A 57671-nucleotide genomic window follows, 5' to 3' on the forward strand; every position below is an offset into this window, starting at 1 on the left:
TATTTTTGCTTCCGCACGTTCTTGATCCTTTGTGTTCATGGCGCGGAAGATCTCGCTGATCACTTCATGCGTGTTCGAGGCATCGGGCGCGCTCATCTGTTCGACCGTACCGGTGAACAGTCGCAACCTGCTAAAAATGCCGGTGTCTTCAGCAAAAAAGCAAAAGATCAGCCGTGCCATAAAGTGGTTCATCTCGTGGCGCCGTTCAGCTACTCCCCATTGCAGGTTCTCTTTCAGTAGTTCAACATAGAGCCGGTTCAACCGGCCTGTTGCCTGAATATCGAAAGAACTATCACGTATCTGCTTGACGGTCGTGATCCCGGCCAGTGGTAAGAAAAAGCCAAAGTGATTTGGGAAATCTTGATAGACACAGACGAGCGGCGGCTCATTGGACTCAAGATCCTCTGCCTCAAAGTACACCCCATCAGTAGCAAGAATAAAACGTGCTTTCGCTCGAATTGTTGCCCGGCTTTCTTTCAGTGCGGCAAGTGTCTGGGTAACTTCACCAGGTTGGGCAACCACGATGTGAATGTTGCTCGTCTGAAGGACACCGCCCAGATCGGACTTGTTAGTTTCGCCCGAGCGTAGTCGCTTAATTGTCGTCTCCTTATTCCCGAACGCTCGCAAAAAGGTAAACGGGAACTCCTCCTCGTCAAAAGGTTGAATCGCCAAATCGGAGACTGCTTCTTCAATTTCTACCGGGTTCATTACTTGTCTCCTCCAGAGTTAGTGCTGTTGCAAACATGATGCCGTAGTCATTCTCTACCGAAATACTTAAATCTGCTCATAACAAACCTGTAATGAACAAAGGCATGATGTCTCTTCATCAATTTCAATCTCAGTAAATGTCTTGCATCCATCACGTTAACAGCAATTTTGTACTAATTATACCATACGGACCAAAAGAGACGGAATTCAATTAAACCCATAAGAAAGGCTTTCCTGAATTACCTCAAAAATCAAATTCAATATCATTGCCTTCACCAAGCTTTCAAATTACTACGTATGGATCATGGCACATGCAGCTGACTGTCCTGTTTGTAAAGAAATTCATCGAAGATGATTTAGCTGAAAATAGTACAAGCGAATGATAGCAGCCTCACCAGGATTCCAAAAATAGAAAACTCGGTGGAGTATTTGATAGATCAAACAATGGCTCGCATAAAAATAACAATGTCGTCTGTTTTTATACTTTACTCCCCTTTAGGTCATGCGCGTAAGAACTGTATTTTATTGATTTATAAACGAAATTTTATCTTTATATCATAAATTTGAGTATAAATTTATGAGGTACAGAAATTAACAAATTGCAAAAGCAACTCTTAACATTCTTGGAGTCAACCCTCAATCACGAAGACAATATTCACATACTCGCCATTGCAGAAAAGGAAATGAAAGTTTACAAAAAAGAGCGACCCGTGCATCAAGTGCGGCTCGCTCTTACGTTTCAGGAAGGAGAAACAGTGAATCCATATTATGATGGTGCTGATTTGTTTGTAACCATAAGAGAAAACAATATCCAATTCGTACTAGAAAGGGATTGGTCAGATGGGACTCCAGCCATCAAAGGAAGCCCCATTGAGTTTGCGCTGGGTTGGTATCAGAGCTAGCAGAACCTTTCTATATTTGGGCTGAGGCTCTTATAGCAACCGAAGTTAACGACCATCCCCGCTATAACAATACCCCAAAAAGTAATAACTATCACTATCATGAGGAGTTAGAAAAATGATAGATCTAACATTCGATATGCAATTCGCTACCTTGATCGAGACCAACATACTCCCTAAAGAATGCCTTACATTCATCCAGAATTACATGCAGCAACTCCGTAACACTTATGAAGATGAGTCCTTCCCTCCTCAAGGCCAATGGCTCTTCATCCTGGAGGCCAACGATAACCTTATTCCTATCCAACACGATGAAACTACATTCTTATGCTTAACAGGTACCCACTACCCTGAATACATCGAACAATACACTTTTAATGAGGAATATGCTTTGTATAAAATCCACGTCATGCTAGACAATGAGTACAGCATGACGTTTTTTACGTTAAAAGGTATTCATTCTACCGAGGCCGAGCAATGGCTCCTTGCCAACGCCAACTAAGCCTAATCTACAAACGAAAGGAGCATCATCTAATGTCCTTGCAACTGACTGATGCCAAGAAAAAATCACCTGCTGTGCTTATGAAAACGCATCATGAACAACACCTTAGCCGCTTTCCTTTTGCCAAGTATTCCATTGAGCCATTAGAGGCTTGGAAATAACAGTTCTCTGATCCTGCCACCATTGAAGCCCACACTCTACGTTCTGCTCTGCCATGGTCTTGCGGCAAATTGCAACAACAAAGCATTCCTTACCCGTACAAAAAGCTCCACCTAACTGTCATTAGCAATTGGAAGAACTTCGTGGAACAGTATAAACCCGAACCGTCATCTGTTATCTCCTATTGGACAAAATTTCTTGGAAAAGACGAATATGCGTTCAATACAATCGCCTTTCTTACTCATCTTCTATGTCCCGATCAGGTTGATCTTACAGATTCCCGTCGAGCCAAGGCATAAACGACCCTACTTACAGAAGCTGAAATCCCGGATGAGTGCGTAGAACTTGAATATGTGTCCGCAACTATAGAGCAATACAGTGACTTTTACCATCAACTCCTACCCAAGACATAATCTATACTTGGCGATCAGGCTTTCGTAAAGCTAGGTGGCTTTTTATTTGCCTACGGATAACAAGATGTTCTAGAGAAGGATAGCGAGCTCAAAACTAAAAATCTGGAGCCGATCATAACAGGGCTTGACTGGGATACGATCGATACGAGTCAGTTTAACCTGAATTTGATTGCTAACAGAGCAAATGCAGATAGCCTATTCGCTTGCCTGCTACTTGCGCTGGATATACAGCCTGAACTCCCCAATAAACTTACCATTCACGAGATTATCAACCTTATCCCCCTAGGTACTGAAGGTATTTGCAACCCCTCTAGCTACAATTACGCTATGATAGTCCTTTTGGTAATCAAGCCGGGAGAGACTTCTTCGTTTTCGAGAATGAAAACCTCACCAAAAAATTCACTGAGCAAGCTAACAACTCTACTCGCAACATGAAGCTTTACAGTGAGCACGCCGAAGACTCTTTATCTATTAATCCCAAATATATTCGGGGAAAGAGTTAGCCTCATTGCCTATTAGATGGTAGTACCAACTCAACAAAACAATTACAAATACTAAGGAGAAAACTCCTTGAAATTTTTATATTTTATCATTGATCTGCTAATCAAAACAGCTCGTATTCTTCCTTATATCGAAACAGCAATTAGCCTTCTATCTACAATAAAGGTACCTTCAAATAAAAACTATGAATGTCTAGATCTCCATACTAGAAAAAGGGTGCCGATCTCGATCGACCCCCATCTAAACCTCGCTAAAACTGACCAAACCCAACCACAGGCCACGCTGCTACATGGCTTGCTGGTTTGAACGGACGGTTTAATTCCTCCCTGGAAAATGACGCAGTCTCCCACAGACTGTTCTTTCCATTAAACCAGCAAAACGAAACTATTCCATTTTTCGAAATGCTGGATAAACTCTCTAGACCTCAATCATCTTAAACTTCATCAATATATGCTTAGTTGGCCCCATAAATATCGTGAGATCATTTGAAAATGATCTCTTATATCATTCATTTACCACTTTTCTCGGCTTGTTTTCTGATTGTTCCTATGAGTTTGTCGCTTCGCGTGTCTCTACCATTAGAATTCCTAATAGTACCAGGTGGAAGACCATGCTTTTTCTCAAAAGTGCCAACTGTACAGTCACTTCGGACTCTTCTCGCCATTCTGTCCCCTCCATTTCTACTTTCTATCGTCAAACAGTGATACTTTTGAAATCACGATTTCAGTAACTTTGAAACATATGGTTGGGTTGCATCTATATAATCTGCTATCTCAGCCTGTGTTTTTCCGTCCTTATACATCTTCTTAGCTAATTCAGTTAGGTCTTTTTTCTTCCTTCCTTTCTTAACCTTTGTTAGGGTAACCGATTCGGCTTCCCCCTCTTGAAATTTATTATATTCAAGTGTAAGTATATCCTGACCCGTAGTCCGTTTTAATTTAATTTTATCTCCCTTTTTGACTACATCCACGCCATCCAAATTTAATAAATCACCTATCTTCATTTCAGAATACTCTTTAGGAAATAGACTATCTTCTTTGGGAACAAGTTTTATAGACATAATATCACCTCGTAATTTATTTATATAAATGAATATAAACAAAAATGTTTATGAATGCAATACTTTTTCTCTTATTCAGAGATTTATTTTAAAACTACAATTTTCTTCTCTACACTAAACTCTTAATGCTATAAATATATTTCCAAATCCGATTAACATCCTCTAGGTGACTAATTCTACAATCATCTAGTTTTTTGTTTCAAATTTCGCCGTTATTTATGATACGGTTCATTCCGATTTATCTTCACCGCGCGATAAATCTGTTCTACCAGCACCAGCCGCATTAACTGATGCGGCAGGGTCATGCGCCCAAAGCTCAAGCGCTGCTTCGCGCGGCGCAATACCTCATCGGAGAGCCCATGGCTTCCTCCGATGACAAACACGACATGGCTCGTCCCATACGTGCCGAGCTTGTCGATCTCCAATGCCAGCTCCTCGGAACTCCAGAGCTGGCCATCCAATGCGAGCGCGACCACGTGCGCCTCGCTCTTCACATGCGCGAGGATGCGTTCGCCCTCGCGCTCCTTTACCGCCCGAACCTCAGCTTCGCTCAGGGTATCGGGCGCCTTTTCGTCTGCGACCTCGATCATCTGAAACTTGATGTACGGGGCAAGCCGCTTGGCATATTCCTGAATGCCCAGCGTGAGATACTTTTCCTTCAATTTGCCTACGCCAATAATCTGAATAAACATAACAATCCATTCCTCCTAAATTGTCTTGCGAAATATTCTATAAGTAAGATGCTTCACAGCATCGTTCGTTCCAACTATATAACCTAAACTACGCATTTCTCCAAATTCTAACGAGATTCCCCCACAAACACAAAAAGAGCGCTCATCACGCTCTCCTTGGCTTCTTGCTGTGATGTTCATACCGGATGGAAAGTCAGCCCGAAGCGCCACATTAAGTCACGCCTCCAGCCGTCTAAGTCCTACAGTACGCTAAACGACGAGAAATTCCGCGTGCTGTTCGCACTCAGCGCACTTCGCAGGCGGGTCCCAATCGGCAAATTCCGTCTCCTTCAGATCAACGATATCTGGAGCGTCCTCATACTCATCGACAAACATGTCGATGGCAATGTCCACGTGTTCTTTGCATACAACGTACATCCGTTAAGCATCCTTTCTGTAACCAGCTATGTTCCCGATTCACAACCGCGTATCCTATTACAGGATAGCCACTTCTCAGTTCTATCACACCTGCCGCCGAAAAGAAACCCCTGCATGTCGAATGAACGCAAAAAACATCCCTCCTGCACAGCAGGATAAGGATGTTTCCTCTTCACATACGCGATATTATAAGCTCTTATACATTCTTCCACAAGCCTATCTTAAGACTTACGGCCAGGAGATATCGCCTTTAATTACTTTTGCGCCTGTCTCCAGGTCACCTGTATTCGTAAATTCTGGGTATGCTTCTTCCATTGCAGCGATCAACGCTACAGAATCCTTAGCTTTCTCTGCTTCCGCTTCAAACTTGGCGATATAATCCCGGGTAAAGTTCACGCTCGAAATATCACCCGCACTTGTACCTACATAGTGACCAGGAATAACATGCTCTGGGTTCAAGGCCGTAATTTTGTCCAGCAGCTCACGCCAGTTATCGCGGCTCTCAGGGGTTTGGTTATCGGCCATCCAAACATGTTGGTTCTCGTATACAGGAACCCCGCCCAGGACTGTTTTAATGGATGGAACCCACAGAACAGTATGTGATGGATCTGGTCCATCTAGTCCAATAATCTGTACAGCCTCACCATCTACAGTGAATTGATCGCCATCAAATGCATCAGGCACAACTTGTGCAGTTGGAGCATTTTCTTTCAAGATCGGGTTCCAGTACTCATTTTTTACTTGAATCGTCGATTTGATTCCTTCAACCGTAGCCGGTGTAGCTACAATTTTCACATCAGGATATGCCCCACGAATTACGGACAGACCGAAATAATAGTCCGGATCTTGATGACTGATAAATACTGTTGTCAATTTTTTACCTGTAGCTTGGATCAGCTTGACCACTTCTTCGGCATCATTCTTTTGGAACTGCGCATCCACTAGAGCCACCTCAGTTGGGCCTTCAATTAGGTTGGAAGATACACCGAAGATGCTTTTTTTTCCGGGGTTGAATGTTGTAACTTTAAGCTCTGCCGCTTCCGGAGTTTTTGTGTTTTCCGTTGCTGTATTCGTTGTTTCTGCGGCATTGGATGCCGTACTATCTGCTGTTCCGGCATTATTCATTGCGCTCGCACCACAAGCACTCAAAACTAACATAAGACTCACGAGCAAAATTGCTCCAGTTGTTGATTTTTTGTTAAACATCGTATAAATCTTCCTCTCTTGTGTCTACGATCATATGCATATGCGCTAACAATCGGAATTTTATTAGGGTTGTTATTTGGATTCAATTGCGCTTTGCACCAGGTAACTATCTACATACTGTTTGAACTTGATAATTTTTTGATCTTGAAGCTTCCAGATATGCACGAAGTCTGCTTCAAAATATTTTCCGGTTTTTCGATACGTTCCAGAATACACGCCCACTGCGATAATCGTATCGCCATCTTCATAGAACTCGCTGACTTCCGCCTTATAGCCATCCCATTCCGTGCCTAAACGATAGAACACATTCTGAGAAATATCATCATATCCGATGTATGTTCCCGCGTAAGGAAAACCTGCTGCTTCTGTCCACTCCGCTTGTTCCGCCAAATAGGTCTGATACTTCACACCGTTTTCCTTCGAATCACCTTGGTATGTGCTTTGAATGATCTCCAGATTACTCGGCATGGTTCACCCCGACAGCCTTAGCGGCAAGAATTAATCCAATCTCAAGCGTATCCAGTCCGGGGAACCGTGATTTCATATTTGCTATAATTTGATCTGTTGTTGGTGATACACTCAATACTTCATCATAAGCAATCAGGTAACGACGTGTATTGGCGATCGCCCCCGGTGTATTCTCTGTATGATAAGCCTGATGCCCTGCAATAACGATCTCAGGCTGCAATGCTTCCAACTCATCCAGTGTACGATGCCATGCCTGACGGGATTCAGCATTCGTTTCCAACGTCCACACAAACGTTTCGTTATATACAATGTCGCCAGTAATGAGTGCCTTAATGGATGGAACCCATACATAACTGTTATTGGGTGTGTCTCCCTGCAGACGACCTTTGATTCTCAGTTCATGACCTTCCAGTTCAATGACATCCTGATTCAATGCTTCTGGAATTACCGGTTCGTCTGGGACGTTATTGCCAACCGTTGGTTTCCATTGATCGATTTTTTTGGCAAACGTATTTTTGATATCCTCAACCGTCTCTGGAAGGGCAACTACTTTGGCTTGCGGATAAGTCGATTTAATGACTTCAAGACCGAAATAATGATCTGGGTGGAAATGCGTGATATAGATGTGAGTCAGATTTTTACCCAGCTCCAGCAGTCTTGCAGTCAGGCGATGGGCATCACTAAGCAGGAATTGAGCATCGACCAGAACCGCATCATTCTCTCCGTAGATGATTGCTGAGTTAACGTTAAAGGCTTGAACAGAACCTGTGAAAGCTTCAATCGATAATTTAGACATGTGTATCGTCCCCTTTTAATAATGAATTTATGATCCAGCTAAAGTATTTGTCTCTCGCAAAATACAAATTATATTTACATCACGCTGCATGTACCATCCACGCATTGATCAGCTGATCCAGAACCCGTCTGGTTGTCATTCAAAATAGTCAATGGACGAGATTCCTTCCATGTTGCATCCAGTACTTCGAGAAATTTCTTGCTGGACTGTGCTCCCGACAGAGCATATTTACGGTCAATGACGAAGAAAGGAACACCTGTTGCGCCCACTCGTTGTGCTTCCGCTTCATCAGCACGAACTTCGCTGGCATAGTCATCCCCCTTAAGGATTCGGCGGACCTCAGCTTCTTCCAAGCCAGCATCTACCGCCATCTCAATCAGTGTTTGATGATCACCCAAGCGCCGACCTTCTGTAAAATAACCCTTGAATAAATCTTGTGATATTTTTTCTTTTCCTTGCTCTGAAGCATATTTTGCTAAGCGATGGGCATCGAACGTATTCGTCAGCTGAATGGAGTCAAACTGAAAATCAATTCCAGCCGCTCTTCCTTCTGATCCAATATTATCGTTCATGGCAATCGCCTGTTCGCGGCTCATTCCATACTTGCCAACCAACATGTCATGCACATCATGATCTGCACTTTGCGGAGCATGAGGATCAAGTTCAAAACTTTTAAAAACAAGCTCTACTTCGTCTTTATTGGAAAATTGCTCTAAGGCCGTTTCGAATCTTTGTTTTCCAATAAAACAAAAAGGACATGCAAAGTCTGACCAAACCTCTACTTTCATATAAAAAACTCCTTTTTGAATTCTATGTTGTAACTATAATGATTACAACTCGTTTATGTAACTATTATAGTTACAACTAATTTCCTTTGTCAAGCATCACGTTTAAAATGAATACAAAAAAAACGAGCCCGCTAAGGCTCGCTTGATGTATTTAGGTAACTTTATGTCCCTTATCATTTTGTTTTGTACTATAATCTGCTCGTCAGCTCTGATGGTTACTTCAATCCCGACTGCGCCTTCGTCAACAGCTTGCCACCTTGGAAAGCAATAACCGCATTAGCACCATTGCCAGCTGTACCTTTATAGTTGTACACCACCATATTTTCCGCCTCACTCAGCGCTTCACCTTCGCCACCAAGGATCTCGATGACATCTTCTACAGACATGCCAACCTCAAGCTTCTCATACTGGGCAAACGTAATCAGCACCCCATCGCCTTTCCCGGCCGATCCATTGTTTCCCGATGCTACAGGTGTTTGACCACCAGCCCCACCTACCGCAATCACATTTGTACTCAGCTCATTCAACTTGGTCTCAAGTGCTGCGATCTTTTGCTCCTGCTCAACGCTCTTGGCTCCCTGTTCCACCAATTTCTTCTCAAGCCCAGCAATTTTCTCTTGCAGAGCACTTGTATCCACCGATGCTCCTGTCGTAGCAACCTCAGATCCACAGGCGGACAACATAAACAGGGACAGAGCCAAACTCGTTCCCCCAAGCATCTTTTTCCTCAATCGTTTCATTATAAATACCCCTTCCATTCTGAAATAAAAAAATGTGATCGACAAACAGATGTTATTTGCATCAGCGACCGTCCGAACATATTGACAACAGTTTACCACAGCCCAAGTCTGATGTATCTGCTACTTTGGCTCCGGGTCTAACTGATCATGAAAATATAAAAATGGTTAATCTTCTCATTTGCTGTCGAACGAGCACGTCCGCCCATAGCATAATACTGAACCAACAACTAAAAAAGAGTGGTCAGTTGATCTGATCACTCTTCTAGCTTTCCCTATTTCAATCAACGCAACAGTATAAGTTACGTTGAAATTCCCTCACTCCGGTTTATCCGTCAACTTCACCGATACCTTCTCAGCTTTGCCATCCCTGTAGAAGGTCACTTCAATCGTATCCCCAATCTTCTTCTGATCGTACAGATACTTCCGCAGATCCAGGGTGGAGGTAATTTTTTGCCCGTCAAACTCCGTAATAACATCATTCAGCTTCATTCCTGCTTCGGATGCCGGCCCCGATGCTTCCAGCACAACCACGCCACTATCCACGTGAGATGGCAGCTTCAGATCCTTGCGCTGCTCATCATCCAGTGGTGCATAAGGGTTGCTCAGATCTACCGTGTACACGCCCAGATATGGACGAGATACTTTGCCGTTTAATAGCAGAGAATCGACCGTTCTCATCACTTCATTCATCGGAATCGCGAAGCCGAGACCTTCCACGCCCGTATCCGAGATCTTCATCGTGTTGATGCCGACCACTTTACCATTTAGATCGACCAATGCACCGCCGCTATTGCCTTCGTTAATCGCCGCATCCGTCTGGATCACGTTTTGCTCCCAGTCGTACACCCCGTCCTGATTAATCGATACAGGCAGAATACGATCCGTGTAACTGACAATACCGGATGTCAGCGTACCGCCCAAACCGAGCGGGTTTCCAATTGCCAGCACCGTTTGACCACGCTGAAGTTTACTGGAATCGCCGATCTCCGCCACTGCACCCAGCCCTTTGTCTTCTGCCGACAATACAGCAATGTCACTCACACGGTCCTTGCCGACCAGCTTCGCTTTATGTGTCTCCCCGTCTACTGTCACAATCTCCAGATCACTCGCACCCTCCACGACGTGGTGGTTGGTCATAATGTAGGCCTTGCCATCTTCCTTCTTGAAAATAACCCCTGAGCCCAGCGCGGAATCTTCCATCGACAGACTGCTACCCGTTTTATGGTTCACAATGCTCACCACGGAAGGACGAACATGGGCTGCTGCCTGGATAATCCGATCGTATGGATCAGCTGCCTGTGCTGTCGGTGCACCGCCTCCACCACCGTTACCTGTAGCATTAGCCAACGGTAACGATGCAGGCTGCGTAATGAAACTAAACAGCGTGACGGTCACGATGGAACTGATCACCGAGCTGATCACAGCTACTTTCACTGTGGAACTGATTCCCGTACGCGATCTGCGCGGATTGCTCCAGCGGTCACGTCCACGTGCCCTGCCTCCAGGGCGGATGATCTGAAGTTTGCCTTTCTGTTCAGGTTCGGCGCGTCTTGATACTTTGGTTGAATAAAAATCGTCTCCAAACAATCCCATCGTGATCCTCTCCCCTTCGTTGTCACGCATCAAGACCCTGACTGCCGCCTAAGTTGTCGCATGGTTCAACGATGGAGTTCTCACTTACACCACTCCGCCAACAGACGAACCTTCCGATCGCTGTTACTCACAAATTTTTTGATCCCCTCTTCCAAGGTGAAAATTTGTTCCTAGCGTATGCTTCCGAACCAGCTTTCTTTCAGAAAGCATTTAGGCGATCACTCTGTTTCTTCAGGTTTCTTCTGTCGTCTTCGTTACGTGAAGACTCCAACGGTTTCCCATGCTTTTTTGCATTTTTATAAAATGGTCTTGCATATCGCCGTATCCCGGCATCAAATCAAGATACAGCGTCTATGTACAACAGAACGGACACGCCATTCTGTCAGTGACTCTATCAATCATGCTCTCGCATTCTATGACATGCCATTTCACACGCAAAACAGCCAAAATCACAATGCTCCTCATATACTAAACACGCCAAATCACAAAAAGTTGCATAATTACGAAAATTAACGCAAATTTCCGCTATAACGCGTTTAACAATAAAGGTCCATACTATCTATCACCACAAAATCCGGTTTGCTAAGCGCCGTTTTGGCCATTTTGAAGAAACTTTTTCACCCTTACATGGTCACAGGTTCAGCATACACGCCTTATCATACAAATGTTAGCGGCAAAAAGAGGAATGTTTTCCACCCAGCCTGACTACAATAATAGTAAAAGACAATTCGAAGCTTCATAGAGGAGGATATATACATGGATCGCACGCGTACACTCACAGCCATGGATGAAGTTCATATGGCGGCCAAGCTGGCCGATCTCAAGGATGAACACTATCGCAATACCCTTGCACTTAGTACCATCATTGAACTACTTATCGATAAGGGCATCCTGACCCGCGAGGAAGTGGAGCGCAAAGCCGCCGAACTGGACAGCTTTATGGCTCACCCACCCTATCCCATGGTGTAGGACGGTCGTAATACGTATCACAGAGCTTGAACTCATGATCCCGATAAAAACATCCACGGCTCTCCATCGCGTCGCGCACGGTCATTTTCGCCAAGTCCATCATATTATGATCCCGGCTAAGATGTGCCAGATACGTGCGCTTGATGCGTCCGTTCATCAGTTCACTGAGCGCTGCCCCTGCCGCTTCGTTCGACAAATGCCCAATGTCGCTCAAAATCCGGCGCTTGGTGTTCCACGGATAACGTCCCATACGCAGCAATTCGACATCATGATTCGCCTCCAGCACCAGCACGTCAGAATCAGAGATCGCATCGCGAACCTTGTCGCTCATGTATCCCAGATCCGTTGCAACAGACAGCTTCTCCGTACCATCATCGAATGTGTACCCTACCGGCTCAGCTGCATCATGCGAGATCCCGAAGGATTCCACGCGCAGTGACCCAAAATCATGCTTTTCACCTGTCTCAAATACCCTCCGGTTTTCCTCTGGAATCGCCCCAACCGACTTCTCCAGTGCCGCCCACGTATTCAGATTCGCGTAGATTGGTAAATTATATTTCCGAGACATCGCGCCTAGTCCTTTAATGTGATCGGAATGTTCATGTGTAACCAGAATCCCGTCCAATTCTGCCCCAGAAATCTCCCTTTCCTGAAACAGTGCATCCAATCGCTTCGCACTCAGACCCGCATCAATCATGAGAGAGGTGCCCCCATGCTGTATGACTGTGGCATTCCCTGTCGAACCGCTGGATAACACGGTAAAATATATCCCCATAACGCATTACTCCCCTGGTTTGTCTGTCTTGGGACTGAATACATCCCCACTGATGCCCTGCACGTACAACACTTCGCCACTTTCCAGCACGAATCGCCATGCCGGCATCGCTACCTGTATATCTGAATTGAACAACTGGCCGTAATAGCCCAGCTGAATATCTTTGACAATTGCATCATTTGGCAAAAAGTTCTCGATCAGCGTTCCCAGCGCCTTCGACGCCGGAAGCACCTGCTGATCGCTCTCCTCTGCGGTTGTAATCCGCACTGGAGTCTGACGGTAACCCGTTATTTTCTGGTCGCTGTAGAATAGCTCCAGACTCACATTGAAGAGCGGCCATTTGCCATCCACCAGTGGGTGAAGCACAAAAGCCCCATCCTCGGCCATCAGCTGATCCAGCCGATACGTCCCGATCTGTGGAATCTCACGCTCTAATGCATCTTCCAGCTCGCTCTGCGAGAAGATTAACTTGCTATCTACAGGCTGTTCCAGTTCCATATCCACGCCAGCCTTGTCCTCTTCAATGAACTCATAGGACAACTTCGGCAATTTCGGCGTTTCGTTCGGAATCGGAGCTAACACCTGAATGCCCTTCTCTTCCATCGCCTGCTGTGTATTATCTGCCAGTGAGGTGAAGTCCAGATTGGCTCCGGCCGTCTCCCGCGCATCTATCCAGATCTGGTATCCCAGCACCAGATTGAGCAGCAGAAAGGCATAGATCAACACATTTTTCGCCCGTCCCCAATCCAAAACATTCACCTCCGTCCGTCCATTTGATAAAAGCAACTAATATCACACTGGCCCACTCCGCGGTCAGAACAACCTTACGATCGCTGTTATCCCCAGATTTCTTGATTCCCTTTTCCTAAGGGAGAAATCCGGCGATAAAGGCGAAGCGTATGCTTTCGATGCAGCTTTCTTTCAGAAAGCTTTTGGCTTCGCTTCTCCAGCTTTTTTCTGCCCTCTCCGTTATCGTGTGACCTTACACCTCGCTCGGATATCGAATGACTCCGTTACCCCACAACCCATCAAGATACGGTAGTTTCCTCACCATTTCCAAAGCGGATCACCCATACCGGAATCAGCTTTAGTCCGTCCTCAATCGTAGAAGGACGATACGCCGGGTACACGTCCACGACCTGGCGATTCTCACCGGCTACCTTTTTAATCAGAGCCTTGAGCTTCTCCCCGCCAGGTAGTTTGACCGATTTCTTCGTCTCTGCGCCTTCGTTCAGGTATTCCAGCGATCGTTCATAACTGGACACCGTCTCCTGTTGCATCTCCATGCTGATCGTGCCGAAGCGGAACTGCATGGAATCCATAATCGGATAGCTGCCGTAATACTGCTGGAATTCAAGCTGTGTCTTGTTGTCCGTGGTCCCCAGCATCATGCGCGAACGGCCTTTCCAGCCGCCATGCTGATTCACAAAATCAACCGCAGACAGCGCATCCTTCGCGGGGTCAATCTGCCCCGCAGGCGGTGCCGCCGGATCGGTGTAGCTAATCCAGCGTTGTTCCTGTTTTACCTGTAAGCTACGTTTACTGTCCGTGTAGATCTCCGATCCGTCTTTTTCCCGAATATTCCGGGTCATGCTTGGATCGAAGAACAGGCTGCGTTGCATCTGCTCAACAGTGAACTGCCCTGTCGGCACATCGGCTTCAATCGTCTCCAAAGCTTCCGCCGGGATATAATACCCGCCTTCCATCAACGTATATGGCGTCCAGTTTGTACCGAAGTCGACATGCTGTTGCACGTCCTGTACCGTTAAGTCCGCCTGGGTTGCTTCGTATACCACGTCTCCCTTGGCGCTGAAGAACAGCGCATGGGCCTTCGTTTCATTTTTGGCTGTATAGATCGAGATTCGGTTAATCGTCTCCCCTTGGAATAAGGAATCCGTCCCGAGCCTCATCACCCGCTGTAATAATGCTACGGGAATACCTTCCTTGAACGATAACTCAAACCCAGGGTTTTCCTTGCGAATCTGATCCCAGTTCACCGATTGCACACTGCGGCGCTGAAAATCATCGAACGCTCGCCCCTGTAACCGTGAATAGATCAACTGATAGAACGTATTGCCAGGGTAAAACACCGTATGTTTATCCTCGCCCAAATGAATAATCATCTGATCGGGGAAGATTAATTCTTCAATATTACGTTCCTGACCCATATTTTCCGTCTTCACATAGTTCGTCTCTGACGTCACAATAGAATCCCCGCCTCCGGGCAAACGGTAGATCAGGAAATAACTCTGCACTAGACTAGCTACGACAAGGGTAGCGAGCACCAGGGATTTAATCCGTTCCTTCACGGTGCTCACCCCCTTCCTCGCGCATCGGCAGTGTGAATGTTACTGTCGTGCCCACGTCCACCTCAGACTCCAGCGAGATGCTGCCATCATGCGCCTTCACAATTTCCCGGGCAATGGACAGTCCCAGCCCTGTGCCTCCCATACTGCGGGAACGAGCCTTGTCCACCCGATAAAACCGCTCAAAAATACGATCCAGATCGCGCTGTGGAATACCCATTCCGGTATCCGATACCGAGATGGCAAGTGCATGCTCATCACTGCGTCTAGCGGCAATTGTAATCGTGCCGCCTTCCAATGTATATTTCAGCGCATTGGACACGACATTATCCAGCACCTGATCAATCTGGTCACGATCCAGTGGAACAGCCGGAATATCATTTTCCACAGACAGCACAGGTTGAATATCTTTCTGATGCATCTGGAACGAGAATCGATCCGTCACTTCCTCCAGCATTTCCAGAATGTCGGTCGGCTGCTTGCGCAGTAAAGCTTCCTTGGAATCCAGCCGAGATAGATGCAGCAGATCCGTAACCAGCCTGATCATTCGCTCCGTCTCGTTCTGAATAACACCAACGAAACGACCAGCAAGCTGTGGATCTTCCAATGCACCGTCATCCAGCGCTTCCGCGTAACTTTTGATCGTCGTCAAAGGTGTCCGCAGCTCATGGGATACATTGGCCACGAATTCACGCCGGGATGCCTCAAGCTCTTCTTGCTCGGTAACATCCTGAAGTACGGCAATGGTTCCCGTGATCCCCAGCTCACGTCGATGAACCGGTGTGAACGTCATGCGAATGACCACAGGCTCTTCTTGTCCCGCAGGTGCAATCTGCAACAGCGTTGAACCAGTAAAACCACTGGCGAGAGCTTCTGCATCCTCCGGATCAATGCCGAGCAAAATGGCAAAATGTCTTCCTTCAATATCCGCAGGACGCATACCGAGAATGCTGCTGGCACGGCGGTTCACCAGAATGACTTTACCGTACTCATCCGTGGCTACCACACCATCACTCATATTGGTCAGAATGGAGGTCAGCTTCTCTTTCTCCTCTTCATTCTGCGAGAGTGCATCCCGAAGCCTGCTGGTCATATAGTTAAAAGCCCGACTGAGCTGACCAATCTCATCCGTGCCAAATACAGGTGTCTGCTGATCAAAGTTACCTTCGGCGACCGCTGTCGCTCTCCGCGTCACTTCCTTAATCGGCTGCGTGATCGTATGGGACAGAATCACGCCAAGTACTGCCGTTAACACCAAGGCAATCAGAATGCCGGAGATAAAGATTTTGTTGATTCCCTCCATCGTGGAATACAACTCGTTCATGGATGCTGCGATGTAGACCGCGCCAATGATCTTACCGCCGGACAGCACCGGCTTGGCGACGACCTTTTTGCGAACATTATCCTCGTCCACGATATATTCCTCATTGTCCCGAATGCCTTGCAGCGCACGGCTGACGACGGTCTGGGTGTTTTTGCGCCCGACATAATCCGAATGTGAACTTAGCGAGGTTGTGAGTACCTTGCCGCTGGCATCCAACACCTGAATCTCGGCACCATTAATGTTGAACAGGTTGTTCACCAGCACACGCAGATTTTCCGTTTTGTCCTCGCCAGCCTCTGCTTCGCCACCTGCCATCGTCTCCCCCACGAGAACCGACAGCATCTCCGCACGAGCTTGCAGGTCTTCCGTAAAGTTGCTCGTCAGCGAGTTCTTCATCGCGCTCACAAAATAAACGCCGATCAATTGCATCGCAATCAAAATCAGCAGTACATAGATAATAATCAATTTCGCCTGAATCGTTCGGAAGAACGCGAATCGCGCGAATCGGCCCATTATATCCCCACGCTTTTGGCACTGCGCACGAGATAACCGAGCCCGCGGCGAGTCAGAATCGTTTCCGGTTTGCTCGGATTCTCCTCAATCTTCTCACGCAGACGACGGATCGTGACATCCACGGTACGTACATCGCCGAAATATTCATATCCCCATACCGCTTGCAGCAGATGTTCCCGTGTCATAACCTTGCCCGAATGCTTCGCCATATAATAGAGAAGTTCATATTCACGGTGGGTCAGATCGAGTGGTTCTCCGCCTTTGTAAGCCGTATACATATCCATATCAAAAGCCAGATCAAACAGCCGCATGACCTGCTTCTCTTCGTCTTCGTGCGCTTCTGCCGTAATCGCAAGCTTTTGCCGTCTGCGCATCTGTGCCTTCACCCGTGCAAGCAGCTCACGCGTACTAAATGGCTTCGTCACGTAATCATCCGCACCCAATTCGAGCCCGAGCACCTTGTCGATCTCGCCATCCTTGGCGGTAAGCATAATGATCGGCATCTCCAGATGAGCGCGCACCTCACGACAGACATCCATACCGTCCTTGCCCGGGAGCATCAGATCCAGCAGCATCAGATCCGGTTTCTCGGATAGTGCCAGTTCAACCGCACGAATGCCATCGAATGCACAGATGACCTCGTACCCCTCTTTTTCCAAATTAAACTTCAGAATGTCCGCGATGGGCTGTTCATCGTCCACCACCAAAATCTTCCCCTGCATCGGCTAAGTTCACCCCTATATCCTGCTTAATCCGCGTTAGCGTCTATATCTCTCTTCTATGTTTAGCTTGTACCAAGCCTGCTTGAGTTGTTTCTCTAGTTTGTTGTTTATACTCTCTAGTTTAACATACCTGAAGCACCGTCACATCCCGATCCGAGGGTTGGAAGGTCTTTCATCTGAAAATATTTTACAGCAGCAAAAAACAAGGCCAGCATTATAGCCAACCTTGCTCTCACTTTAGCTTATATTAGTTCAAATACGTCATCGGATTCTCCGCTGTGCCGTTCTTCAGGATCTCGAAGTGCAGATGGGTTCCAGTCGAGCGTCCGGTGTTACCCATAACGCCAATGCTCTCCCCTTTTTCAACCACTTGTCCAACCTTCACACCGATGCTGTTCAGATGACCATACAATGTTTCATATCCATTACGATGGTTAATAATGATGACATTACCATAGCCACTCTTCTGTCCTGCAAAAGTAACCACGCCTTCGTCGGATGATTTCACATCCCGGTTACCTACCAGATCGACCCCTTTATGTTGACGACCCCAACGCTGTCCAAAGCTGCTGCTCATCGTTGCATTTGATACCGGCCAAGCAAATTCACCTGATCCTTCACCAACGACTTTTGTTCCACTAAGAACCACTTCGGTTACGGCAACTTTGATCACTTCCTGGCCAAGCCACTCTTCCTGAACCACTTCGCCATTTTCTTTCGTTATACGATACTGCATATTTTTCAGACCGCTTTGACCTGGACGTACGACTTTGGTTGTGCCTGCTTTCAGCTCAGCACTTTTGCGTACTTCCACTTGCGGTTTAATCTCAATCTGCTCAACCACCTGCTCCACCGATTTAACGGTTACTGCTGGTTTAGGCACGGTCAAGGTCAGTTCGTCTCCAATTTGAAGCGATGTTTCCTTGATGCCCGGATTATGTTGGCGAATCTCACTTTGTGTAATTTCATACTTGGAGGCGATCGAAGAGATCGTATCTCCTTCACGAACCACATAAGTTACAGGCGCGTCTTTACCAACGGTTAATGCTTTAACCGCCTCGGACACATCCCATATTTTGTTTGGATCAGCCTTCACCACATCCGTCGCTACTTCTTCCTTAATACCTACCGACTTCAGGGTTGTACTCGGTCCCTCTTCTTTCTTCGAGGAGTTAGCCGATACCGACTTCGTCTTCAGCGAACTGCGCACTGCCGATGCCGATATGTACTTGTTCTGCACTTGTTCCAGGATTGCATCAGCTGTCGCCTGATCCTTCACAATGCCAATGACTTCACCGTCTACCTTGAGCTCCACACCTTTGGCGTAAGCTGTCAGCATGTCACCCAGTTTATCCAGCGTTTCGTCACTGTTCACTTCAGGTTTGTACGCTTTTACCGTTTCGGTTGTGATGCCATCCGTGTTCAGCACCATCTCTGCATCCGGATATTTATTTTGATATTCCTCAGTTTTGTCTGTAAACAGTTGTTGTAGTTGTGCTTCATCCGCAATGGTACCAATCTCGCTACCTTTAACCATGACTTTATAGTAAGGGACGGTATTTGCAGTAACATATTGTTTGCCTGCGAATCCGATCGATGCCGCGATGAATACACCGCATGCTGCTGTAATGATCCATTTGCGCGAGGCCAGAACGCGCTTCTTATTTACACTGAAGGTGGACATGCTCATGTTGTTTTTGTCTTCGGCCGTCCGGTGTTCCCCGGATTGTTCGTGTACCCGGTCTTTGCCCGGTTGGCGTATGCCTCTGAAACCTTTCATGATTCTCTCCTTTTCAGCACTTCTCAGTTCGCATTTCTGTCAAGACATCACCCATCGTGTCTGTCCCATGCTAGTTGAATAATATATTTGGGTGTCCGCAAAATCAGGACTTTAGCTGCGCTCGTAAAAGTGTCAAAATTTTAACCTTTTATCACACCCGTATACTTTAACACAGGTTTTACACTCATTTCAACTCTACACGTCACACCGCAAAGCCGCGCCCCGCTTGGTTTTCCTGAATTATCCATAAGATAGTACGGCTGGTCCATCACCCATTATGCCTCAACATCCGCTGTACTATGTACTTTTACTCGCAATTTAAGACTAGGTTCTAAGACCCAGTGAAATATTCTTTATTTTTCATAAAAATACAAATAAAATCCCCCATCAGATCAGCTCTGATAAGGGATTACGTAAACTATCTATTCATGATTTCTCTTAAACTCGATTTCATCTCATGACTCAATAGAAATGAACTTTCACATTTCTATTCTTTAACTGCAAGAATGACAAAGCGCTTCTGCTGTACTTCCCAGAATCCATTGTGCTCCATCTCTATATGGATATCCATTAACGGCTGACGGAACTGTTCCACTTTGAAATCAGGTATTTGCCACGGGATGGTCTTTAGATAATAGACCAGTGCCCCTATATCATAGAAACGCTGCGCGGGAGTTGCTTCTCGTTGCTCCAGAATACGGAATCCACACTGTTCCAGCTGAAGAACAGCACGATCCATCTCCCATCCAGCGTAATCCACTGGCATAGGAATGCCGAGCCGATCATTGATCTCGCTGCAATCTGACCAACCCACTTGTTGAGTTAGAAACAATCCTCCTACGGATAGAATCCGCCTAACTTCCTTTTCATCATAAGACTCATGCCGATTCAGAATCAGATCGAATTCTCCGTCCTCGAATGGCAGTTGCGAATCATCAGTCACCGGAAACACCTTCACACCGAGCGGCTGTAAACGTTCCTCTGCAATCGGTATATTCGGGAGATATCCTTCAGTCGCACATGTGTACAGAGGAAGCGGAAGAAGTCTGGATAGCATTTCTCCCCCACCAGTTCCCATGTCGAGCATTCGATCTGTCTGATTCAACAATCGGCGCGCCATCGTTCCATAGGACCAAGGCAACATTCCGCTCTGGAGTCGGCCACTCCCTGTTACATGGCTAAAATCCCAGCCACTAAACGGCTGATCCGCTTCTTGCAGCCCTTGCTCGTATCGCTCTTTAGCCGCCTTAGTAAGCTGTTTTACTGACGGTTCTGAATTAGAATGATATAAGTTCATGTTCCATAAAACCCCCAATTAGTGTATTCATAAACACAGGTATCTCGTATCTCTTGAATGCACCTATGAACGGAGGTCCACGAGATGGACTGGAGGTTTCTGCAATATTGCAAAAGCGTTTTTATATGTCGTGTTCTTTACCTTTATACTTCATACGATTTTCCCTCCTGAATAGGCTAATGACATAAAAGTAAGCATTCCTTGCTCCAAAAAATCCAAAGCTTCAACGTCTAATACTTTGTTTATATAATTTCCAGTATTTATTTAAATAAATTATATTCAATCGTCATCAACAAGTCCAATACAATATGAATCAGGCGATACTCTTCTATGAGCACGCCTGCTTTTCCTGCCTATCTTATTCTGTCTGCAAAACTTCCATTAGGTTGTCGTACTCTTCACTGGTCAGGTACTTCGAGATCACCTGTTCAATCTCGCGCAGTTCCTGTTCTGTTAGGCCGCCTTCCATGGCGCCTGAGATCTGCTGCATTTCTTTCTGCGGCAGTTTGTTCATGAGCAGGCTGAAGATCCGTTCCTTCTCCTCCACCGGCAGCTTATCCTTCGCTCCTGTGATATCATCCGGCGATACGACAATGGCATCATTGCCTGAAGAAGCACTACCGCTGGTCGCTCCGGTTCCGTTCCCCGAAGCTGAGCCACTCCCCTGTGCTGTTCCTGATTCATTACCCGTGCCACTATCCGTCCCATTGCCTGCATTCACGCCTGAGTTCGAACCTGCGGTCGAATCTGTACCTGAGCCTGCTCCCTCGCCTGAGCTGGTCCCCTGGGACGCACCATTGCCTGTATCTACGCCAGATTCACCGCCTTCCGACCCGTTTCCCATAACTGAAACAGCATCTTCCGGAACCTGCTCTTCGTCCGCTCCTGTCGGCTGATCTGTTGTGCCATTTCCCGATTTGTTCCCCTCGCTGGTTTTACCACCCAATGCACCCTGGAACATGGCGGTTAACCCCATGGGCTGACCTTCCCACTGAATATTGAAACTCGCGAGTAGCGATTTCGCATAGGACTGTACAATTAATCCGGTCGTGAGCAGTGTCAGTGAACTGACCAGCAACACCGTTAGCACGATTTTGACAAACCACACAAGCAACTTCATTCCGTTCTCTCCCTCCGATTATCCTACCCGTCTAGCATGCGCATGCTGGGGTCTGTGACTCTACTGTTAACCAGTATTGACGGAAATCTCGGGATTATATCCAAAAAACATACAAAAAACCTCCAGTCATCGCTATAAAAGCAACAACTGGAGGCTTTACTGCCTGAGTCGGCAGAGTATCCTATTTTATAATTCAAGAAACAGTCTCTCTATTTCTTCGATTACTCGTAGATTGGAAGAACTTGATTCGTTTGCTCACGGTTACGACCAACGGAGAAGATGGCAATTGGAATGCCTGTCAGTTCGGAAACACGTTTTACATAATTCTGCGTGTTTACTGGCAGGTCTTCGAGTTTCTTCGCTCCAGTGATATCTTCGCTCCAGCCTGGCATCTCTTCGTATACTGCTTCACATTCTGCCAGCATTTTGAGGCTTGCCGGATAGTGTGTGATGACCTCGCCGCGGAATTTGTATCCGGTGCAGATTTTCACCGTTTCCAGACCTGTCATTACGTCCAGAGAGTTCAGGGACAGACCTGTGATTCCACTGACACGACGTGCGTGGCGAACAACAACACTATCGAACCAACCTACACGACGTGGACGTCCAGTTACCGTACCGTACTCATGTCCAGTCTCACGGATTTGGTCACCGATTGCATCATGCAATTCCGTAGGGAATGGGCCATCTCCTACACGGGTTGTGTAAGCTTTCGCTACCCCAATGACTTGCTGAATACGAGCCGGGCCTACGCCAGAACCGATACATACGCCACCTGCGGACGGATTGGATGATGTAACAAATGGATAAGTTCCTTGATCAAGGTCCAACATAACGCCTTGTGCGCCTTCAAACAATACTTTTTTGTCCTCATCAATATATTCGTTCAGAACAACGGATGTATCACGTACGTAAGGACGCAGAATTTCAGCATATCCGAGGTAATCTTGCAGAATCTCTTCCACATCAACAGGCTGGCCGCCGTAGACTTGCTCGATGACGCGGTTCTTTTCTTTGACCAGATGACGCAGTTTCAGTTCAAAATCTTCAGCATCCAGCAGGTCAACCATCCGAATACCAATACGAGCTGATTTGTCCATGTAACATGGGCCAATTCCTTTACCAGTCGTACCAATTTTGTTCGGGCCTTTGCTCTCTTCTTCGAGTGCATCCAATACCATGTGATATGGCAGGATGATATGTGCGCGCTCACTGATGGACAGGTTCTTCGTTGTGAAATCATTGTCATGAATATAGTTAATTTCTTCGATGAGTGCCTTCGGGTTGATAACCATTCCGTTACCAATAACACACGCTTTATCCGTGTAGAAAATCCCTGATGGAATCATCGTCAGTTTATATTTTTTGTTATCAATCAGAATTGTATGACCCGCATTGTTACCACCTTGATAACGAGCCACCACATCAGCGCTCTCCGCCAAATAATCCGTGATTTTACCTTTTCCTTCGTCTCCCCATTGCGTTCCCACTACAACTACCGTTGACATAGTTAACATTCCTCCGTGGGTGCCTTGCGCACCTTTGTATTGGTCTGTCCGTCCTCTATCCCGGCAGGCATGTTACGCAATAAACCGACTGAGAAGCGTGCTAACGGACAGTAAAAATCTCCTTCCGTTACATTCAAGGGAAGGTTTGCGCTGCTTTAACGCAGCAGTATTAGTGTACCAGTACCCTTTTTCAAAGTCAAATCAAATGGCGAACAATTAGATATAGTACAACTGTAATGTTCGGGATTTACCCACTATTTCGACACAAAAAACCGGAGACTACAGTCCAAGCTTGCTTGACTGCTATCACCGGTTCAAGGATTCCCATTTCCATGCGAATCTATATCTGGTATTTATATCACATGTTTAAATCCAGTTACGCTAATGGTTGATCTTCGGGACAGACCATTTTGCTTCCTGATCGAAGCCGTCAGCACCTGCCCATTACATCGCGAAGGCGTCATTGTGCGCCCTCTCGTAATTGACGAATTTATTAAAGTTTTTCAGGAAGACCAGTTCTACCGTACCTACCGGACCGTTACGCTGTTTAGCGATAATGATCTCGATAATATTTTTCTTCTCGGTTTCCTGGTTGTAGTAGTCATCCCGGTACAGGAACGCTACGATGTCAGCATCTTGCTCGATCGAACCCGATTCCCGCAAGTCACTCATCATCGGACGTTTATCCTGACGTTGCTCTACACCCCGGCTCAGCTGGGACAAGGCAATAACCGGAACTTCCAGTTCCCGGCCAATCTGTTTCAGTGTACGTGAAATCTCGGATACCTCTTGTTGACGGTTCTCCCCTGCTTTACCACGTCCACTAATCAATTGAAGATAGTCGATCAGGATCATGCCAAGGCCTTTCTCTTTCTTCAGACGACGGCATTTGGCACGAATATCTGCTACAGTAATCCCTGGCGTATCATCTATGAAGATGTTGGCTTCCGACAAAGCTGCAATGCCCATCGTTAGCTTCTGCCAGTCTTCATCACCCTTAAAGTCACCCATACGCATCACGCTGGCATCCAGGTTGGCTTCCGCACAGATCATACGTTGCACCAGCTGGGCAGCTGACATCTCCAGACTGAAGATGGCTACCGTCTCCTGTGCCCGAATGGCAACGTTCTGAGCGATATTCAGAGCGAATGCCGTCTTACCTACGGAAGGACGGGCCGCTACAATGATCAAGTCACTGCGCTGGAATCCGGCTGTCATTTTGTCCAGATCAATAAATCCGGACGGAATGCCCGTCGTTGTTCCCTTGTTCTGATGTAGGGTTTCTACACGATCGAATACTTCCATCAGTACGTCCTGAATGGCTATAAAACCACTACTGGAGCGACGGTTGGAGATCTCCAGAATGCGACGCTCCGCTTCTCCGAGCATGGCTGCAACATCTTCGCCGCCTGTATATCCTTCGCTCACGATCTGTGTTGCCGTACGAATCAGGCGACGCAGCATCGATTTCTCTTCGATAATCTGAGCGTAATAGTCTACGTTCGCCGCTGTAGGTACACCATGAGCCAGCTTCGCCAGATAACTAACGCCGCCAATGTCCTCCAGCTCACCTTTATCCTTCAGAAGCGAAGTCAGTGTCACGAGGTCAATCGGTTGATTTCCCTCACCAAGCTGGATCATCGCTTCAAAGATTAATTGATGGGGCTTATCATAGAAATCCTCGGTTTGCACCCGTTCCATCGCTGTAATCAGGGCTTCGCCCTGCAACAGGATTGCACCCAGCACGGCCTGTTCGGCTTCCAGGTTCTGCGGGGGAATCCGGTCGAATAACATTTCGCCGCCCATCTTACTCTTCCGTTACCTGTACCTTCAAGGTTGCCTTCACTTCAGGGTGAACCTTGACAGTTACTTGTGTTACGCCGAGTGTACGAATAGGCTCGTCCAGCTCAATTTTGCGTTTGTCTACTTTCAGACCTTTTTTAGACAAAGCTTCTGCAATCTGTTTGCTGGTAATGGCACCGAACAGACGACCACCTTCACCGGACTTGGCTTTCAGTTCAGTCACTTCTGCTTCCAGCTTCTTCGCGAGTGCTTCCGCTTCTGCTTTCTCTTCTTGTTTGATTCTTTCTTCAGCAGCCTTCTGGTTGTCCAAAGTCTTCATGTTGCCATCTGTTGCTGGACGTGCGATTCCCCGTGGCAGTAGGAAGTTCTGTGCGTATCCCTCAGATACTTCTTTCACTTGCCCTTTCTTGCCTTGACCCTTCATATCTTTTATAAAAATGACTTTCATTCGAACAGCCCCTCTTCCTTTTCGATTTCAGCCAGTACGTTCGTCAGCCGTTTTTCTGCCTCTCCAAGCGTTCCTTCAAGCTGCACGGCAGCATTGGTTAAATGTCCGCCACCGCCCAGTCGTTCCATGACAACCTGAACATTCATGCGCCCCAGCGATCTCGCGCTGATGCCAATCAGTCCATCCGGACGCTCACTAATCACAAATGAAGCGACCACGTCAGTCATGTTCAGCAATGTGTCCGCCACTTGGGCGATCATCATCTGTGGAATCTTGCTGCCAGGGTCCGTGACCGCCAGCGCAATGTTCCCGTATACCATTTTAGCATGCTTTATGATTTCTGCCTTAGCAATATATTCTGACAGATCCTCTTTCATCAACCGTTGGATCATAATGGTGTCCGCACCACTCCGACGCAGGAAGCCTGCCGCTTCAAACGTTCTGGACCCGGTGTGCAGTGCAAAATGCTTCGTATCCACCGTAATCCCGGCAAGTAGAGCCGTAGCTTCCAGTGGAGTGAATTGTACCTTGTCATGAATGTATTGCAAAAGTTCAGTTACCAGTTCCGCAGCAGAGGACGCATACGGCTCCAGATAGATCAACACCGCGTCATTGATGAACTCTTCACCCCGGCGATGATGGTCCACAACCACGACACGGGTCGCAGACTGTACCAATTTCGGCTCCATGGTCATGGAGGCCTTATGTGTATCCACCACAACCAACAGCGTGTGCTCGGTCATCATCTGGGTTGCCTGTTCTGGTGATACGAATGCTTTGGACAACTTCTCGTCCTTGTTCACCTGCTCCATCATGCGTTCAATCGATGGATTAATTCCATCCAGAACAATCCGGGCTTCCACATTGTACAGACTGGCCGCTTTCCACACTCCGATGGATGCGCCGATCGCATCCATATCCGGAATTTTGTGGCCCATGATGAGCACCCGATCGCTCTCCTGCATCAAATCACGCAGCGCATGAGCAATAACGCGGGCTCTGACCCGTGTCCGTTTCTCCACTGCATTGGACTTGCCACCGTAGAAAGACAGGCGTTGCCCGGACTTCACAGCAGCCTGGTCGCCACCACGTCCAAGTGCCATGTCCAGACTGGACTGTGCCAGTTCTCCCATCTCACTGATGCTATCCGATCCAAATGCCAGTCCTACACTGAGTGTCATTGGCACTTTGAGGTCAGCAGTCATCTCCCGAACTTCATCTAAAATGACAAACCGGCTCTGCTCCAGTTCCTGCAAAGACTTATGGTTCAGCATCAACAGATACCGATCAGAAGACAGACGACGCAGGTACACTTCGTACCGCTTGGCCCATGACGTAATCTCACTGGTCACACGGGCAATCAGCGCTGTACGCTGCTGGTCGTCCATGCCCTGGGCAGCTTCGTCCAGATTATCCAGAACGAGAATACCCAATGCAAGGCGCTCATTTTCATATTTATCACGAAGAATGGCTAACTCCGTAATCTCGTATACATATACATACCGCTCCTGCGGGTTATGAATAACTCCATAATGCCGATCATCCAACTGGAATTCGTCATGAAACTCCTTGGATGAATGTTCCTTGGTCCCATCCTTCTTCTCTTTAGGCTGAGGAAGTTTGGGAAACAAATTAAGTAGCGGATTACCCACCATTGTCTTCTCCTGGAACATCTCCGCGACAAAGCGGTTATGCCACTCTACCGTACGATCTTCGCTGTACAGCACAATTCCGAATGGAAGCATGCTGACCGCTTCCCCTTCCATCCGTTTGATCCGAATAGATAGGCCATTAATGTAGTCGTTAAGCTCACGGCGGAACGCGAGCTCCGCCTTAATCATGACGATTCCCAGCGCCGAAGCCAGTATCAGACTAATCAAACCAAGCGTCCAGTTATAGATGGTAACGAACATCACAAGCAACAGCAGCAGTATGAACGCCCATACGGTATAGTAGCCGTGCCAGCGTTTCTTCAGAAATTTAGGCATGACTCATCACCCTATCGTTTTGATTTCGATATTGCCTCACGAAGCGGGAACGCCAGATCGATAATTCCGATAATCCGAAGCGGACCAATGAAGAAGACCGCAACCGCCAGGAAATACGGTATAACCGGATTCCATTTCTTTGTATGTGAGAGAAAGAAGAAGAAGCCGATCGCTTGAATCATGAAGCCCAGATTGATTAATGGCGACAGATTCATGGCAATCATGGTCCAGTACGTTCCATCACTTTGTCTAGAGATTACTTCGATCAACAAGGCGAGGAAATAATACCAGATCAACGCACGCGGCATACGCCACTCTCTCGCTGGTGGAAGCTTCGATACCGTCACACCCATTACGTTCAGGATCGGACGAGCAATAACGTGTGTGATGAAGGCCATTACCATCGATGTAACAACGAGGGCAAAAGGTATCATAAGCTGCGTTTGTTTGGCAACATCCTCGGTCATCTCAGGCGTCCATGCAAACCCGTTAATCATCTGATTGGATGTATTCGTTAACGGTTCAATGGTCAGTCTGACCACATCTTCAATATAGCTGGACAGGTCGAATTGGAAAATGACACTGCCGACCAAGAGCAACAATAAGTATTCTGCCAGCATCGTGCCACTTCCCGCCATAAGCGTGAACAGGGCCGATTTACGTGTTTTATACGCGTGACCCATAACGAGCGCAGGCAGGGTAAAGATAAGCAATAGCAGCAGATAGATCGGATGGAATATCACCAAAATAACGGCCACTGGCACGAGATGCCATATAAATGATTTTAAAGATAATGAAGCATACAAAATAACTCCCGGAATCATCATAAAAAATATGGCAAGTACCGATAAAGGAGTTAACAGCGAAAGTAGCAGGAGCAGATAGACTGCACTCCAAACAGCTGATTTAAAGCTAAATTTCAACAAATTCACCTCTTACGCATATGATCTTCTAGCGCGGAAATATCCTGGTACCAGTCTTCAAGCTGGTGACCTTCCTGTTTATGCTTTTTCAACTTCTCAACAAGCAGTGCATCCAAATCCTTGAAAGGAATACCGAGCCTGCGGCCCAATATGTAACTACTCATAATTAAACTGGCAAGACTGTCCCCGATTCGAGTTGTACTGCCTTCCCATAACGCCTTGAATAATCGGGATACTTGATCAAGTACTTCGGTTTTAAGCCATTCAATCACTTTAGCGCGTTTGGCTACATCCAGTTCTTTAGGCATTTGGCGAAAGTCACTCTCCCCCGAAAAAGCTTTATTCTCGATTATAGCATAAAAAGAGGGCCCGCAAAATTACCCCAAAAAGCGGAGAAGTTCTCCGAAACTGATGTCAGGTACTTATGCGGAGTCCTCCGTACATCCAATCGACATATATACTTGTAAAAAAACTTCGAATGCGCCCTTGGTTCAGGACTTCTTGAGTTTAACATGATACCGGACGGCTGTGATTATCCCTGCTGTCACAATAATGTTTATATTCGTTACGGCTTACTTGGCCTTAATCGATTCTTTGGCTACAATGCCTTCGCAGTACTCAATAATCTGACTCCGTCTGACAATACCAATGAACCGCTCCATATCATCCACCACAGGAACAAAGTTCTGAACTTTTGCCAGATTAATCAGGTCTTCCATATTGGCATCAATAGAAACGGGCTTAATATCCAGGCGAAGTGGAACGTCTTTGAGCAAGAACTTTGAAGCGTTTTCAAATGAAATCTTTCCCTCGGCATTCTTCATATACCACAATAAGTCGCCTTCGGTAACCGTACCAATGTATTTGCCTTCCTTATTCAAAATGGGCACCGCCGTAAACCGATGATACTCCATCCGTTCCAACGTTTGCCGCAGCGTAGAATCCGACGTCACACATGTAACCTCTTGTTTGGGCAGCAAAAAAAATGCGATGTTCATACCCTTACGTATCCTCCTTGTGAATTTCTTCGTTCAACTTATCTCGCTCAACTTATATTATACGGATCAGAACGCAGGATGTTCCAAAAGGATCATGGATCTCACTACAAAGAAAAAAAACAGCAGCCCGCGAATAAACGTACTGCTGATTGTTGTCTACAACAAACCATCGGTATGGAATTGATTATTCAATCATTTGCCGGTCAGGGATCATTACTTCACCGGCTGGGGTCGATTGATCCATCCAGTTGTTAATCAGCTCTTTGGCATATTGGACATCTTTCTCATCAGCACGCCCATAATAGATACCGTCTTTACGCATCCCCTCACCCAGAATCGTAAAGCTTGAGATCTGTGGTTTCTCCTGAGTAAGTACCTGTTTGGCCAGATCAATAATGAAAGAAGCTCGCATATCCGTCTGGAAGCTATCTCCCATGATCTGAATCAATTCCGGAATTTTGGCGATTTGATTCAAATTCAACATCTCATTCGCCATCGCGTTCAGGAAAATCTGCTGCCGCTTGGTACGATTAAAATCGCTATCCTCACGGTATCTTACATAATACAGTGCTTCCTGCCCGTCATAGATCGGCTTGCCGCCTTCAATCGTGAATTGCACATGATTCGGGTCCTTGTTCACAATGTCCTCATCAATCGGCAGTTTTACACCGCCAAGCGCATCAACGACTTTTTTGATCCCGTCGAAGTTGATCGTGGCATAGTAACCTACATCGGCATTAAGGAATTTCTCCACCGTATTGATGGACATATTCTCCCCACCGAACGCATAGGCATGCGCCAGCTTATCATAATCATCTTCGCCGTCCTTGTTCGCATCCCGTCCCACAATCTGCACATACGTGTCACGTGGAATGGACACCAATAGTACACGGGACTCTTTTGGACGAACTACAGCGTAGATCACTGTATCTGAACGTCCACGCGTCTTCTCATAGGCGCGTTTGTCCGAACCCAAAAGTAACACCGAGAAAGGTTCCTTGCGATATACCGTTGGATCAGGCGTATTGTTGCCTTCCTGCGGTACATAAGAGCGGGATAGCTGATCTTCTACCGAACCGGCGAGAAACAGATCAAATGCCGCTACAGCCAGCTGTTGACGGAACAAATAGCCCCCGATTAACAAAACAACAAGCGAAACGAGCGTTATATATAGGCCTTTTCTTCTTTTCTTCTTCTTATCTTTAGTTCTGCTTTTCATCCATTGATTCCTTCTTCACTATCAAAATGAGAATCCATACTACCAATTAAACGTCTGGGATGCCTTGTGACTCGGTGTTCTCTGAAGTTTTCTCTATCTGGAATCAAGACACCGCTTACGCTCGTTCTATTGTAATCATTGCGAGGAGATGAAAAGTTACAATCCGGTTAAATTGAAAAGAACAGCGACTCCTTTTTTAGTTACAAAAGGTACACTGTTCTCTTCATTTCGACACACTATTGAATCAGTTTGTGGATATACTTTCCACATGCTGGCTCTTCTCTTTTTGACGCAGACGTCCCGTTATCAGCGCAGCCACCAGCGTAAGCACACTGAATACGACCGCAGACCAGAAGAGGCCATTGTAACCCTGACCTGTCGTTTGATGCACTGCCTGAAGCAAGACATCACGGATACCTTCATCAGGAATTTGGGACAGGCCCGCTGTCAGACTGGACACATCACTCCCGGATGAACCACCCGAGGCATATTGCTCCAGCATCTCAGGCGGCACCTGAATACCTTTATCAGCAAACCCTGTCTGAATGTTGGATCCCAGATTAATAAAAGAACGTGCCAGAAATCCGGCAAAAATCGTAGGCGCAATAGCCATAGCCATCTGGCGGAATAACGAACTGGTCGCTACCGCAATACCTTTGTTGTTCTCTCCCGCCTGTTCCGTGACAAGTACGTTAACTGGCGCACCAAGCATCATGCCGAAGCCGATACCTACGAGCGTACTCGCGATGACAAATTGCCAGATATGCTCTACCCATAGCGGGAACAGCAGGAATCCAATGGCGGATAGCAGCCCCGCAACCGATAACGTCCAGATTGGCCCTTTGCGGTCAACGAGGTATCCACCTCCGCCTGCCCCAATGCCTGATGCCAGCGCGAGCGGAGTAAACCAGTACCCGGAGGCCGTATTGGATACGCCAAGATATTGCTCAACAAATCCGGGAATAAAGATCACTGAGGCCAAAATAGCTCCAGAGAAAAAGGCAATCAGCAGCGTCCATCTAAAGGACGCGATGCCCAGAAGCTGTGTCGATACAACAGGTTCACGTTCAGATCCTTCGAGTCTTTTTTCCATGAAGTAGAAGAGCACCAGAATGATCACACCTGCCAAGAAGAAACCGTAGAACATCGGTGATCCCAGGCTTTGAAGCATGTTCACACCGTCCAGATTGCTGAAGCTATACATTAAACTGAGCACACCTAGTGTCAGGACAGCGATACCGCTCCAGTCCACTGCTGCACGGTTCAGTTCTTGCTCTTCATGAATAAATCGAATACCTGCAATGAATAGCAAAATGGCGATAGGCACGTTGATCAGGAACAACCAATGCCAGTTGCCCGTAATGTCCAGTATGAAAGCACCAACATTGGGCCCCAAAATGGCGGCAACACCATTCATACCTCCAAGCAGACCCAAGGCAGTACCTTGACGCTCCACTGGGAACTTGCTTAATACGTATGAGCTGGCAATGATAAAGATCCCCCCGCCGCCCAAAGCTTGAATGACACGAGCGATCAGGAAGAAGGTAAACGATGTGCTTAGCGCGACGAGCAAGGACCCGATCCCAAACAACGCCACTTCAATCAAAAATAGTTTCTTGCGACCATAACGGTCCGACAGCTTACCCGCAATAGGAACACTCACTGCAAGTCCGAGCGTGTAGAGCGTAATTGTCCACGCCCCCCATGTTGGCGACACACCAAACGATGCATTTAAGGTGGTCAGTGAAGAGGTGATGATCCCATTATCCAACGCAGCCATGAATACACCTATGGCAAAAAGGATCAGCGGCCATTTCATTTGTTTTTGCATCACATGTTACCTCCCGATCAGATCTTAAATTCAGTATCGTACAGTTGGTTTGGTACATATATATTAAACTCAATTGAATAATAATGACTCACTGGTCATTTTAAAACAAAAGAAATCCATATGTCAATTTAATAATATGGTTATATGGTTCATTTTACCTCTGATCCGATAAAATAAAGCTGCCCACAGGTTCGGTCGAACCTGTGGGACAGTCCTCAATGTCTAACGTACTATGGCTGCATCAGATGACGATTCAGGAATTTTTCAATCGCACGGTACAGATCAAGCTGATTCTCTACGTTCGCGAAGCCATGACCTTCGTTTGTCTTTAACATATATGGTACATCAACTCCACGCTTACGTAATGCTTCAACGATCTGGTCTGACTCGGCTTGTTTGACACGTGGATCATTGGCGCCCTGAACCACGAATAATGGAGCCTTCATCTGATCGATGTGGAAGAGTGGTGAAATAGCTGTTAACAGTTCCTTGTCCTTCTCGGGATCTCCTACACGTTCATAGAACATACTGCGCTCTGATTCCCAGTAAGGTGGCAGTGAATCCAGAAGGGTGAAGATGTTGGAAGGTCCAACATAGCTAATTCCTGCAGCGTAAACATCGGGTGTGAATGCCAGTCCTGCCAGAGCCGCATATCCGCCGTAAGATCCACCATAGATCGCTACGCGCTTCGCATCAACCGTTCCCTCTGCAACTAGCCAGTTCACGCCGTCTGTGAGGTCGTTCTGCATGGCTTTACCCCACTCTTTATTACCGGCATCCAGGAATTCCTTACCGTACCCTGTAGAGCCACGGAAGTTCACCTGTAGAACGGCATAGCCACGACTTGCCAGGAATTGAATCTCAGGATTGAAGCCCCATGAATCACGAGCCCAAGGACCACCATGTGGAACAACCACCAGTGGCAAATCGGAAGCCTCCGCTCCTTGAGGCAGTGTCAGATAACCATGAAGGGTTAGACCGTCACGTGACTTATACGTAATGGGCTTCATGTCCGACATTTGGCTCTCATCAATCCAAGGTGCTGCATCAGCCAATTTATCGAGTTTGCCTGTTTTGGAATCGTAGAAATAATACGTGCCCATCGTTTTGTCGTTATAGGCTACAAACAGTACCTGGCCTTCCTCGCTTATGCTGCTGAGACTAACTTCCTTGCCTGGCACTTTCGCTTTGATATCCTGCATTAACGTTTTGAACTCTTGATCAAAGAATTCATAGTTCATTTTATCTGTCTCATACACAGCAGCAAGAATAGTTCCTTTTTCTTTGGAAGGGATGAAGCTGCTTACATCCACATCTTTATTTTCATAAATGGTTTTGGTTACCTTCTTGCTGCTTGGACTGTACTCTACAATTGCCGTTTTGTCTCGCTCCAAGTTAGATACGGCATAGATATTTTTATTGTCGTACGTGAACATGACTGGAGCAAAAGTCTCTCCCAGCTTCGTTGTCAGTAGCGGCTCAAATTCTTTATCCTCTGATTCACGATACAGTAACGAAGACACATTACCATCACTGGATACGGCAACACGAATTTTGCCTTCGTGATCCGTTAGCCAGCCTGTAATATTGCCCGGATTCTCTGCCGCAAGCACAGCCTCTCCTGTCTTGATGTTAATACGGTATACATCGAAGATGCGTGGATCACGTTTGTTCAGACCTACCAGAATCTCATCCGGGATATTCTCAAGCGGATCTACCAGGATGGCTCTTGTATTAGGATACGGCGTCAGATCCTTGCTATTTTTACCATCGATATCCGTAATATATAAATGATAATTCTCATCGCCTGCCTTATCTTGCACGTAGAGCAGCTTGTCATTGGTTGCCCATGCAAATCCAGCGATATTACGTTCTGTTTCGCTCGTAATGCGTACAGGCTTATCCTGGCCGTTTGCGGTAACTACGATATTCATGCGGTTGTTCCATGGCTCCAGGTACGCGAGATGTTTACCGTCAGGCGACATCTGGAACCCTGCCTGAGCAGGCTGTTTGAAGAAGTCCTCCAGAGGTGTGAGACCCTCTGACTTCACATCAAGTCCAAGCGCGAGATACAGTGCATCTGCGAATTCTCCATGAGTCACCGATTGTTTGGCATTAAATGCGCTACCTTCGATAATAAAATGCTGCTTAACCCTTGCAGCGTCATTCGCATGTACAGCTGGAATCTGATCGGCATCGCTGTATACTACCTGAATTCCATTATCCTTCAGTTCGAATGCACGCGTAAATAACGATGCCATTTGTGCACGTGTAAGTGGTGCATCCGGGGCATAGCCTTTTGCCTTCCCTTGAATGAATCCGCCTTGCTTCAGAGCGTAGATAGCAGGCGCAGCTTCATTCTCCGGCGTAACATCTGCAAAACCTGTAAGTGATGCAGGCGCATCCAGTTTAAGTACACGTTGCAGAATGATTGCCGCTTCGGCACGAGTGATCGGAGTTGTTACCTCTGTGATTTCATCTATGTATCCCAGTTGCTGTAGTGTTCGTGTCGCCTTGGAAGCAATGGCCTCCGAGACCGCCGCTGTAGGTTTTACGGCTTCTGCCGCTTGTACAGCTGGTTGAATCAGTGCAACGGACATGGCCATAGTAAGCGTGAGAGCGTATACCTTTTTGCTGATCGCGTTCAAACGATTTCCCCCTTTAAAGTGAATTACAGAATAATATGGAATTATACGTAAGTCATTTTACCATGATTAACCACGAGATAACAGCGAGAAGAGCTCCTATACAATGTCCTTGTTCACAAGTTATTTCGATCCCGAAAATCCATAGTTGAACAACTTCCGTGTCTCCACAAAACGCCCTTCACGAGTATCTGTTCCAAATACAACGGAAATCAGTCTTTTGCCATCACGTTCAGCTGTCCCAACAAAATGATATCCGGAATCTTCATCATACCCGGTCTTCAATCCGTCATTCCCATCGTAAGCATACGGCCCACCAATGGAGGACAACATCCAGTTCGTGTTACTCATATACATTCCTTTTTGATGCATCGATACTTGCATTTGACTAGAGACTCTTAAGATCTCGGGATGGTTATTCAGCAGATATCGCGCAAGCTTACACGCATCTATAGCCGTCATTAAGGTCTGCCCTTGTATTTCGGTCGGACGATTAGGACCAAGCAGCTTTTCACTCAAGCCTGTTGAATTCGTGAATTGTGTATCCTCAGACAACCCAATCTGAGTTGCTTTTTGGTTCATCTGCTGCACAAACTTATGCTCTGTACCACTGATATGTTCAGCCAAAGCAACCGCTGCATCATTCGCTGAATAGACAGCTACAATCTGGAATAAATCCTTTACTGTTAATTGCTCACCCTGTTTCAAGGTCAGTTGACTGCCCCCTACCGAACTGGCATACAGACTCACATTAACAAGATCGTCCCAGCTTATATCACCATTGATCACGGCCTCCATCACAAGCAGTTCTGTCATCAACTTACTCACGCCTGCCGGAGCAATTTCCTCAGAGCCGTTAAAGTCCATTAAGACCTGTTCAGAATTCATATCCATTAAGACAGCAGATTCAGCTTTAATTCCCGGTTTGCCTACCAGCATGTCCGGTTTCACACCCAAATATATAATGAGCAGCAGAGCTAGCAGCGTACCTGCCCGTTTCCACCATTTTTTCATAAGATAATCACCTCTTACCTATATAGACGAAGTGAACGGGCATTTTGTCTGCACTTTTTTGAAAAAAAGTTAAATTTTTTTTATTTTTCGGTTACAAAAAAAACATGAACCCCATACACCCATGCCAGAGTGTACAGAATCCATGTTTTTAAAGACACTTTTGTTCATTCTCCCAGGAGAATTTTTCATTAGAATTTAGCAACCGAGTTCTGAAAGGACCCCAATCCTTACAGCTGCTAATTACTGAATTGTATTATTCAGCTACAACTGCTTTGTCTGCGTTAACTTGCAGGTCGCTCAGATAAACGCCTGTTCCATCACCAATCGCATAGTTCATTACACGTTTGTTAACCGGTGCTACAACTGCACGATACAGTGTAGGGAATACAGGAACTTCGTCTACCATGTATTGCTGCCATTGATTGTAGATCTCTTTACGCTTGTCTACATCAAATGCTTCAGCAGAGATACCTTGTGCCAGCAATTTGTCATTCTCTTCGCTAGAGAATCTGGAGAAGTTATACAATGCATCACGGCCATACAGACCGGATGGATCTACGTCAATACCAACGCCCCATGCCGCTTGATATACATCAATGTTCGGATCATCTTTACCTGTGTTACCTACACGGTCATAGAAGCTGTTGAACTCAACCATTTCCAGGTTAACTTTCAGACCAATAGCTGCCCATGATTGAACGTAGTAACGTGCCAATGGTTCAGCAGTGTCGCCACCAGTCATGGACACAAAGTTGATTTCCAGTGGTGTTCCATCTGGATTAGTACGGAATTCACCGTCCAGTTTGTAACCAGCTTCTTCAAGCAGTGCTTTCGCTGCTTCCGGATCATATGCTACACCCGGATTACTGGAATCATGGAATTCTGGGTGAGATGGTGGAATCAGAGTTGTTGCATTCCAGCGCAGACCGTTGTAGAAACGTTTACCTACTTGGTCATTATCTACAGCCATCCACATTGCTTTACGCAGATTTTTGTCGCCCATTTTTGCTTCGGCATTACTTACAACTTTTCCGTTTTCTTCATCCCACGTACCCAGTTTGAAACCGATGTACGTATAAGCACGATCGATTGCGCCCAGGAATTCTACGTTAGACAGGTTTGCATTGTCTTTGTATTGATCTGTCGGGAATGCATCCACGAGGTCTACCCCGCCAGATTTCAGTTCTTGAACAACCGTTGTCGGGTTGATAACTTTCAGAGTCACACTATCCAATTTTGGAGCCCCACGCCAGTAGTCTTCGTTCTTAACATAAGTTACAGACTCACCCGGAGTGATGACATCGACTTTAAATGGGCCAAAACCAATTGGTTTTTCACGTACTTCTTTGGAAGAAGACATTTTCGCTACATCCATATCTCCGAAGATATGTTTAGCCAATGGATACGTCCATACGCCACCTGTCAGCAGGGACGGTGTGGATTCTTTATACGTAATGCTGATTTGTTTGTCGCTCAGCACTTTAATACCAGAGATTGTTTTTGCTGTTCCCGCATGAAATTCTTCCATACCTACGACACTAGTGAAGCTCGAGTCATAACGAGGGCCATCATAGCCTTTACTACCAATCACTTCATAAGCAAATTGCAAATCTTCAGCCGTTACCGGCTTGCCATCATGCCAGTTTACATTGTCACGAATGGTTAGTGTGAACGTTTTGCCATCTTCTGAAGTCTCATATGTTGCTGCACCATCGTTGGTGTATACATAGTCTTTGTCCCATGTAAGCAATGCCTCATCAAACCATTGCAGTACCTGAACATCCGGGTTACCGGAATAGAAGTTGTAGTTCAGTGTACCTTCAAAAGCCGTATCTGATACAAGTCCGAATGTAATTGATCCACCCTCGATCGCAGTACCCTCATTCGTTTTAACATTGTTAAAGTCTTCAATGGAGTAAACGCCCTCTTCATTAGCAGGTTTTTCCTCTGTTTTTCCCTCTTCTGTGTTGGTAGCAGGAGCTGGAGTAGCTGCTTCCTTCTCAGAGCACGCTGCGAGCACCAATACAAAGACCAGCATCATCGTGAAAAATAGTCCCCGTGAAAATAATCCCTTTTTCATGAACCTTTCCTCCCTTTTTTAACCTCTTCTTTGTCTTGCATCAGTCGCACGCTTTAGGGCTTGACCGACATTATTTATACTCAACATCAATACCAGGATCAGCACCGATGCGGGTAGCCATATCCACCATCTGGATTCCAGGGTTTGCGGATTACGTGCGTAACTTACGAGTGTTCCAAGACTAGGCGTACTTTCGGGAAAACCAAACCCGAGGAAAGACAGCCCGGATTCGAGGCCAATGTTGGCAGCGAGATTCAATGTCATCGTTACGATGATAATGGAGCTCAGATTCGGAAGAACCTGTGAGAAAATGATCTTAAGATGGGATGATCCCAATGTTTTTGAAGCTTTCACATATTCAAGTTCTCTCTCCTGCAGTGCCTTAGACCGAATTAATCTAGCAATTCCCATCCATAGGAAGGCAGTCATGATTAGCGAGAACGAAACAATATTATATTTGGGTACTGCTGTAACAAACGCGATAACAATCATCATGAACGGAAGAATCATGAAAAAATCCACGATGCGCATGAATACATTGTCAATCAGTCCTCCGAAATAACCAGACAATATACCGATTACGATCCCCAAGAAACCTGTCATTACCGTAACTAGAATGGCAATGGATAACGAGTTCCGAGTTCCGATGATTAGTTGTCCAAATACATCACGACCTCCGTAATCTGTTCCTAACCAGTATTGTGCAGAAGGCGGCTCATATAAAGCGAATAGATCCACTTTAACAATTTCATCCTGATCCAGGATCAGAGCCGTTCCATAGACTATTAATAAAACCAGTCCCAAAAATATGAGCGAGATTAGTGCCACCTTATCCCGGACAAGCTCTCTCCATAAGATACTCAAGCTGGAGGGGCTCTTATCAATCTTCTGTGAAGTTACAACGACATCATTGGCCTTGCTCATCTTATTCACCCCGAAATCTTCAAGTTCTTACTTGATCCGTATACGCGGATCTACTAATCCCAGAATAATGTCAGATAACAGCGACCCCAGGATTGTAGCTATACCAAATAGCAGGACAAGTGCGGTTACAACACTGAAATCACGAAGAGAGATTGAGTTAAGGAACAGCTGTCCCATGCCTGGGTAACTGAATATACTCTCAATGAAAATAGTACCTCCGATAAGTCCTGTAATCTCATAACCGAAGAATGCCGCAATCGGCAATAGAGAGTTCCTTAAAATATGCCTGTTGTAAACTCGTGATTCCGAAGCACCCTTGGCTCGCGCAGTAAGAACGAATTCTTTATGCTTGATATCGATAATCTCGCTACGTAAGTATTGAACGGTTGATACCGTAGTAATCAGTGCCATGGATAATGCCGGTAATAACAGATGATAGAATTTGCTTGCAATGTAACTGAATGTTCCTGGTGTAAGACCAGGTGCCACGCTACCCCCCGTCGGGAATAAGCCAAAGTGGAATCCAAAGATCCATAACATAACCAGTGCAAAAATGAACAACGGTGCTGCGAAACCCAGATAGGTGTAACCCGTAATTAAACGGTCAGACCATGTATCATTGTAACGACCACTGATAATACCAAGAGGGATCGCGATTAAATATGTGAATACAAGTGTTGCAAATGCCAGCCAAAATGTATTTGCAATTCTTTGACCTATCAGATCAGAAACTGGCATCTTGAATCGGAAAGATTGTCCAAAGTCGCCTTGCGCGGCATTTCTAATCCAGTCCCAATACTGTACATACCATGGATTATTAAGTCCAAGTCGCTCCCTCTGTTCATCCAAAGCTTTAGGATCAATGCTTGGATCGAGCAAGCCGGTTAGAGCATCTCCTGGCATCGCTTTGGCCATCAAAAATACCAAAAGACTTAGTAAAAAGATTTGAGGGATCATAATCATGATTCTTCGTACTATTATTTTCCACATATGGCCTTCAACCTTTCTGAGGTAGAGCTACTCGGTGAGTATCGGAAATGGATTGGAGCGAGTATGCAAGCCCTTCCTCATCAAAGAAATTTCGGTATGAATGTTCATACTCGGATTTGACCTGTTGACGGAAGGCTACCATTTCCTCTCGTTTGGTTGGGTCCATATCCGGAATGGCTGCAATAAGACGTTTGGTATAGATGTGCTGCGGATTCTCAAAAATATCATCCGTTGTTCCCTGTTCTACATATCGACCTTTATACATAATTCCAATCTCATCACACATATGACGGATAATGCCCAAATCGTGACTAATGAACAGGTAAGTCAGGTTCAACTCTTTTTGAATTTCCTGCATGAAGTTGAGTACCTGAGCCTGTACCGATACATCCAACGCAGATACAGGTTCATCCGCGATAATCAGCTTCGGCTTCAATGCAATGGCCCGTGCAATGCCGATCCGTTGACGCTGTCCTCCTGAGAATTCATGCGGATATTTGTAGATTGATTCTGGACTCAGACCAACCTTTTCAAGTAATTCTCTTACTTGTCTTTTCTCCTCGGTAGCTGTCAGACGCTCATAGTTACGAAACGGCTCAGCGATAATATCGATAACCCGCTTCTTGGGATTCAATGATGAATATGGATCTTGAAAGATCATTTGTACATCACGCTGAAGCTGCCTGTCTTTACGCCGTTCTGTAGCCAGGTTTTTCCCGTTAAATAGAATCTTTCCGTCAGTAACATGGTTTAGCCCAATAATGGCTCTGCCTGTTGTTGTTTTACCTGAACCGGATTCGCCAACCAAACCGTAGGTCTGTCCTTGTTCAATGGAAAAGCTAACATCATCAACAGCCTTTACACTGCCAATTTCCCGTTTGAGCAATCCACCGCGAATCGGAAAGTGTATCTTGAGTCCTTCTACTTCGAGTAATGCCATTATGTTATTCCTCCTCAGCTTGGTCAGGGAAATGAAAGTGCTGGTAACAGGTACACCGTACCAAGTGACCTGGTGCAATTTCATGCATCTGTGGGTTCTCTTCATGAGCCGAATCACTAATCCATGGAATTCGGGCTTTGAATCTGCACCCTTTGCGAGGAAGATTTTTAAGTGAAGGCACAATGCCTTGGATGACATGCAATTTGGATCCTTCTTCAGACAGGGTGGGAATAGAGTTCAACAGTGAACGTGTATACGGATGCTTCGCATCATTCATCAGTGTGAAGATATCTGCGATTTCGACAATTTCTCCTGCATACATAACTGCAACACGATCAGCCATCTCGGCTACGACACCCAGGTCATGTGTAATCAAAATAATGCCTGCGTTAATTTCGTTTTTCAGATCACGGATCAGCTCCAAAATCTGTAGTTGAATCGTAACGTCAAGCGCCGTCGTTGGTTCATCGGCTATGAGTAGTTCTGGCTTGTTGGCAATCGCGATGGCGATGACAATTCTCTGTCTCATACCACCAGATAATTCGTGGGGATACTGCTTGTATATTTGTTCGGGACGTGGAATCCCTACCTGATTCAATAAGTGAATAACCTTTTCTCTCTTCTCTCTGGAAGACAGCTTGGACTGATGAAGTGTGAGAATCTCTTCAATCTGTTCACCAATAATCATTAGAGGATTTAATGCGGACAATGGGTCCTGAAAAATCATGCCCATTTCTTTGCCGCGTAGCTTGTTCAACTTGCTTGGGGAGATGTTGGCAATATCTTGTCCTTTATAGAGAATCTGGCCTTCGATTTTTGCTTTGTTATGCAAACCCATAAGAGAGAATGCAAAAGCACTTTTGCCTGATCCGGATTCACCTACAATCGCCAACACTTCATTTTTCTTCACCTTAAGGTTAACGTGATCCACTGCTGCGTAATAGTCATCTTCAATTCTGAATGATGTTGTTAGATTTCTGACTTCCAATAGCTCTGTATTCAAATCAATCACCCTAACCCCATAATTTCCGTAGATTGTATTCGTGTGTAGAAGAATGCATCCACTGTATATTTCCAAGTTCTTGAAGATAACGAACAATAGCTTATACAAAATACCAAATCTTTAGGAGAAACAAGTTTAAGAGACTTTTATTTAGACCATTGGTCAATTAATGTTGATAAATCCTAGCGGAATTATACTACAAAATAATTAATGTAATCATACGTGTAATTTTAGCTAACGTCAATGCTTATTTTGAGATTTTTGGTATAAATGTTTTTTATACTACAGATTTGGATATTAGTAATATTATAAAGGTATATGGCAAGGGATTTGAGAGGTCAGACCATGCTTTTGGCTGTGAGGTGTAAATAATTAAAAGGTTATCTCAATATATACATTACATAATAGTGACATGATACGTATATGTGTATGTTGTCATTAGCAGATATTCTTAATTTTATGTGAGGTTAATGTTATGTGTGTGAGTATTAACTAAAATCGAACGATAACTTAAACCTATTCAATCGGTGTCGTTAACCTTGCATTTGAAATAGTATGAACGTGCGAAGTATAAAATCTAGTTATTATAGTATAGTTTCATTTATTTGCTGATGTAAAGACCAAATTGTCATCTTTTATCATTTATTTTACAAAAGAAAGAAAAAAGCCCTGCAAAATGCAGAGCTTTTCTAATATTTATTCATATAAGTGTATATTAAATACTTTTTTTCATTGAGAATCTGGAGGTCTTTTACCTCGTTTTAACTCATTGATACTCAATCCAAAATCCATCTGCAAGTGAGGATAGTCCGGAAAGTTAGCCCAGTCGCCACCCCAAGTGAAACCCAACTCTTTCGCGAGATCCACCACTTCCATCCAGTCTGCCTTGCCATTTCCGTTATCATCCCGTTCCATATCCCACACCACATCACCCTCAGGCGTTCTCAATGCAAAATCAATAGCTAATCCATAGTTATGATATGATTCACCACCACGCGCATTAGTAACGATACTGCCTGTACTTGAGCGTCCTTGATTAAATAGTACATCTTGCTCCTCGGAGCTTCGATAGCCGTGGGTTATAACGATCTCTATTCCACGTCTGGCTGCCTTTCGTACCAATAATTCTTCATTCTCTGCCACTACAGGGTGTAGACCTGTAATTGGTGCTGCATCTTGGATCGGTGTCCCGGGCCACATGTTATCTATATCACTTTTTTGCTGTAACCACACATATATAATGGAAAGTAAAAGAGTAGCTACAATCCAGGTTTTTAGACTTTTCCTTTTTCTCTGCTTCCCTTTACGCTTTGATGTATTCATATCCACTCCTGGTGTTTATTCTGAAATAAACAGCTATTCATGCTGCTTGAACGTTTTCAGTAGATTAGACTCTATTATAGTTCATTTGAGCCTTGAATGCTTCTATCACCACAGTATTGAATTCTTCCATTTGTTAGAGTGGATCTGTTATTTCTAATACTTCTATTGATATATACAAAAAAGCAGCCGGCTATAAGCCGACTGCTTCGTATGCAAGCTGAGTAAAAACTACTCAGTTGTGTATGGCAATAATGCGATTTGACGGGAGCGTTTGATTGCAATCGTCAGCATGCGTTGATATTTAGCGCTAGTACCTGTTACACGGCGTGGCAAAATTTTTCCACGTTCGCTGATAAATTTACGAAGCAAGTCCGTATCTTTATAATCGATGTGAGTAATTTTGTTAGCTGTGAAGAAGCACACTTTACGACGTTTATTACGGCCGCCACGACGTGCCGGTCTTTTATCGTTGTCTCCGCCTTCTCTTTGCTTGAAGCCCATGCTTTTCAGTCCTTTCCTATCATGTAACTCATATCTCCTAAGAGTATCAGCTCATGTTAAAATGGCAAATCATCATCCGATATATCAATCGGTTTTCCGTCATCGGAAAAAGGATCCTGATTGTTGCTACGCGAATTATTGTTATTGTTCGCGCGTCCGCCGCCTCCATAAGAAGGCTCTTCACGCATTGGTTGCCCACCGCCGCCACCGCTATTATCACGGTTAGCTGACTCCAAGAAACGGACATTATCGGCAATGACTTCGGTCACGTATACACGTTTTCCTTCGTTATTCTCGTAGTTCCGTACTTGAATGCGTCCTTCGACTGCAGCCAGGCGTCCTTTGCGCAAGTAGTTTGCACAGGTCTCGGCAAGCTGTCTCCAGGTTACGACCGGAATGAAATCCGCTTCCTTTTCTCCCCCTTGGCTTGTAAACGGTCTGTCCACTGCCAAAGTAAATTGCGTAACTGCTACTCCTGCTGGAGTGTAACGCAACTCAGGATCCCGGGTTAACCGGCCGATCAGAATGACACGGTTCAACAATGTAATCCCCTCCTTCAGAGCGTATTGGTGCGTTAATCACGAGTTGTCTTAAGCAGACTTAACGTCGTTGGTAATGAGATAACGAATTACTTCGTCAGAAATCTTCATGAGACGCTCAAGTTCAGTTACAACTGCTGGTTCAGCAGTGAAATGTACCAGAACATAAAAACCATCACGGAATTTCTTGATCTCATACGCAAGACGGCGTTTACCCATAACGTCGTGAGCTGTAACTTCACCACCGCCGTTGGAGATGATGCCTTGGAATTTATCGACTGTAGCTTGAACAACTTCTTGCTCAATGTCAGGACGAATAATGTACATCACTTCATATTTGCGCATAATTTTCACCTCCTTATGGACTCTGGCCCTCAATCCAGGTTGAGAGCAAGGAACGAGCACAAACTCGAACTATATTAATATAACAAATACCGAGTCAAAGTGCAAGCAAACGTTCCCTGTACATATTGGCACATGATCAGCCTGGCTATGGAGCACACTACAGATGCAACGAAGTAACATAATCTCTAGAGGAGGTTTTATCATGGGTGAAAAAACCGAGTTTGAACCAGGAGACAAAGCACCAAACGATGGAGAGTACACGGAAGTCGGTGAAAAAAGCTTTGTTTCGGAAATTCAGAACCCGAAGCGTGTAACGCTGCAAAAAGGCGAATCTTTTCCCGAGACAAGCAATCATAATCGCAAGTGGAAGAAGCTGACCAAAGCCCGCGTCCACTAATCGCAATACCATTTTTTATGATCCATGTATATAAAACGTAATAAAGCACATAATACAATCAGGCGGTGCACGAGAGAGGTGTGGTTCCGTTGGACAACGAAGCCGATCATTCGCTGTTGGAGATTCATCACGTAATTTAAGAAGCAAGTGGTTCTGTGTTGTAAGGCCCTTCGTCTGAAGCACGCATATTGCTACGTGCAGTATACCAAGTTTCTGATTGTTACGACCGATTGTTTCCTAACAAACAAATGCACCGCCGGATAAAGAGCCCTTCGGGGCTCTTTATTTTTCGTTTAGTCATATATAATCCATTATTAATACATGGGCAAAATAACGTTAAACAAAAAAGACTTCCCTAATGGGAAGCCTTCTTCATTGATCCTTTTATTAAACTCAATGTGTATTGAGTAAATTGTAAATGAAGTGGCGGAAAGGGTGGGATTCGAACCCACGCACGCTGTGACACGCCTAACTGATTTCGAGTCAGCCCCCTTGGGCCTCTTGGGTACCTTTCCGCAGCAATATTGATTATAGCATGATCATTTACAGAACGCAACACTCATACCCAGCCTGCATGTAAACGTTATTTTGAGTACCCAATCCCGATTGCTTTCAAGGTCAGGATTCAGTGGAATCTTCCGCTGAGCGCAGTACCTTCTTCATGTTTTTCTCGAATTTCGCTCTTGGAATCAACACACTATGTTTACATCCGACACACTTAATCCGAATATCCATACCCATTCGAATGATCTCCATCTCATTGCTGCCACAGGGATGCTGCTTCTTCATCTGCACGATATCCCCAAGCTGGAAACTTTTACGCTCCACCTGTGCCATCCCCCTCATCTTTCTCCAGAGCTACTGCCTGCTCCAATGCTGCTTGATTGCTCATCTCATGATACTCCAGCGTTTTTTTCACATCGCCCTGAATCTGACGTTCCACCGAAGCACGAGAGTTAGGCATGCATTCGGCTACAATTCGCACCACATACTCTGACGTAGACATCGACTGTATACCGAGCACATCCGGCACCTTCACAATATTTAGATCACGCTCTTCAATCCCAATCAAAGACTTCTTCACCAGGTGTACAGACTCATCGAGACTCAAGTCCCCCTTCATCGGAATATCCACTACAGCTAGCGAATTCGACATGGAGTAGTTCGTTACACTTGCAATCGCCCCGTTCGGGATAATGTGCACCTCACCTTGCCAGCTGACCAGTTTGGTAGTTCTAAGTCCGATCACCTCAACCGTTCCCTTGTAGGTTCCCGTCTGAATAACATCCCCCACAGCGAATTGATCCTCCAATATAATGAAGAAACCCGTAATAACATCCTTGACCAAACCCTGTGCACCGAAACCAATGGCAAGCCCGAGCACACCAGCACTCGCGAGTAGCGGCCCAACTTGGATATTGATCTCAGATAACAGTAGCAGAATCATAATAAAATTACATGTTATGGAGGTCGCATTTTTCAACAGTTCCCCTACGGTTACGAATCTGCGCGGATTCACGCGAATCTTGCCTTCCTGCTTGCGTTCCATGGAACGATCTATAATTCGATATACCACCTTAATGACAATACGGGTGATGATAAAAATAATGATGATCCGGATTGAGCTGAACATAATGTTAAGCCACATATCAGGATCTGCGATTTTATTCCAAACTTTATCTGTCCAAAGAAGGGCTTCATTCACAGCACCAGCAGCACCAGTGTCATTCTCTTGAGCAAATTGAAATGGCAACATCCATCATCCCTCCTCTACATCGGTATGTTATCATAGCTGTCTTCTGTTTTGAAATAGAGGCCTCGGATCTCTACGAACTCGTTACGAATAATCTTCTGCACGCGCTCCAGATCCTCTTTTGGAAACTGGATACATAGCGCACAACCTGCTGTAATTTCTTTTGGCGTAGGGAATAAATCAATCTCTATCTCGGCAAACTCCAGCAGCATTTCAGCACGCAGTGCCTGCTGGGTTGAATCAAATGCAATCAGCATCCAATCGTTAATCCATTCGTCCATGTCCGGCTCCTTTCGCCATACGTCCAACCCCAGAGAAAAAGCTTGTCCTCGGGAAGTATAAAACGCTCTACCTTTCCATATACTGTTACTACTATTCCAAGGGAAAGGATAGATCCTATGAATCCTACTTCGCGTTCCTTTTCATCACAAGACATGACCAGTTTGAAAATCCCCCATACCGATCCAGGTATCCATTCGGCCATTACCCATCGTTTAATGTTCCATCTCTATAAAGCCCATTCTCTGCAAAATGTAGTGATCGTCTGCATCGGCACAGATCGCTCAACAGGCGACTGTCTTGGTCCTCTGGTCGGATCAGCCCTTTCCAAGTGGGACAGCCCTTTATTCCATCTATATGGTACCTTGGATGAACCCGTCCATGCGATGAACCTTCAGGATACGCTCCACAATATACAGAAAACACACCATAACCCTTATGTGATTGGCATCGACGCCTGCCTTGGGCAGTCATCCAGTGTAGGATGCATTCAAGTCGTGAATGGTCCACTCAAACCAGGTGCGGGGGTAAATAAAGAATTACCGCCGGTCGGCGATATCCATCTGACAGGTATCGTTAACGTCGGCGGCTTTATGGAATACTTTGTTCTACAGAACACGCGGCTCAGTCTCGTTATGCGCATGTCCGAGATTATATCCAGCAGTCTGTACTCGGCCATTCGGGAATGGCATACACGTTCTACTCTGCTTGCTGTGCCAGAGTAATAGCTTCCTTTTCCTCTGGGGACAGAGTGTACGCGGACTCTCCCCCTTTAAGAGGTTTGGCATATACGTAAGAACCGTCACGGTTATATATCCCCGTAAGGATCATGCCATCCTGGCTATCATTAATCATGGCCATTGAGAAGCTCAGATCACTGCCATTCTCTCCATAAGCATTGTATCTTTTTACGCCAACTTTACCTTGAATGCGGGTAAGCTTTTGCATGACAACTTGCAGCTGATTCGTTTGCAGTTTGTGTTCATCCTCAATGCTGTCCATCTGAATTTTCAGATTAATGAGTAATGATTCCAGGTCCTCTACTCCACTGCCAGCCATCATGGCTTCATATTTACGTTTAAACTTTCGTAACTTTGCCCCTTGAGCAATACTCACAATTAGCAAGATCACCGTAAGTAATGCCATTCCGCCAATAATCCATAACAGCTGTTCCAGAATCAGCTCATTTAATTCAGCCATGTAATTGCAACTACCCCTCTATATTTTTGATCAGATTAACGTCTGTCTGTAATATTATCATTCATTATAAATGAACCCGATATGCATAAGATTAATCATGCAGCTCTGTGCCAAATGTGTTCACCATTTCAACTCTAATCTAGTCTTAGTCTGCCCGTGTCAACTCCAACACTGCCTTAACGAGCGTATCCACATGTTCTCTAGTTGAATTGTATCCCACACTTGCTCTTACCGCTCCTGTAGCGGTTGTACCCGCAGATTCATGTGCAAGCGGTGTACAATGAAAACCGGAGCGAACCGCGATTCCATAATTCCGATCTAATCGGAAGGCGAGTTGTGCCGAATCATACCCTTCCACAGTAAAGGATACTAATCCGGTACGTGGCTGTCCAATCTCTGGACCGAGCATTCGAATGCCCTTAACGGACGACAGCCCTTCCATCATAAGTTGAGTCAATTCCCACTCATGCTGGTAGATGGCCGCTGTTGTCATCTCAAGTACATGCTTCACACCTGCATTCAGCCCTGCGATTCCGACTGTATTCGGCGTCCCCGCTTCATACCGATCAGGACGAACCTTCGGCTGCTCCAGCGCTTCTGACTGACTTCCTGTTCCTCCATGAAGTAAAGGCTCTATATCGAGCTCAGGAGCAATGTACAAGCCCCCTGTACCCTGAGGACCAAGCAGTCCCTTATGCCCTGGAAAAGCCAACATATCAATGCCCAATTGTTGCACATTCACAGGCATAACCCCAGCACTTTGAGCCGCATCTACCAACAAGATTGCCTGATGTTTACGACACAGGAGCGATATTTCACCAATAGGAAGAATACTTCCAAGTAGATTGGAACTATGTGTACAGACCACCATTCTGGTATTCGAACGAAACATACGTTCCATTTGCATCAGATCAATGGTTCCCGCAGCATTAACAGGTACATAATCAATCTCCACATTTCGGAGTCTGCGCATGTACTCCAGTGGTCGTCTGACTGAATTATGTTCCGCCATGGTGGCAATCACATGATCGCCTTCCATGAGCGAACCTTGAATAGCCAGATTCAGTGCTTCTGTCGTATTCGATCCGAAAGCAATATCATTCGCATTCTTGATTCCAAAAATATCGGATATAGATCTTCTGGCCTCGAACAGTACACGACTTGCCTGAACAGCCATCCGGTGACTGCCTCTGCCAGGATTGGCTCCTGCAATCTCCAGTGCACTCAGCATCGCATCACCGACAGCAGGTGGTTTGGGCCAAGACGTTGCTGCATGATCTAGATAGATAACTCCCTCCACCTCACAACCACCTCTGTCCCATTAATTAATTATTCGCCTGCACATAATGCACACATAACCCTGCAAACAAAGAATGACATATCGTTTCTCCATGGTACAGAGGCGATATGTCATGACATGAGTAAGCCCCGCATGTTGTTAATGAATCATCGATCCGACTATTATTGCAACAATTCCAATAGCCGTTCCAGATCCTGTTGACTGTAGTAGTTGAGCTCAATTTTACCTTTATCTTTATTATGCTTAATTTTCACTGTTGTTTTGAAACGTTCACGCAGTGACTCTTCCACCGTATCAATGAATGGATCTTTCTTCTTCAACTTCGATTTGGCTTTAGCCTCACCCGTCTTGGAACGATCCAGTTGTTGAACAGCTTCCTCCAACTCCCGCACACTCCATTGCTGGTCAATGGTTTGTTTGGCAAGTTGCTTCACCATAACCTCATCTTTAACACCCACGATCGCACGTGCATGTCCCATAGATAATGTTCCACGTGAAACATGGTCTTTTACTTCTTCCGGTAATGATAACAGACGCAAGAAGTTAGCAATGTGAGAACGTGATTTACCGACTTTTACAGACAACTCTTCCTGAGTCAACGCGAATTGGTCCATTAACCCCTGATAAGCAACTGCAACTTCCATGGCATTCAGATTCTCCCGTTGCAGATTCTCGATCAATGCAATCTCCATTACCTGCTGATCACTGAAGTTGCGGACTACAGCGGGTACGGTGGCATTACCACAATATTGCGAAGCTCTGAACCGACGTTCTCCGGCAATAATCTCATACCCTCGTAATACAGGACGAACAATAATGGGTTGTATGACACCATGCTGACGGATAGACTCAGCCAGTTCATGTATTGCTCCCTCATCAAATACCTTACGTGGTTGATAGGGGTTAGCCCGCAGTTGACTAATCGGGATTTCTACGACTTTATCATCGTCATTAATTGAAAGCGAAGGAATGAGGGCATCAAGACCTTTTCCAAGCCGCTTACTCATAAGAAATCACTTCCTTTGCGAGCTCTAAATACACTTCCGCCCCTCTTGACCGAGGGTCATACGTGATAATCGATTGACCATGAGATGGTGCTTCGCTAAGCCGTACGTTGCGCGGAATAATCGTTTGATATACTTTTTGTTGAAAATACTTCTTCACTTCTTCAATAACCTGTATCCCCAGATTGGTCCGTGCATCAAACATCGTCAGCAATACCCCTTCAATCTGCAGGGATGTATTCAGATGTTTTTGTACCAGACGAACCGTATTAAGCAACTGGCTTAATCCTTCAAGTGCATAATACTCACACTGGATCGGAATGATCACCGAATCGGAAGCGGTCAACGAATTGATCGTCAACATACCAAGGGAGGGTGGGCAATCGATCAGTATGTAATCATAGTTTTTTTTCACCATGGCGAGTGATTTTTTCAGGCGAACTTCCCGTGATATCGTGGACACCAATTCAATCTCGGCTCCGGCAAGCTGAATCGTTGCAGGTATGATATGAAGGCCTTCAATCTGAGTCTCCACAATTGCTTCTTGAGGAGGAACCTCATTAATAATGACATCATATATGCAATTAGCCACATCTGCTTTATTGATTCCGACTCCGCTGGTTGTATTCCCCTGAGGGTCAATATCGACAAGCAATACTCTTTTCCCGAGTGAAGCCAGTCCTGCACCCAAGTTAACAGATGTCGTCGTTTTCCCCACACCGCCCTTTTGATTTGCTACGGCCATAATCTTAGACAATTACTTCACCTCAAATAAAATAGGAGTCTTTTCTTGTAGGTTGTGAGATATTGTTAACAAAAAGCAGGCGGCTATCGTCCACACAAACAACAACTACCGTTTCCTCAATATACCGTTCTTTGAAAATATCAGGCCCGACTTGCTTTATAGACATAAAAAGCGGCTCATTGCCGCCATAAGCTTCAATTATTTGCGTTTGGGAATATGAATAACGATCTCGTAATGATCCTCATGGTCGGCTTCTTTTGTTTTGATGTCCAGACCAGAGCCAGTTACCATATCAATGGATTGGCGAATTGTATTAAGTGCAAGTCTTACGTCCTTGGTAAAGGAAACACGTTTAGATTTTTTAATCTTGGAGGATTCCTTGTAGAAAGCAACACGCGCCTCTGTCTGTTTCACATTCAATTCTTTTTCAATAATCTCACCGAGCAACTTCATCTGTAGTTCTTCCGTATCGAGAGAAAGTAATGCTCTTGCATGACGTTCAGAAATTTTGCGTTCCATTAATGCAGCCTTAATGCCTTCCGGGAGTTGTAACAACCGAATTTTGTTGGCAATGGTTGACTGGCTTTTGCCAAGTCGTTGTGCAAGACTTTCCTGTGTCAGTTGATGCAAGTCAATTAGCTTCTGATAGGCCACGGCTTCTTCTATCGAAGTCAATCCTTCACGTTGCAAGTTCTCAATTAGTGCAATGGATGCGGCTTGGGAATCGTTGAATTCACGCACAATGGCTGGAATCGTATCCAAACCCAGTTTTCGAACTGCACGCCAGCGACGTTCCCCAGCAATAATCTCATATGATCCATTTCGCACGCGAACGACAATAGGCTGAATTACGCCATGTGTTTTGATCGTCTGCAACAACTCATCAATTTTATCATCATCAAAAATAGTACGGGGTTGATATGGGCTGCTCACAATTTCATTAACCGGAATCTGTTTGATCTCATCTCCGTTATTGCGCTCCGCCAAACCAAACAACTTCGAAAATTGTTCTTTCATTCCGCAGATTACCACCTAGTTTCGTAATAGCTCCCACAGTCTTTGCAGGTGCTTCTTATTCAATAAGCGACCCTTCACATGCATCGTTCTTGGAATAAGTTTTGCCTTTCATAACGCTTCCTGTCATGCAACATTGAACGAATATCCATCTATCTATACATATACTCTATGATCACTGTAACCCAGGATCGGATACTTCTATTCTATCATCTTTTCTATCATAATCCTATGCTTACCTATTCTTTAAACTCTGCTTAATTTCCTGCTTTTTCTTTGTTAATATTGGGAATATGACGACTTGTACACATATAATTCTTGAAAATGTTTATGAGTTACTACGCGTCGGAATCGATCATTACTCATAATTAAAGAGATATGTACTAGGAAGTATCTGTGATGTTAATCCAGTCCTTCATTTCAGGAGACAAAAAAAGAAGATGTTTCACGTGAAACATCCTCTTTATCCATGTCTAAAATTCTATTCAGTTCGTTTTGATATACTTTAAAATCAACACGCAACTATACCAGCGGAGTCTTCATTGGAGTGCCTGGTTTGCGTGGGTACTTATATGGTGTCTTATCAAATTTCTGAATCAAGATGATATGACGCTCTGATTCTTCAACCGGTAGCTGGAAAGGGTGAACGGCTTTTACCCGTCCTTTCAGCTGATTGAAGCTGAACTCCGCTTCCTTCATTTCTTCACGCGGGTCTCCACCCTTCATCGCGGCGAACATTCCACCTTTACGAACAAAAGGAAGACAGAATTCATTCAGCACAGCCAGCTTGGCTACGGCACGCGCCGTAACGAGATCGTAACTGTCGCGATACCCTTCTTTGCGTCCAATCTCTTCAGCACGTCCATGGACCAACTCCACGTCTGTCAGGCCAAGGATATCTACCACATGCTGTAGAAAACCAATACGTTTATTCAATGAATCAATGATCGTGAGCTTGATGTGCGGGAAACAGATTTTCAGGGGTAATCCAGGAAAACCTGCTCCCGAACCAATATCAGCAAGCTTATTCACTTTGGTCATGTCTGTATAAAAAGCCAGCGATACCGAATCATAGAAATGCTTGGTGTACACTTGCTCCCGATCCGTAATTCCGGTCAGATTCATCTTTTCATTCCAAGATACCAGCTCCTGATAATACAGTTCGAATTGCTCCAACTGGAGTTCGCCCAGCTCTAATCCATGTTTCTTTAAGCGCCGCTGCAGTTGCTGTTGAATATCGTCCATTATTGTCCCCTTGCTGCGGTTACACGGTTATAATGCTCCAGGTAGACCAGCAGAATGGAGATGTCGGCAGGAGTAACTCCAGCAATACGAGAAGCCTGACCAATCGAGATTGGACGAATCGTAGCGAGCTTCTGCTTGGCTTCCATAGCAAGACCATGAATCTCATCATATACGATAGTGTCCGGAATTTTCTTTTTCTCCATCTTTTGCAAACGTTCCACGTGGATCAATTGTTTCTCAATATAACCCGCATATTTAATTTGTATTTCCACTTGTTCTTTCATATCTGCTGTCAGTTCTACCTCAGATGGTGAGAGCTGTTCAATCAGTTCATACCCCAGCTCTGGGCGACGAAGCAAGGTAAGCAACGTACTTCCATCCTGAATAGGTGTAGATCCGTACTCTTCCAGCTTGGCGTTCACTTCAACCGGGCGAGCTTTAGCCACTTTCAGACGCGCGACTTCCTGCTCGACTTTCGCCTTTTTATCCAGGAATTTCGCATAACGATCTTCAGGAATCAGTCCAATATCATGTCCGATTTCCGTCAAACGCATATCTGCATTATCATGGCGAAGCAACAGACGATATTCGGCACGTGAAGTCAACAGACGATAAGGCTCATTCGTACCCTTCGTTACCAGATCATCGATCAGCACGCCAATATAACCTTGGGAACGATCAAGCACAATCGGCTCTTTGTCTTGTACTTTGCGTGCTGCATTAATGCCGGCCATAACGCCTTGTCCAGCCGCTTCTTCATAACCGGAAGTACCGTTAATCTGTCCCGCTGTGAACAGACCTGGCAGACGTTTGGTTTCAAGGGATGGCCACAATTGTGTAGGCACCATCGCATCGTATTCAATCGCATAACCGTTACGCATCATTTCTACTTTTTCCATACCTGGAATCGAGCGCAGAACCGCAAGCTGAACGTCTTCTGGCAGACTTGTAGATAGCCCCTGCACATAATACTCCGATGTATTTTTGCCTTCCGGCTCCAGGAAAATCTGATGTTTCGGTTTGTCGCTAAACCGGACAATTTTATCTTCAATGGATGGACAATAGCGTGGTCCAGTCCCTTCGATTACACCCGAAAACATCGGTGCACGATGCAGATTATCATTAATAATCTGATGTGTTTCCACAGATGTATACGTCAACCAGCAAGGCAGCTGCTCATTATCAGAAGATTCGGTTTCATAGGAAAAGAACTTCGGCTCATCATCGCCAGGCTGAATTTCGGTTTTACTAAAATCGATCGTATCCTTGTGTACACGTGGTGGTGTACCTGTTTTGAAACGAACCAGATCGAAGCCCAGTTCACGCAAATGCTCTGACAATTTAAGAGATGGCTGTTGATTGTTCGGTCCACTCTCATACATCAACTCACCCATAATTACTTTACCGCGCAAGTATGTGCCTGTCGTCAGAACGACTGCTTTCGCCCGATACTCAGTTCCGGTCTGAGTCACGACTCCTACACACTTTCCATCTTCAACGATCAGTCGATCAACCATACCCTGACGCATGGTCAGATTACGTTCATTCTCCATCGTTTCCTTCATTTTATGCTGGTAGGAGAATTTATCTGCCTGAGCACGAAGCGCGTGAACAGCTGGCCCTTTACCCGTGTTAAGCATCCGCATCTGAATAAAGGTCTTATCGATATTCCGTCCCATTTCTCCACCAAGTGCATCAATCTCACGCACAACATGTCCTTTAGCTGGTCCCCCAATGGATGGGTTACAAGGCATAAAGGCTACCATATCCAGATTGATCGTAATCATCAGTGTTTTGGACCCCATACGGGCTGCGGCCAGCGCGGATTCCACACCAGCATGTCCTGCACCAACGACGATTACATCATAACTGCCGCCATCAAAAGCCATTCCTGTTTACCTCCTTATAATGAAAACGAAATACTTCTAACCGTTCATCGGAACTTGCATTCCTATCTATATGAAACCAACACGTAATGGCTACAACATCATTCCATCCTTTGACAACAGGCAGAAATTGTACCTTTCCATCATACACTACGATTCAAGCTTATCCGCAGTATATTTTTTTTACTTTCCTAGACAGAACTGGGAGAAAATCTGATCAATTAATGCATCATGTGCTGTATCTCCAACAATTTCGCCCAAATGCTCCCACGCCAAACGAACATCAATCTGAATCATATCGATTGGAACGAACTGCTCTGCCGCTTCATAGGCATCAACCAGAGACTGCTTCGCTTTTTTGAGCAAAGCAATATGACGCACATTACTGACATAGGTCAGGTCTGCGGACTCCAGCTTACCACTGAAGAATAGCGTAGAGATGGCATCTTCCAGTCGATCTACACCCAGATCATCTTTCACCGACATCGGTACAAGCCGTTCTTCCGGAATGTAACGAAGCAGCACGTCACGTTCTACCTGTGGCGTTAAGTCCATTTTATTCATAATGATTATCGATTGTCTACCGCGGATTTGTTCCAATAATTCAATCTCATCCGGATGGAGTGGCTCCGCAGCATTCACAACCATTAAGATCAGATCGGCTTCACTTACCGCAGAACGAGAGCGTTCTACCCCGATCTTCTCTACGACGTCCATCGTTTCCCGGATTCCTGCCGTATCCAGCAACTTCAGCGGAATATTATTAATCGTAATGAACTCCTCGATCACGTCACGAGTTGTTCCTGGAATGTCCGTCACGATAGCTCGATTGTCTTGCGCAAGTGTATTCATCAATGAGGATTTCCCCACGTTAGGTCGTCCAACGATAGCCGTCGTGATACCTTCTCGCAGGATCTTTCCTTGTTCTGCTGTAGTCAGCAGTTTATCAATTTCAGTCATAACCTGACTGGACTTTTCTTTAATAAAATCAGACGTTAACGACTCCACATCATGCTCGGGGTAATCGATATTTACTTCAATATGAGCCAGTGTTTCCACCAATGTATATCGTAGATCGCGCAGTTTGGAAGACAGTTTGCCTTCAACTTGTTTCAGTGCAACCGAGAAAGCCCGGTCCGATTTGGAACGAATAAGATCCATGACACCTTCAGCCTGAGACAGGTCAATCCGCCCATTGAGGAAAGCACGCTTCGTGAACTCACCGGGTTCAGCCAGACGAATATCAAGCTGTAACAGCAGGTCCATGACCCGTTTTACAGACACTACACCGCCATGCGCACTGATCTCTACGACATCTTCTGTTGTGAATGACCGAGGTGCACGCATTACCGTAACTAGCACTTCCTCAATCTTCTCGCCGCTCGCCGGATCTATGATATGACCATAATGAACCGTATGAGATGCTGCTTGAGTTAAAGGCGTTTTGCTGCGAAAAATCTTTTCCGTCTCCGACACTGCTTCCGGGCCGCTGACCCGGATCACGGCGATACCCGCCTCTCCGACAGCCGTTGATATCGCTGTGATCGTATCACTGATCATGGTTATCTCTCCTTGCTCTATTTTAAAATTGCCGCCCCTCAGGGGACGCCATATCCATTTTCAAATCTATTAATGATATATCATATGACATGCCACTTATCGTATTAAGTTCACTGTTTACCTGTGTTACGTAACTGATCAAATTGCTTCTGTACGAAAAAAGCAATGGCTTCTGCACCGGGCAGGAAGCCATTGCGTCTTCAATTTCGTTTTATTTCGTGGTAATAACCACACGCCGATTAGGCTCTTCGCCCTTACTTAACGTCTTAATCTGCGGGTGATTCTGCAGTTTTGCATGGATGACTTTTCGTTCGAGCGGAGGCATTGGCTCCAGTACAACTTCCTTGCCGGTACGGATAGCTTGTCCAGCCAACCGTTCAGCCAGATCCTCCAGCGTCTTCCGCCGACGTTGACGGAAATTCTCCGCGTCGAGCACAATTCGAACGAAGCTTTCCGAGTATCGGTTCGCTACAATGTTCGTTAGATACTGAAGCGCATCCAGCGTCTGTCCACGTCTG

General features: G+C 45.6%; 56 protein-coding genes and 1 tRNA gene (2 of these 57 only partly in view). 6 read left to right on the forward strand and 51 right to left on the reverse strand.

The window, feature by feature from the left end:
* Nucleotides 1-708: the start of a DNA methyltransferase gene (locus tag NYE45_RS29990; RefSeq protein WP_340015110.1), read on the reverse strand. The gene continues 2040 nt to the left of window position 1, outside the view; 708 of the gene's 2748 nt are visible here — the first part of the coding sequence; its start codon is at nucleotides 706-708; the stop codon falls past the left edge of the window.
* 599 nt (nucleotides 709-1307) lie between these two features.
* Between NYE45_RS29990 and NYE45_RS29995 the strand changes: the two genes are divergently transcribed.
* The 3 genes from NYE45_RS29995 (at nucleotide 1308) to NYE45_RS30005 (ending at nucleotide 2270) form a co-directional block, all read left to right on the forward strand.
* Nucleotides 1308-1610, forward strand: a complete 303-nt coding sequence (locus tag NYE45_RS29995) for a hypothetical protein (RefSeq protein ID WP_340015111.1) — start codon at nucleotides 1308-1310, stop codon at nucleotides 1608-1610.
* A gap of 115 nt (nucleotides 1611-1725) precedes the next feature.
* The gene (locus NYE45_RS30000) at nucleotides 1726-2109 is read left to right on the forward strand and encodes a hypothetical protein (RefSeq protein WP_340015112.1); all 384 of its coding nucleotides are present in this window, start codon (nucleotides 1726-1728) and stop codon (nucleotides 2107-2109) included.
* A 32-nt stretch (nucleotides 2110-2141) separates the two neighbouring features.
* On the forward strand, nucleotides 2142-2270 hold the full coding sequence (locus NYE45_RS30005; protein WP_340015113.1) for a hypothetical protein: 129 nt from the start codon (nucleotides 2142-2144) through the stop codon (nucleotides 2268-2270).
* A 1627-nt stretch (nucleotides 2271-3897) separates the two neighbouring features.
* On the opposite strand, the gene NYE45_RS30010 is transcribed toward NYE45_RS30005, so the two are convergent.
* The 9 genes from NYE45_RS30010 to NYE45_RS30050 form a co-directional block, all read right to left on the reverse strand.
* Nucleotides 3898-4242 carry a hypothetical protein gene (locus NYE45_RS30010; protein ID WP_340015114.1) on the reverse strand — a complete coding sequence of 115 codons (345 nt, stop codon included), beginning with the start codon at nucleotides 4240-4242 and terminating at the stop codon, nucleotides 3898-3900.
* Between the two features lie 212 nt (nucleotides 4243-4454).
* Entirely contained in the window at nucleotides 4455-4934 is a 480-nt protein-coding gene (gene rlmH, locus NYE45_RS30015; protein ID WP_076252167.1) for a 23S rRNA (pseudouridine(1915)-N(3))-methyltransferase RlmH, read from the reverse strand.
* 249 nt (nucleotides 4935-5183) lie between these two features.
* Nucleotides 5184-5351: a CxxH/CxxC protein gene (locus NYE45_RS30020; RefSeq protein ID WP_017691462.1), complete on the reverse strand. Its 168-nt coding sequence runs from the start codon at nucleotides 5349-5351 to the stop codon at nucleotides 5184-5186.
* 228 nt (nucleotides 5352-5579) lie between these two features.
* Nucleotides 5580-6557, reverse strand: a complete 978-nt coding sequence (locus NYE45_RS30025; RefSeq protein ID WP_340015115.1) for an MBL fold metallo-hydrolase — start codon at nucleotides 6555-6557, stop codon at nucleotides 5580-5582.
* Nucleotides 6558-6629: 72 nt separating this feature from the next.
* On the reverse strand, nucleotides 6630-7025 hold the full coding sequence (locus NYE45_RS30030) for a nuclear transport factor 2 family protein (protein WP_339258110.1): 396 nt from the start codon (nucleotides 7023-7025) through the stop codon (nucleotides 6630-6632).
* Nucleotides 7015-7821: an MBL fold metallo-hydrolase gene (locus NYE45_RS30035; RefSeq protein ID WP_340015116.1), complete on the reverse strand. Its 807-nt coding sequence runs from the start codon at nucleotides 7819-7821 to the stop codon at nucleotides 7015-7017. Before NYE45_RS30035 ends, NYE45_RS30030 begins: the two co-directional genes overlap by 11 nt.
* 74 nt (nucleotides 7822-7895) lie before the next feature.
* A complete protein-coding gene (locus tag NYE45_RS30040) occupies nucleotides 7896-8609 on the reverse strand; it encodes a DsbA family oxidoreductase (protein WP_340015117.1) in 714 nt (237 codons plus the stop codon).
* Nucleotides 8610-8824: 215 nt separating this feature from the next.
* The gene (locus tag NYE45_RS30045) at nucleotides 8825-9349 is read right to left on the reverse strand and encodes a hypothetical protein (RefSeq protein WP_340015118.1); all 525 of its coding nucleotides are present in this window, start codon (nucleotides 9347-9349) and stop codon (nucleotides 8825-8827) included.
* A 315-nt stretch (nucleotides 9350-9664) separates the two neighbouring features.
* The gene (locus NYE45_RS30050) at nucleotides 9665-10942 is read right to left on the reverse strand and encodes a trypsin-like peptidase domain-containing protein (RefSeq protein WP_145150809.1); all 1278 of its coding nucleotides are present in this window, start codon (nucleotides 10940-10942) and stop codon (nucleotides 9665-9667) included.
* Between the two features lie 756 nt (nucleotides 10943-11698).
* Here NYE45_RS30050 and NYE45_RS30055 point away from each other — a divergent pair.
* Complete coding sequence (locus NYE45_RS30055) at nucleotides 11699-11911, forward strand: hypothetical protein (RefSeq protein WP_062836546.1); 213 nt, start codon at nucleotides 11699-11701, stop codon at nucleotides 11909-11911.
* Here the strand turns inward: NYE45_RS30055 and NYE45_RS30060 are convergent.
* The 28 genes from NYE45_RS30060 to rpsF all read right to left on the reverse strand — a co-directional run bounded on the left by NYE45_RS30060 (nucleotide 11880) and on the right by rpsF (nucleotide 44770).
* A complete protein-coding gene (locus NYE45_RS30060) occupies nucleotides 11880-12686 on the reverse strand; it encodes an MBL fold metallo-hydrolase (RefSeq protein ID WP_340015119.1) in 807 nt (268 codons plus the stop codon). The two genes, NYE45_RS30055 and NYE45_RS30060, sit on opposite strands and share 32 nt — an antisense overlap.
* Nucleotides 12687-12692: 6 nt before the next feature.
* Nucleotides 12693-13436: a two-component system regulatory protein YycI gene (gene yycI / locus NYE45_RS30065; RefSeq protein ID WP_340015120.1), complete on the reverse strand. Its 744-nt coding sequence runs from the start codon at nucleotides 13434-13436 to the stop codon at nucleotides 12693-12695.
* Between the two features lie 278 nt (nucleotides 13437-13714).
* Complete coding sequence (gene yycH / locus NYE45_RS30070; protein ID WP_340015121.1) at nucleotides 13715-14995, reverse strand: two-component system activity regulator YycH; 1281 nt, start codon at nucleotides 14993-14995, stop codon at nucleotides 13715-13717.
* Nucleotides 14979-16829 (reverse strand): cell wall metabolism sensor histidine kinase WalK, encoded by a 1851-nt coding sequence (gene walK, locus NYE45_RS30075; protein WP_340015122.1) that lies wholly within the window; start codon nucleotides 16827-16829, stop codon nucleotides 14979-14981. The genes yycH and walK overlap by 17 nt, the downstream gene beginning before the upstream one ends.
* Nucleotides 16829-17551: a response regulator YycF gene (gene yycF / locus NYE45_RS30080; RefSeq protein WP_017691453.1), complete on the reverse strand. Its 723-nt coding sequence runs from the start codon at nucleotides 17549-17551 to the stop codon at nucleotides 16829-16831. The genes walK and yycF overlap by 1 nt, the downstream gene beginning before the upstream one ends.
* 247 nt (nucleotides 17552-17798) lie before the next feature.
* Nucleotides 17799-19331, reverse strand: coding sequence for a peptidoglycan DD-metalloendopeptidase family protein (locus tag NYE45_RS30085; RefSeq protein ID WP_340015123.1), 1533 nt, complete (start codon nucleotides 19329-19331; stop codon nucleotides 17799-17801).
* Nucleotides 19332-19818: 487 nt separating this feature from the next.
* Nucleotides 19819-20628 (reverse strand): methyltransferase domain-containing protein, encoded by an 810-nt coding sequence (locus NYE45_RS30090; RefSeq protein ID WP_340015124.1) that lies wholly within the window; start codon nucleotides 20626-20628, stop codon nucleotides 19819-19821.
* Between the two features lie 358 nt (nucleotides 20629-20986).
* Nucleotides 20987-21748: a hypothetical protein gene (locus NYE45_RS30095; RefSeq protein ID WP_340015125.1), complete on the reverse strand. Its 762-nt coding sequence runs from the start codon at nucleotides 21746-21748 to the stop codon at nucleotides 20987-20989.
* Between the two features lie 221 nt (nucleotides 21749-21969).
* Complete coding sequence (locus tag NYE45_RS30100) at nucleotides 21970-23256, reverse strand: adenylosuccinate synthase (protein ID WP_036671866.1); 1287 nt, start codon at nucleotides 23254-23256, stop codon at nucleotides 21970-21972.
* Nucleotides 23257-23700: 444 nt separating this feature from the next.
* A complete protein-coding gene (gene dnaB, locus NYE45_RS30105) occupies nucleotides 23701-25062 on the reverse strand; it encodes a replicative DNA helicase (RefSeq protein ID WP_036611922.1) in 1362 nt (453 codons plus the stop codon).
* 1 nt (nucleotide 25063) lies between these two features.
* A complete protein-coding gene (gene rplI / locus NYE45_RS30110; protein WP_062836541.1) occupies nucleotides 25064-25507 on the reverse strand; it encodes a 50S ribosomal protein L9 in 444 nt (147 codons plus the stop codon).
* Nucleotides 25504-27495 (reverse strand): DHH family phosphoesterase, encoded by a 1992-nt coding sequence (locus tag NYE45_RS30115; protein ID WP_074092888.1) that lies wholly within the window; start codon nucleotides 27493-27495, stop codon nucleotides 25504-25506. The genes rplI and NYE45_RS30115 overlap by 4 nt, the downstream gene beginning before the upstream one ends.
* A gap of 11 nt (nucleotides 27496-27506) precedes the next feature.
* Entirely contained in the window at nucleotides 27507-28418 is a 912-nt protein-coding gene (locus tag NYE45_RS30120; protein ID WP_062837070.1) for a DUF2232 domain-containing protein, read from the reverse strand.
* Between the two features lie 5 nt (nucleotides 28419-28423).
* Nucleotides 28424-28726, reverse strand: a complete 303-nt coding sequence (locus NYE45_RS30125) for a MazG-like family protein (RefSeq protein WP_017691445.1) — start codon at nucleotides 28724-28726, stop codon at nucleotides 28424-28426.
* Between the two features lie 264 nt (nucleotides 28727-28990).
* A complete protein-coding gene (locus tag NYE45_RS30130) occupies nucleotides 28991-29416 on the reverse strand; it encodes a CBS domain-containing protein (protein WP_062836539.1) in 426 nt (141 codons plus the stop codon).
* 184 nt (nucleotides 29417-29600) lie between these two features.
* Nucleotides 29601-30635 (reverse strand): LCP family protein, encoded by a 1035-nt coding sequence (locus tag NYE45_RS30135; protein ID WP_076332209.1) that lies wholly within the window; start codon nucleotides 30633-30635, stop codon nucleotides 29601-29603.
* 244 nt (nucleotides 30636-30879) lie between these two features.
* Nucleotides 30880-32466, reverse strand: coding sequence for an MFS transporter (locus tag NYE45_RS30140; RefSeq protein WP_340015126.1), 1587 nt, complete (start codon nucleotides 32464-32466; stop codon nucleotides 30880-30882).
* A gap of 230 nt (nucleotides 32467-32696) precedes the next feature.
* On the reverse strand, nucleotides 32697-35114 hold the full coding sequence (locus NYE45_RS30145; RefSeq protein ID WP_340015127.1) for an alpha/beta fold hydrolase: 2418 nt from the start codon (nucleotides 35112-35114) through the stop codon (nucleotides 32697-32699).
* 120 nt (nucleotides 35115-35234) lie between these two features.
* A complete protein-coding gene (locus NYE45_RS30150) occupies nucleotides 35235-36125 on the reverse strand; it encodes a D-alanyl-D-alanine carboxypeptidase family protein (RefSeq protein WP_340015128.1) in 891 nt (296 codons plus the stop codon).
* A 253-nt stretch (nucleotides 36126-36378) separates the two neighbouring features.
* Nucleotides 36379-38205 carry an oligopeptide ABC transporter substrate-binding protein gene (locus NYE45_RS30155; RefSeq protein ID WP_340015129.1) on the reverse strand — a complete coding sequence of 609 codons (1827 nt, stop codon included), beginning with the start codon at nucleotides 38203-38205 and terminating at the stop codon, nucleotides 36379-36381.
* A gap of 18 nt (nucleotides 38206-38223) precedes the next feature.
* Nucleotides 38224-39129 carry an ABC transporter permease gene (locus NYE45_RS30160; protein ID WP_062836533.1) on the reverse strand — a complete coding sequence of 302 codons (906 nt, stop codon included), beginning with the start codon at nucleotides 39127-39129 and terminating at the stop codon, nucleotides 38224-38226.
* A 27-nt stretch (nucleotides 39130-39156) separates the two neighbouring features.
* A complete protein-coding gene (gene opp4B / locus NYE45_RS30165; RefSeq protein ID WP_062836532.1) occupies nucleotides 39157-40119 on the reverse strand; it encodes an oligopeptide ABC transporter permease in 963 nt (320 codons plus the stop codon).
* Between the two features lie 7 nt (nucleotides 40120-40126).
* Nucleotides 40127-41059 carry an ATP-binding cassette domain-containing protein gene (locus NYE45_RS30170; protein WP_062836531.1) on the reverse strand — a complete coding sequence of 311 codons (933 nt, stop codon included), beginning with the start codon at nucleotides 41057-41059 and terminating at the stop codon, nucleotides 40127-40129.
* Nucleotides 41060-41063: 4 nt separating this feature from the next.
* A complete protein-coding gene (locus NYE45_RS30175) occupies nucleotides 41064-42062 on the reverse strand; it encodes an ABC transporter ATP-binding protein (protein WP_340015130.1) in 999 nt (332 codons plus the stop codon).
* A 729-nt stretch (nucleotides 42063-42791) separates the two neighbouring features.
* The gene (locus tag NYE45_RS30180) at nucleotides 42792-43385 is read right to left on the reverse strand and encodes a M15 family metallopeptidase (RefSeq protein ID WP_340015131.1); all 594 of its coding nucleotides are present in this window, start codon (nucleotides 43383-43385) and stop codon (nucleotides 42792-42794) included.
* A gap of 228 nt (nucleotides 43386-43613) precedes the next feature.
* On the reverse strand, nucleotides 43614-43886 hold the full coding sequence (gene rpsR / locus NYE45_RS30185; protein WP_017691433.1) for a 30S ribosomal protein S18: 273 nt from the start codon (nucleotides 43884-43886) through the stop codon (nucleotides 43614-43616).
* Between the two features lie 56 nt (nucleotides 43887-43942).
* Nucleotides 43943-44428, reverse strand: coding sequence for a single-stranded DNA-binding protein (gene ssb, locus NYE45_RS30190; RefSeq protein WP_017691432.1), 486 nt, complete (start codon nucleotides 44426-44428; stop codon nucleotides 43943-43945).
* A 48-nt stretch (nucleotides 44429-44476) separates the two neighbouring features.
* Nucleotides 44477-44770, reverse strand: a complete 294-nt coding sequence (gene rpsF / locus NYE45_RS30195) for a 30S ribosomal protein S6 (protein WP_036611944.1) — start codon at nucleotides 44768-44770, stop codon at nucleotides 44477-44479.
* Nucleotides 44771-44972: 202 nt separating this feature from the next.
* Between rpsF and NYE45_RS30200 the strand changes: the two genes are divergently transcribed.
* Nucleotides 44973-45167, forward strand: coding sequence for a YjzC family protein (locus tag NYE45_RS30200; RefSeq protein WP_017691430.1), 195 nt, complete (start codon nucleotides 44973-44975; stop codon nucleotides 45165-45167).
* Between the two features lie 424 nt (nucleotides 45168-45591).
* Here the strand turns inward: NYE45_RS30200 and NYE45_RS30205 are convergent.
* The 4 genes from NYE45_RS30205 to NYE45_RS30220 form a co-directional block, all read right to left on the reverse strand.
* Nucleotides 45592-45682: transfer RNA gene (locus NYE45_RS30205), tRNA-Ser, on the reverse strand.
* A 103-nt stretch (nucleotides 45683-45785) separates the two neighbouring features.
* Nucleotides 45786-45995 (reverse strand): DUF951 domain-containing protein, encoded by a 210-nt coding sequence (locus tag NYE45_RS30210; protein ID WP_036611950.1) that lies wholly within the window; start codon nucleotides 45993-45995, stop codon nucleotides 45786-45788.
* On the reverse strand, nucleotides 45985-46923 hold the full coding sequence (locus NYE45_RS30215; RefSeq protein WP_340015132.1) for a mechanosensitive ion channel family protein: 939 nt from the start codon (nucleotides 46921-46923) through the stop codon (nucleotides 45985-45987). The genes NYE45_RS30210 and NYE45_RS30215 overlap by 11 nt, the downstream gene beginning before the upstream one ends.
* A gap of 14 nt (nucleotides 46924-46937) precedes the next feature.
* Entirely contained in the window at nucleotides 46938-47201 is a 264-nt protein-coding gene (locus NYE45_RS30220) for a DUF3343 domain-containing protein (protein WP_017691427.1), read from the reverse strand.
* A 117-nt stretch (nucleotides 47202-47318) separates the two neighbouring features.
* On the opposite strand from NYE45_RS30220, the gene yyaC reads away from it, so the two are divergent.
* On the forward strand, nucleotides 47319-47924 hold the full coding sequence (gene yyaC / locus NYE45_RS30225; RefSeq protein ID WP_036611957.1) for a spore protease YyaC: 606 nt from the start codon (nucleotides 47319-47321) through the stop codon (nucleotides 47922-47924).
* On the opposite strand, the gene NYE45_RS30230 is transcribed toward yyaC, so the two are convergent.
* The 9 genes from NYE45_RS30230 to jag form a co-directional block, all read right to left on the reverse strand.
* On the reverse strand, nucleotides 47899-48399 hold the full coding sequence (locus NYE45_RS30230; protein WP_340015133.1) for a DUF4446 family protein: 501 nt from the start codon (nucleotides 48397-48399) through the stop codon (nucleotides 47899-47901). The genes yyaC and NYE45_RS30230 overlap by 26 nt on opposite strands.
* A 145-nt stretch (nucleotides 48400-48544) precedes the next feature.
* Complete coding sequence (locus NYE45_RS30235; protein WP_340015134.1) at nucleotides 48545-49699, reverse strand: aminotransferase class V-fold PLP-dependent enzyme; 1155 nt, start codon at nucleotides 49697-49699, stop codon at nucleotides 48545-48547.
* Nucleotides 49700-49860: 161 nt separating this feature from the next.
* A complete protein-coding gene (locus NYE45_RS30240) occupies nucleotides 49861-50706 on the reverse strand; it encodes a ParB/RepB/Spo0J family partition protein (RefSeq protein ID WP_336763396.1) in 846 nt (281 codons plus the stop codon).
* Nucleotides 50699-51460, reverse strand: coding sequence for an AAA family ATPase (locus NYE45_RS30245; RefSeq protein WP_024629525.1), 762 nt, complete (start codon nucleotides 51458-51460; stop codon nucleotides 50699-50701). The genes NYE45_RS30240 and NYE45_RS30245 overlap by 8 nt, the downstream gene beginning before the upstream one ends.
* Nucleotides 51461-51646: 186 nt before the next feature.
* Complete coding sequence (gene noc, locus NYE45_RS30250) at nucleotides 51647-52465, reverse strand: nucleoid occlusion protein (RefSeq protein ID WP_062836524.1); 819 nt, start codon at nucleotides 52463-52465, stop codon at nucleotides 51647-51649.
* A 519-nt stretch (nucleotides 52466-52984) separates the two neighbouring features.
* Nucleotides 52985-53707, reverse strand: coding sequence for a 16S rRNA (guanine(527)-N(7))-methyltransferase RsmG (gene rsmG, locus NYE45_RS30255; protein WP_340015135.1), 723 nt, complete (start codon nucleotides 53705-53707; stop codon nucleotides 52985-52987).
* Nucleotides 53707-55596: a tRNA uridine-5-carboxymethylaminomethyl(34) synthesis enzyme MnmG gene (gene mnmG, locus NYE45_RS30260; RefSeq protein ID WP_076332217.1), complete on the reverse strand. Its 1890-nt coding sequence runs from the start codon at nucleotides 55594-55596 to the stop codon at nucleotides 53707-53709. Before mnmG ends, rsmG begins: the two co-directional genes overlap by 1 nt.
* Nucleotides 55597-55776: 180 nt before the next feature.
* The gene (gene mnmE / locus NYE45_RS30265; protein WP_340015136.1) at nucleotides 55777-57153 is read right to left on the reverse strand and encodes a tRNA uridine-5-carboxymethylaminomethyl(34) synthesis GTPase MnmE; all 1377 of its coding nucleotides are present in this window, start codon (nucleotides 57151-57153) and stop codon (nucleotides 55777-55779) included.
* Nucleotides 57154-57364: 211 nt separating this feature from the next.
* Nucleotides 57365-57671: the 3' portion of an RNA-binding cell elongation regulator Jag/EloR gene (jag, locus tag NYE45_RS30270; protein ID WP_340015137.1), read on the reverse strand. It continues 395 nt past the right edge of the window; the window shows 307 of its 702 coding nt (coding positions 396-702); the start codon falls outside the window, past its right edge; the stop codon is at nucleotides 57365-57367.

The organism is Paenibacillus sp. FSL K6-1318 (assembly GCF_037976905.1).
GTDB classification, from domain to species: Bacteria; Bacillota; Bacilli; order Paenibacillales; family Paenibacillaceae; genus Paenibacillus; species Paenibacillus amylolyticus_A.

Bases quoted from the DNA above. Each gene is read 5' to 3' on its own strand.
- NYE45_RS30000 (WP_340015112.1), top strand. From the start codon at position 1,726: ATGATAGATCTAACATTCGATATGCAATTCGCTACCTTGATCGAGACC.
- NYE45_RS30005 (WP_340015113.1), top strand. From the start codon at position 2,142: ATGTCCTTGCAACTGACTGATGCCAAGAAAAAATCACCTGCTGTGCTT.
- NYE45_RS30010 (WP_340015114.1), bottom strand. From the start codon at position 4,242: ATGTCTATAAAACTTGTTCCCAAAGAAGATAGTCTATTTCCTAAAGAG.
- rlmH (WP_076252167.1), bottom strand. From the start codon at position 4,934: ATGTTTATTCAGATTATTGGCGTAGGCAAATTGAAGGAAAAGTATCTC.
- NYE45_RS30020 (WP_017691462.1), bottom strand. From the start codon at position 5,351: ATGTACGTTGTATGCAAAGAACACGTGGACATTGCCATCGACATGTTT.
- NYE45_RS30025 (WP_340015115.1), bottom strand. From the start codon at position 6,557: ATGTTTAACAAAAAATCAACAACTGGAGCAATTTTGCTCGTGAGTCTT.
- NYE45_RS30030 (WP_339258110.1), bottom strand. From the start codon at position 7,025: ATGCCGAGTAATCTGGAGATCATTCAAAGCACATACCAAGGTGATTCG.
- NYE45_RS30035 (WP_340015116.1), bottom strand. From the start codon at position 7,821: ATGTCTAAATTATCGATTGAAGCTTTCACAGGTTCTGTTCAAGCCTTT.
- NYE45_RS30040 (WP_340015117.1), bottom strand. From the start codon at position 8,609: ATGAAAGTAGAGGTTTGGTCAGACTTTGCATGTCCTTTTTGTTTTATT.
- NYE45_RS30045 (WP_340015118.1), bottom strand. From the start codon at position 9,349: ATGAAACGATTGAGGAAAAAGATGCTTGGGGGAACGAGTTTGGCTCTG.
- NYE45_RS30050 (WP_145150809.1), bottom strand. From the start codon at position 10,942: ATGGGATTGTTTGGAGACGATTTTTATTCAACCAAAGTATCAAGACGC.
- NYE45_RS30055 (WP_062836546.1), top strand. From the start codon at position 11,699: ATGGATCGCACGCGTACACTCACAGCCATGGATGAAGTTCATATGGCG.
- NYE45_RS30060 (WP_340015119.1), bottom strand. From the start codon at position 12,686: ATGGGGATATATTTTACCGTGTTATCCAGCGGTTCGACAGGGAATGCC.
- walK (WP_340015122.1), bottom strand. From the start codon at position 16,829: ATGGGCCGATTCGCGCGATTCGCGTTCTTCCGAACGATTCAGGCGAAA.
- yycF (WP_017691453.1), bottom strand. From the start codon at position 17,551: ATGCAGGGGAAGATTTTGGTGGTGGACGATGAACAGCCCATCGCGGAC.
- NYE45_RS30085 (WP_340015123.1), bottom strand. From the start codon at position 19,331: ATGAAAGGTTTCAGAGGCATACGCCAACCGGGCAAAGACCGGGTACAC.
- NYE45_RS30090 (WP_340015124.1), bottom strand. From the start codon at position 20,628: ATGAACTTATATCATTCTAATTCAGAACCGTCAGTAAAACAGCTTACT.
- NYE45_RS30095 (WP_340015125.1), bottom strand. From the start codon at position 21,748: ATGAAGTTGCTTGTGTGGTTTGTCAAAATCGTGCTAACGGTGTTGCTG.
- NYE45_RS30100 (WP_036671866.1), bottom strand. From the start codon at position 23,256: ATGTCAACGGTAGTTGTAGTGGGAACGCAATGGGGAGACGAAGGAAAA.
- dnaB (WP_036611922.1), bottom strand. From the start codon at position 25,062: ATGGGCGGCGAAATGTTATTCGACCGGATTCCCCCGCAGAACCTGGAA.
- rplI (WP_062836541.1), bottom strand. From the start codon at position 25,507: ATGAAAGTCATTTTTATAAAAGATATGAAGGGTCAAGGCAAGAAAGGG.
- NYE45_RS30115 (WP_074092888.1), bottom strand. From the start codon at position 27,495: ATGCCTAAATTTCTGAAGAAACGCTGGCACGGCTACTATACCGTATGG.
- NYE45_RS30125 (WP_017691445.1), bottom strand. From the start codon at position 28,726: ATGCCTAAAGAACTGGATGTAGCCAAACGCGCTAAAGTGATTGAATGG.
- NYE45_RS30130 (WP_062836539.1), bottom strand. From the start codon at position 29,416: ATGAACATCGCATTTTTTTTGCTGCCCAAACAAGAGGTTACATGTGTG.
- NYE45_RS30135 (WP_076332209.1), bottom strand. From the start codon at position 30,635: ATGAAAAGCAGAACTAAAGATAAGAAGAAGAAAAGAAGAAAAGGCCTA.
- NYE45_RS30140 (WP_340015126.1), bottom strand. From the start codon at position 32,466: ATGCAAAAACAAATGAAATGGCCGCTGATCCTTTTTGCCATAGGTGTA.
- NYE45_RS30150 (WP_340015128.1), bottom strand. From the start codon at position 36,125: ATGAAAAAATGGTGGAAACGGGCAGGTACGCTGCTAGCTCTGCTGCTC.
- NYE45_RS30155 (WP_340015129.1), bottom strand. From the start codon at position 38,205: ATGAAAAAGGGATTATTTTCACGGGGACTATTTTTCACGATGATGCTG.
- NYE45_RS30160 (WP_062836533.1), bottom strand. From the start codon at position 39,129: ATGAGCAAGGCCAATGATGTCGTTGTAACTTCACAGAAGATTGATAAG.
- opp4B (WP_062836532.1), bottom strand. From the start codon at position 40,119: ATGTGGAAAATAATAGTACGAAGAATCATGATTATGATCCCTCAAATC.
- NYE45_RS30170 (WP_062836531.1), bottom strand. From the start codon at position 41,059: ATGGCATTACTCGAAGTAGAAGGACTCAAGATACACTTTCCGATTCGC.
- NYE45_RS30180 (WP_340015131.1), bottom strand. From the start codon at position 43,385: ATGAATACATCAAAGCGTAAAGGGAAGCAGAGAAAAAGGAAAAGTCTA.
- rpsR (WP_017691433.1), bottom strand. From the start codon at position 43,886: ATGGGCTTCAAGCAAAGAGAAGGCGGAGACAACGATAAAAGACCGGCA.
- rpsF (WP_036611944.1), bottom strand. From the start codon at position 44,770: ATGCGCAAATATGAAGTGATGTACATTATTCGTCCTGACATTGAGCAA.
- NYE45_RS30200 (WP_017691430.1), top strand. From the start codon at position 44,973: ATGGGTGAAAAAACCGAGTTTGAACCAGGAGACAAAGCACCAAACGAT.
- NYE45_RS30215 (WP_340015132.1), bottom strand. From the start codon at position 46,923: ATGTTGCCATTTCAATTTGCTCAAGAGAATGACACTGGTGCTGCTGGT.
- NYE45_RS30220 (WP_017691427.1), bottom strand. From the start codon at position 47,201: ATGGACGAATGGATTAACGATTGGATGCTGATTGCATTTGATTCAACC.
- yyaC (WP_036611957.1), top strand. From the start codon at position 47,319: ATGAATCCTACTTCGCGTTCCTTTTCATCACAAGACATGACCAGTTTG.
- NYE45_RS30230 (WP_340015133.1), bottom strand. From the start codon at position 48,399: ATGGCTGAATTAAATGAGCTGATTCTGGAACAGCTGTTATGGATTATT.
- NYE45_RS30240 (WP_336763396.1), bottom strand. From the start codon at position 50,706: ATGAGTAAGCGGCTTGGAAAAGGTCTTGATGCCCTCATTCCTTCGCTT.
- noc (WP_062836524.1), bottom strand. From the start codon at position 52,465: ATGAAAGAACAATTTTCGAAGTTGTTTGGTTTGGCGGAGCGCAATAAC.
- rsmG (WP_340015135.1), bottom strand. From the start codon at position 53,707: ATGGACGATATTCAACAGCAACTGCAGCGGCGCTTAAAGAAACATGGA.
- mnmG (WP_076332217.1), bottom strand. From the start codon at position 55,596: ATGGCTTTTGATGGCGGCAGTTATGATGTAATCGTCGTTGGTGCAGGA.
- mnmE (WP_340015136.1), bottom strand. From the start codon at position 57,153: ATGATCAGTGATACGATCACAGCGATATCAACGGCTGTCGGAGAGGCG.